At 73.7% G+C, this 56,659-nt stretch carries 51 protein-coding genes and 1 pseudogene (2 of these 52 only partly in view); 30 read left to right on the top strand and 22 right to left on the bottom strand.

Translation table 11 applies throughout. From position 1 onward, the window contains the following. The 4 genes from ACZ56L_RS09910 to ACZ56L_RS09895 form a co-directional block, all read left to right on the top strand. On the top strand, positions 1-442 hold the 3' end of the coding sequence (locus ACZ56L_RS09910; RefSeq protein WP_471062973.1) for an SCO6745 family protein. Its footprint begins 446 nt before the window's first position; 442 of the gene's 888 nt are visible here — the last part of the coding sequence; the start codon falls outside the window, past its left edge; the stop codon is at positions 440-442. 234 nt (positions 443-676) lie between these two features. Beyond that, the gene (locus ACZ56L_RS09905) at positions 677-2,386 is read left to right on the top strand and encodes a SpoIIE family protein phosphatase (protein ID WP_471062971.1); all 1,710 of its coding nucleotides are present in this window, start codon (positions 677-679) and stop codon (positions 2,384-2,386) included. After that, positions 2,383-3,642 (top strand): cobalamin B12-binding domain-containing protein, encoded by a 1,260-nt coding sequence (locus ACZ56L_RS09900; protein WP_471062969.1) that lies wholly within the window; start codon positions 2,383-2,385, stop codon positions 3,640-3,642. The genes ACZ56L_RS09905 and ACZ56L_RS09900 overlap by 4 nt, the downstream gene beginning before the upstream one ends. Before the next feature lie 106 nt (positions 3,643-3,748). After that, on the top strand, positions 3,749-4,126 hold the full coding sequence (locus tag ACZ56L_RS09895; protein ID WP_471062967.1) for an STAS domain-containing protein: 378 nt from the start codon (positions 3,749-3,751) through the stop codon (positions 4,124-4,126). A 66-nt stretch (positions 4,127-4,192) separates the two neighbouring features. On the opposite strand, the gene ACZ56L_RS09890 is transcribed toward ACZ56L_RS09895, so the two are convergent. The 3 genes from ACZ56L_RS09890 to ACZ56L_RS09880 all read right to left on the bottom strand — a co-directional run bounded on the left by ACZ56L_RS09890 (position 4,193) and on the right by ACZ56L_RS09880 (position 7,764). After that, positions 4,193-4,891, bottom strand: coding sequence for a response regulator transcription factor (locus tag ACZ56L_RS09890; protein ID WP_345219346.1), 699 nt, complete (start codon positions 4,889-4,891; stop codon positions 4,193-4,195). Between the two features lie 16 nt (positions 4,892-4,907). Then, entirely contained in the window at positions 4,908-6,089 is a 1,182-nt protein-coding gene (locus tag ACZ56L_RS09885) for a sensor histidine kinase (RefSeq protein ID WP_345219347.1), read from the bottom strand. A 331-nt stretch (positions 6,090-6,420) separates the two neighbouring features. Next, on the bottom strand, positions 6,421-7,764 hold the full coding sequence (locus ACZ56L_RS09880) for an MFS transporter (protein WP_471062964.1): 1,344 nt from the start codon (positions 7,762-7,764) through the stop codon (positions 6,421-6,423). Between the two features lie 232 nt (positions 7,765-7,996). On the opposite strand from ACZ56L_RS09880, the gene ACZ56L_RS09875 reads away from it, so the two are divergent. Further along, positions 7,997-8,578, top strand: a complete 582-nt coding sequence (locus tag ACZ56L_RS09875; RefSeq protein WP_471062962.1) for a Type-2Aa cytolytic delta-endotoxin — start codon at positions 7,997-7,999, stop codon at positions 8,576-8,578. A gap of 252 nt (positions 8,579-8,830) precedes the next feature. On the opposite strand, the gene ACZ56L_RS09870 is transcribed toward ACZ56L_RS09875, so the two are convergent. Further along, entirely contained in the window at positions 8,831-9,622 is a 792-nt protein-coding gene (locus ACZ56L_RS09870) for a hypothetical protein (RefSeq protein ID WP_471062960.1), read from the bottom strand. Positions 9,623-9,929: 307 nt separating this feature from the next. On the opposite strand from ACZ56L_RS09870, the gene dnaN reads away from it, so the two are divergent. Beyond that, positions 9,930-11,093, top strand: a complete 1,164-nt coding sequence (gene dnaN / locus ACZ56L_RS09865) for a DNA polymerase III subunit beta (RefSeq protein WP_471062958.1) — start codon at positions 9,930-9,932, stop codon at positions 11,091-11,093. Positions 11,094-11,125: 32 nt separating this feature from the next. On the opposite strand, the gene ACZ56L_RS09860 is transcribed toward dnaN, so the two are convergent. Both ACZ56L_RS09860 and ACZ56L_RS09855 read right to left on the bottom strand, forming a co-directional pair. Continuing rightward, entirely contained in the window at positions 11,126-11,791 is a 666-nt protein-coding gene (locus tag ACZ56L_RS09860; protein WP_401762617.1) for a matrixin family metalloprotease, read from the bottom strand. A 144-nt stretch (positions 11,792-11,935) separates the two neighbouring features. After that, positions 11,936-12,994 carry an endonuclease/exonuclease/phosphatase family protein gene (locus ACZ56L_RS09855; RefSeq protein WP_471062956.1) on the bottom strand — a complete coding sequence of 353 codons (1,059 nt, stop codon included), beginning with the start codon at positions 12,992-12,994 and terminating at the stop codon, positions 11,936-11,938. A gap of 222 nt (positions 12,995-13,216) precedes the next feature. On the opposite strand from ACZ56L_RS09855, the gene ACZ56L_RS09850 reads away from it, so the two are divergent. Further along, the gene (locus ACZ56L_RS09850; RefSeq protein WP_471062954.1) at positions 13,217-14,293 is read left to right on the top strand and encodes a sensor histidine kinase; all 1,077 of its coding nucleotides are present in this window, start codon (positions 13,217-13,219) and stop codon (positions 14,291-14,293) included. Positions 14,294-14,318: 25 nt separating this feature from the next. Here the strand turns inward: ACZ56L_RS09850 and ACZ56L_RS09845 are convergent, their stop codons facing one another. The 3 genes from ACZ56L_RS09845 to ACZ56L_RS09835 all read right to left on the bottom strand — a co-directional run bounded on the left by ACZ56L_RS09845 (position 14,319) and on the right by ACZ56L_RS09835 (position 17,520). Then, entirely contained in the window at positions 14,319-15,521 is a 1,203-nt protein-coding gene (locus ACZ56L_RS09845; RefSeq protein WP_471062952.1) for a D-alanyl-D-alanine carboxypeptidase family protein, read from the bottom strand. 241 nt (positions 15,522-15,762) lie between these two features. Beyond that, positions 15,763-17,217: a glyceraldehyde-3-phosphate dehydrogenase gene (locus ACZ56L_RS09840; protein ID WP_345219355.1), complete on the bottom strand. Its 1,455-nt coding sequence runs from the start codon at positions 17,215-17,217 to the stop codon at positions 15,763-15,765. A gap of 177 nt (positions 17,218-17,394) precedes the next feature. Beyond that, positions 17,395-17,520 carry a hypothetical protein gene (locus ACZ56L_RS09835; protein WP_345219356.1) on the bottom strand — a complete coding sequence of 42 codons (126 nt, stop codon included), beginning with the start codon at positions 17,518-17,520 and terminating at the stop codon, positions 17,395-17,397. Between ACZ56L_RS09835 and ACZ56L_RS09830 the strand changes: the two genes are divergently transcribed. The 5 genes from ACZ56L_RS09830 to ACZ56L_RS09810 all read left to right on the top strand — a co-directional run bounded on the left by ACZ56L_RS09830 (position 17,519) and on the right by ACZ56L_RS09810 (position 21,440). After that, positions 17,519-17,863, top strand: a complete 345-nt coding sequence (locus ACZ56L_RS09830; protein WP_471062949.1) for a hypothetical protein — start codon at positions 17,519-17,521, stop codon at positions 17,861-17,863. The genes ACZ56L_RS09835 and ACZ56L_RS09830 overlap by 2 nt on opposite strands. Before the next feature lie 198 nt (positions 17,864-18,061). After that, the gene (locus ACZ56L_RS09825; RefSeq protein ID WP_468685221.1) at positions 18,062-18,829 is read left to right on the top strand and encodes a spermidine synthase family protein; all 768 of its coding nucleotides are present in this window, start codon (positions 18,062-18,064) and stop codon (positions 18,827-18,829) included. A gap of 75 nt (positions 18,830-18,904) precedes the next feature. After that, complete coding sequence (locus tag ACZ56L_RS09820) at positions 18,905-19,747, top strand: alpha/beta fold hydrolase (RefSeq protein ID WP_401762599.1); 843 nt, start codon at positions 18,905-18,907, stop codon at positions 19,745-19,747. Next, positions 19,747-21,054: a PP2C family protein-serine/threonine phosphatase gene (locus tag ACZ56L_RS09815; protein ID WP_471062946.1), complete on the top strand. Its 1,308-nt coding sequence runs from the start codon at positions 19,747-19,749 to the stop codon at positions 21,052-21,054. The genes ACZ56L_RS09820 and ACZ56L_RS09815 overlap by 1 nt, the downstream gene beginning before the upstream one ends. Further along, entirely contained in the window at positions 21,051-21,440 is a 390-nt protein-coding gene (locus ACZ56L_RS09810; RefSeq protein WP_345219361.1) for an STAS domain-containing protein, read from the top strand. Before ACZ56L_RS09815 ends, ACZ56L_RS09810 begins: the two co-directional genes overlap by 4 nt. 35 nt (positions 21,441-21,475) lie before the next feature. Here ACZ56L_RS09810 and ACZ56L_RS09805 read toward each other — a convergent pair whose 3' ends face one another. The 3 genes from ACZ56L_RS09805 to ACZ56L_RS09795 all read right to left on the bottom strand — a co-directional run bounded on the left by ACZ56L_RS09805 (position 21,476) and on the right by ACZ56L_RS09795 (position 24,855). Further along, positions 21,476-22,021 carry a GNAT family N-acetyltransferase gene (locus ACZ56L_RS09805; RefSeq protein WP_401762590.1) on the bottom strand — a complete coding sequence of 182 codons (546 nt, stop codon included), beginning with the start codon at positions 22,019-22,021 and terminating at the stop codon, positions 21,476-21,478. Positions 22,022-22,116: 95 nt separating this feature from the next. Then, on the bottom strand, positions 22,117-24,213 hold the full coding sequence (locus tag ACZ56L_RS09800) for an MMPL family transporter (RefSeq protein ID WP_471062943.1): 2,097 nt from the start codon (positions 24,211-24,213) through the stop codon (positions 22,117-22,119). 123 nt (positions 24,214-24,336) lie between these two features. Then, on the bottom strand, positions 24,337-24,855 hold the full coding sequence (locus tag ACZ56L_RS09795; RefSeq protein ID WP_471062941.1) for a MarR family winged helix-turn-helix transcriptional regulator: 519 nt from the start codon (positions 24,853-24,855) through the stop codon (positions 24,337-24,339). 198 nt (positions 24,856-25,053) lie between these two features. Between ACZ56L_RS09795 and ACZ56L_RS09790 the strand changes: the two genes are divergently transcribed. After that, positions 25,054-26,142: a serine hydrolase domain-containing protein gene (locus tag ACZ56L_RS09790; protein WP_471062939.1), complete on the top strand. Its 1,089-nt coding sequence runs from the start codon at positions 25,054-25,056 to the stop codon at positions 26,140-26,142. Positions 26,143-26,273: 131 nt separating this feature from the next. Further along, positions 26,274-26,921, top strand: a complete 648-nt coding sequence (locus ACZ56L_RS09785; protein ID WP_471062937.1) for an HAD family hydrolase — start codon at positions 26,274-26,276, stop codon at positions 26,919-26,921. On the opposite strand, the gene ACZ56L_RS09780 is transcribed toward ACZ56L_RS09785, so the two are convergent. Then, positions 26,903-27,883: a helix-turn-helix transcriptional regulator gene (locus tag ACZ56L_RS09780; RefSeq protein ID WP_471062935.1), complete on the bottom strand. Its 981-nt coding sequence runs from the start codon at positions 27,881-27,883 to the stop codon at positions 26,903-26,905. The two genes, ACZ56L_RS09785 and ACZ56L_RS09780, sit on opposite strands and share 19 nt — an antisense overlap. Before the next feature lie 111 nt (positions 27,884-27,994). Here ACZ56L_RS09780 and ACZ56L_RS09775 point away from each other — a divergent pair, with 111 nt between their 5' ends. After that, the gene (locus ACZ56L_RS09775; protein WP_471062934.1) at positions 27,995-28,480 is read left to right on the top strand and encodes a DUF3224 domain-containing protein; all 486 of its coding nucleotides are present in this window, start codon (positions 27,995-27,997) and stop codon (positions 28,478-28,480) included. Between the two features lie 42 nt (positions 28,481-28,522). Here ACZ56L_RS09775 and ACZ56L_RS09770 read toward each other — a convergent pair whose 3' ends face one another. Further along, the gene (locus tag ACZ56L_RS09770; protein ID WP_471062932.1) at positions 28,523-29,671 is read right to left on the bottom strand and encodes a winged helix DNA-binding domain-containing protein; all 1,149 of its coding nucleotides are present in this window, start codon (positions 29,669-29,671) and stop codon (positions 28,523-28,525) included. A 46-nt stretch (positions 29,672-29,717) separates the two neighbouring features. Continuing rightward, positions 29,718-31,370: a GMC oxidoreductase gene (locus ACZ56L_RS09765; RefSeq protein ID WP_468685196.1), complete on the bottom strand. Its 1,653-nt coding sequence runs from the start codon at positions 31,368-31,370 to the stop codon at positions 29,718-29,720. Between the two features lie 182 nt (positions 31,371-31,552). Between ACZ56L_RS09765 and ACZ56L_RS09760 the strand changes: the two genes are divergently transcribed. Further along, entirely contained in the window at positions 31,553-32,257 is a 705-nt protein-coding gene (locus ACZ56L_RS09760) for a LuxR C-terminal-related transcriptional regulator (RefSeq protein ID WP_468685194.1), read from the top strand. 21 nt (positions 32,258-32,278) lie between these two features. On the opposite strand, the pseudogene ACZ56L_RS09755 reads toward ACZ56L_RS09760, so the two are convergent. The 4 genes and pseudogenes from ACZ56L_RS09755 to lanKC all read right to left on the bottom strand — a co-directional run. Then, positions 32,279-34,105 (bottom strand): annotated as a pseudogene (locus ACZ56L_RS09755) (ATP-binding cassette domain-containing protein); the annotation flags it as partial. Continuing rightward, positions 34,102-35,910 carry an ABC transporter ATP-binding protein gene (locus tag ACZ56L_RS09750; protein ID WP_471062929.1) on the bottom strand — a complete coding sequence of 603 codons (1,809 nt, stop codon included), beginning with the start codon at positions 35,908-35,910 and terminating at the stop codon, positions 34,102-34,104. The pseudogene ACZ56L_RS09755 and the gene ACZ56L_RS09750, both read right to left, overlap by 4 nt. 340 nt (positions 35,911-36,250) lie before the next feature. Next, positions 36,251-36,382, bottom strand: a complete 132-nt coding sequence (locus ACZ56L_RS09745; protein ID WP_345219372.1) for a SapB/AmfS family lanthipeptide — start codon at positions 36,380-36,382, stop codon at positions 36,251-36,253. 11 nt (positions 36,383-36,393) lie between these two features. Beyond that, positions 36,394-39,003, bottom strand: coding sequence for a class III lanthionine synthetase LanKC (gene lanKC, locus ACZ56L_RS09740; RefSeq protein ID WP_471062927.1), 2,610 nt, complete (start codon positions 39,001-39,003; stop codon positions 36,394-36,396). A 255-nt stretch (positions 39,004-39,258) separates the two neighbouring features. Between lanKC and ACZ56L_RS09735 the strand changes: the two genes are divergently transcribed. From ACZ56L_RS09735 to ACZ56L_RS09710, 6 genes are read left to right on the top strand one after another with little or no spacing between them, the layout of a single operon-like run. Further along, entirely contained in the window at positions 39,259-40,107 is an 849-nt protein-coding gene (locus ACZ56L_RS09735) for an STAS domain-containing protein (protein ID WP_468685767.1), read from the top strand. Then, a complete protein-coding gene (locus ACZ56L_RS09730) occupies positions 40,104-40,481 on the top strand; it encodes an STAS domain-containing protein (protein ID WP_345219374.1) in 378 nt (125 codons plus the stop codon). Before ACZ56L_RS09735 ends, ACZ56L_RS09730 begins: the two co-directional genes overlap by 4 nt. Next, positions 40,478-40,900 carry an anti-sigma regulatory factor gene (locus tag ACZ56L_RS09725; protein ID WP_468685189.1) on the top strand — a complete coding sequence of 141 codons (423 nt, stop codon included), beginning with the start codon at positions 40,478-40,480 and terminating at the stop codon, positions 40,898-40,900. The genes ACZ56L_RS09730 and ACZ56L_RS09725 overlap by 4 nt, the downstream gene beginning before the upstream one ends. Next, positions 40,897-41,979 (top strand): ATP-binding SpoIIE family protein phosphatase, encoded by a 1,083-nt coding sequence (locus tag ACZ56L_RS09720; RefSeq protein ID WP_468685187.1) that lies wholly within the window; start codon positions 40,897-40,899, stop codon positions 41,977-41,979. Before ACZ56L_RS09725 ends, ACZ56L_RS09720 begins: the two co-directional genes overlap by 4 nt. After that, entirely contained in the window at positions 41,976-43,958 is a 1,983-nt protein-coding gene (locus ACZ56L_RS09715) for a hybrid sensor histidine kinase/response regulator (protein WP_471062924.1), read from the top strand. Before ACZ56L_RS09720 ends, ACZ56L_RS09715 begins: the two co-directional genes overlap by 4 nt. Further along, complete coding sequence (locus ACZ56L_RS09710) at positions 43,955-45,727, top strand: SpoIIE family protein phosphatase (RefSeq protein WP_471062922.1); 1,773 nt, start codon at positions 43,955-43,957, stop codon at positions 45,725-45,727. The genes ACZ56L_RS09715 and ACZ56L_RS09710 overlap by 4 nt, the downstream gene beginning before the upstream one ends. 6 nt (positions 45,728-45,733) lie before the next feature. Here the strand turns inward: ACZ56L_RS09710 and ACZ56L_RS09705 are convergent, their stop codons facing one another. Further along, on the bottom strand, positions 45,734-46,444 hold the full coding sequence (locus tag ACZ56L_RS09705) for a MerR family transcriptional regulator (RefSeq protein WP_471062920.1): 711 nt from the start codon (positions 46,442-46,444) through the stop codon (positions 45,734-45,736). Positions 46,445-46,501: 57 nt separating this feature from the next. Between ACZ56L_RS09705 and ACZ56L_RS09700 the strand changes: the two genes are divergently transcribed. Then, entirely contained in the window at positions 46,502-46,993 is a 492-nt protein-coding gene (locus ACZ56L_RS09700; protein ID WP_471063807.1) for a DUF6194 family protein, read from the top strand. A 207-nt stretch (positions 46,994-47,200) separates the two neighbouring features. After that, on the top strand, positions 47,201-48,454 hold the full coding sequence (locus ACZ56L_RS09695) for an LCP family protein (RefSeq protein ID WP_345219380.1): 1,254 nt from the start codon (positions 47,201-47,203) through the stop codon (positions 48,452-48,454). On the opposite strand, the gene thpR is transcribed toward ACZ56L_RS09695, so the two are convergent. Continuing rightward, positions 48,441-49,058, bottom strand: coding sequence for an RNA 2',3'-cyclic phosphodiesterase (gene thpR / locus ACZ56L_RS09690; protein ID WP_471062918.1), 618 nt, complete (start codon positions 49,056-49,058; stop codon positions 48,441-48,443). The genes ACZ56L_RS09695 and thpR overlap by 14 nt on opposite strands. 42 nt (positions 49,059-49,100) lie before the next feature. Here thpR and ACZ56L_RS09685 point away from each other — a divergent pair, with 42 nt between their 5' ends. The 4 genes from ACZ56L_RS09685 to ACZ56L_RS09670 all read left to right on the top strand — a co-directional run bounded on the left by ACZ56L_RS09685 (position 49,101) and on the right by ACZ56L_RS09670 (position 54,745). Continuing rightward, positions 49,101-49,439 (top strand): thioredoxin family protein, encoded by a 339-nt coding sequence (locus tag ACZ56L_RS09685; protein ID WP_471062916.1) that lies wholly within the window; start codon positions 49,101-49,103, stop codon positions 49,437-49,439. Between the two features lie 360 nt (positions 49,440-49,799). Next, positions 49,800-51,515, top strand: coding sequence for a chitinase (locus tag ACZ56L_RS09680; protein WP_471062914.1), 1,716 nt, complete (start codon positions 49,800-49,802; stop codon positions 51,513-51,515). Between the two features lie 277 nt (positions 51,516-51,792). Then, positions 51,793-53,262, top strand: coding sequence for a lipase family protein (locus tag ACZ56L_RS09675; RefSeq protein ID WP_471062912.1), 1,470 nt, complete (start codon positions 51,793-51,795; stop codon positions 53,260-53,262). Positions 53,263-53,389: 127 nt separating this feature from the next. After that, positions 53,390-54,745, top strand: coding sequence for a hypothetical protein (locus ACZ56L_RS09670; RefSeq protein ID WP_471062911.1), 1,356 nt, complete (start codon positions 53,390-53,392; stop codon positions 54,743-54,745). Positions 54,746-54,816: 71 nt separating this feature from the next. On the opposite strand, the gene ACZ56L_RS09665 is transcribed toward ACZ56L_RS09670, so the two are convergent. Continuing rightward, positions 54,817-55,536, bottom strand: coding sequence for a lysophospholipid acyltransferase family protein (locus ACZ56L_RS09665; protein ID WP_471062910.1), 720 nt, complete (start codon positions 55,534-55,536; stop codon positions 54,817-54,819). Positions 55,537-55,701: 165 nt separating this feature from the next. Here ACZ56L_RS09665 and ACZ56L_RS09660 point away from each other — a divergent pair, with 165 nt between their 5' ends. Then, positions 55,702-55,971 carry an acyl carrier protein gene (locus ACZ56L_RS09660; protein ID WP_471062909.1) on the top strand — a complete coding sequence of 90 codons (270 nt, stop codon included), beginning with the start codon at positions 55,702-55,704 and terminating at the stop codon, positions 55,969-55,971. Beyond that, positions 55,968-56,659 carry the 5' portion of a beta-ketoacyl-[acyl-carrier-protein] synthase family protein gene (locus ACZ56L_RS09655; protein ID WP_471062908.1) on the top strand. The gene runs 514 nt beyond the window's last position, so 692 of the gene's 1,206 nt are visible here — the first part of the coding sequence; it begins with the start codon at positions 55,968-55,970; its stop codon lies beyond the right edge, outside the window. The genes ACZ56L_RS09660 and ACZ56L_RS09655 overlap by 4 nt, the downstream gene beginning before the upstream one ends.

Below are 56,659 nucleotides of genomic sequence, written 5' to 3'. Positions count from 1 at the left end.
GCACCTGGTCCTCTGGCAGGCCGCCACCGTCCTGCGCGAGCACCGGGGCGACGGGCACCTCGCCGCTCTCCAGGCCCACGGCATCGGCTCCGTCGAGTCGCTCGTCTCGCACGCGGCGGCCGGCGCCGCCCCGCGCGAGGTGTTCGACAGCAGGCGATGGGAGGAGGCGGAGTGGGACGCCGCGTGCCACCGGCTCGCCGCGCGCGGCCTGCTGGCGGCCGACGGCACCGCCACCGACGCCGGCCGCCGCGTCCGTACCGCCGTCGAACACCTCACCGACCGACTCGCCCTCGCCCCTTGGGACGCCCTCACGCCCGGCGAGGCCGCCCGGCTCCCGGAGCTCCTTTCGCCCCTCGTGCTCGACATCGTCTCCACCGGACTGCTCCCCGCCCGGAGCACCCTCGGCATCGGGATGGCGTACTACGAAGACGCTGACGCCTGACGCCTGACGCCTGGCACCGGGCCCGCAAGCGGTCTGGCGGAGCGCCAGTACCGGCCGGGAATCGCGGCCCGTCCGCCGGAGACCTTCACATGCGGGCGGCCGTCCTCACACGGGGCGGGTTGCCAGAAAGGTTGTCAATGAAGGAGTGTTGTCATGAGGCAACCTTTGGTCGCCTCGGACTTTTTCCTCTACTCGATGAGGTGAGGGGCCCGCGCAGCGGGCCTTCTACGTTTGGTGACTTCCGCACAGCAGGCAGGCACATCGCAGGCCGGCACGCCCGGCTCCGGCGCCACTCGCCACGACGACGGAGCGTGGCGCACCGCGCCCTATCCCGCCCTCGTGGTGGACGACCGTGACACCGTACGCCGCGCCAACGACGCCGCCGAAGCTCTCTTCGCGGGCACCTGTGCGGGCCGTCCCCTCGCAGAGGTGGCCCCGGACTGGCTCCTGCGGGCGCACCGGGAGCGCCCCGGCGACGCCGTGCGCGGGTCGGTGGGGGACCGTACCTTCGAAGCGCATCCCAGCAGGACGGACGACGGCAGCGGTGTCGTGTGGTGGTTCGTCGACGACACCGACCAGGTGCTCGCCCGGCGGGCCCTGCGGCTGGAGCGCGAGCGCACCGCCTTCCTCACGCAGGCGTCGAACCGGCTGCTGTCCTCCCTCAACCTCGACCGCTGCATGGACGCCACCGCCCAGCTCGCCGCCGAGCACCTGGCCGACGCGGCCCTGGTGGTCGCGCCGGCCAGCGGGCACCGGCTGCCCGCCGTGGAGTGCGTGCGCGGCGGCAGCCCGGTGCGCTCGCTCCAGACCGCCGACCCGCACGAGGTGCCGGGGCTGGGGGAGGCCCTCCAGGGCTTCCCGCCCGTGCCGTCGCGGTGGATCGACCCCGCCGCGGCTCCCGGGTGGGTGGTTCCCGAGGGGTTCGGCGAGGTCGGCTCGATCGTCGTGACGCCGCTGCCCGGACACGGGGTTCCGGCGGGCGCGCTCATCCTGTTGCGCCGTACCGGCGGGGCCGGCGCCTTCACTGAGGAGGAGGAGGTCTTCGCCCGGCTCTTCGCCTCGCGGGCCGGCGCCGCGATGTCGGCGGCCCGGCTGTACGCCGAGCAGTCGGCCATCACCGAGACCCTGATGCGCGAACTGCTCCCGCCGGTGCTGCGCCAGGTCGCCGGCATGGAGTTCGCGGGTGGCTACCGGCCCTCCCAGGACACCGAGCGCGTCGGCGGCGACTTCTACGACGTGCACCCGGCCGCCGTCGAGGGCGAGGCCTCCCTCGCCGTGCTCGGCGACGTCTGCGGCAAGGGGCTCGACGCGGCCGTCCTCACCGGCAAGATCCGCAACACCCTGCACGCCCTGCTGCCCATGGCCGACGACCACCAGCGCGTCATCGACCTCCTCAACGGGGCGCTGCTCAACTCCCACCACGCCCGGTTCGCCACCCTGGTGCTGGCCTCCGCCGTGCGCGAGCAGGAGCGCGTACGGCTGCGGCTCAGCAGCGCCGGACACCCCGCGCCCCTGCTCGTACGGGCCGACGGCACCGTCGAGGAGACCGCCACCAGCGGCACCCTGGTCGGCGCGATGCCCCGGGTGCCGACCCGCACCGTGGAGGCCGTGCTGGGGCCGGGCGAGAGCTGCGTGCTCTACACCGACGGCATCACCGAGGCGCGCGGCGGCCCGCTGGGCGACGCCATGTTCGGCGAGGACCGGCTGAAGGCGGCCCTCGCGGAGTGCGCCGGGATGCCCGCCGAGGCGGTCGTGGAGCGCATCCAGATGCTGGCCTCGCAGTGGGTGGGCGGCGGCCGCCACGACGACATGGCCGTCCTCGTCATCTCGGCGCCCAGGGCCGACCGCCGACGGGAAGGGGCGCACTCCGCCGGGAGCGAGCCGTCGTACGAGATCGCGCGCTCCCCGGTGATCCCGCGTACTCGGGGCAGGCTCAGCACATGAGCCCGCACATCGCCCCCGGTCGCACCGGTGAGCCCGGACACGTCGGCGGACCCCGCCGCACCGGTGAGCCCGGCCGCGCCGGTGGCACCGGTCGTACCGGCGCGTCCGACCACGCCGCGAGAACCCGGCCCCAGGCCGCCGCCGTCTACGTGGACCGGCTGTGGGACGCCGTCGCGGCGGGCGACGAGTACGCGGCCACCGACACCGTCCTGAGCGCCCTCGACGACGGGCTGCCCGGCGAGGACGTCCTCCTGGAGGTCATCGCCCCGGTCCAGGCGAAGGTCGGCGCCGAGTGGGCCGCCAACCGCATCAACGTCGCCCAGGAACACACCGCCACCGCCATCAACGACCGCGCGGTCGCCGCCCTCGCCCAGTACACCGCCCTCCGTCGCCCGCCCGCCGGGCAGCAGGAGGCGGCCGCCCGGTACGCGCCGGGCCGCGCCGGGACCCTGGCCGCCCCCGCCACGCGCGCCCGCCCCGAGGCCCCGGCCGGCAAGGGCCGCATCACCGTGGCCTGCGTGGACGGCGAGTGGCACGCGCTGCCCGCCCGGATCCTCGCCGAGGTGCTCAAGCTGCGCGGCTGGCAGGTCGACTACCTCGGCGCCCAGGTCCCCGCCCCGCACCTGATCAGCCACCTGCACCGGTCCGCGACCCAGGTCGTCGCCCTGTCCAGCTCCATCGCCACCCGGCTGCCCACCGCCCACGCCACCATCACCGCCTGCCAGGCCACCGGCGTGCCCGTGCTGGTCGGCGGGGCCGCCTTCGGTCCCGAGGGCCGTTACGCGCGCCTGCTCGGCGCGGACGCCTGGGCCCTCGACGCCCGCGCCGCCGCCGACCTCCTGGACGCCGACCGGCTGCCGGACCCCCAGCACGGCCACCAGCCCCTGGACGACTTGCCGCACCTGGCCGACCAGGAGTACACGATGGTCGCCCGCACCCACGCCGAGTTGGTCAAGGCCGCCTTCACCGGCCTCGAAGAGCGCTACCCGGCCATGCGGACGTACACGGACCGGCAGCGCGAGCACACCGCCGAGGACCTCGCCCAGATCGTCAGCTTCCTGGCCACCGCGCTCTACACCGACGACCCGGAGCTGTTCACCGGGTTCCTGCACTGGACCGCCGGAATCCTGGAGGCCCGGGGCGTCCCGGCCGTCTCCCTGCGTCCCGCGCTCGACGTCCTCGGCGAGGAACTGCGGGACTTCACCCGCGCCACCCGCTTCCTCGCCCTCGCGGCGGAGGGCCTGATGCCCCGGTGAGCGCCCCCCACCGTGGCCGAGCGACCACGTACCTCCCGCGACGAACCGAACCGCCCAGCGACTCCCGTACCCCCTCCCCCCATCAGCTCCGGCCCGGAAAGCCCGCATGACGACGACGCCCTCGCACTCGATCCGCCCGAATCCGCTGCGCCTCACCACCGGCCCCGAAGACGAGCGCACGCTCCACCTCGCCCTGCGCGGCGACCTGGACTACGACCACGCCGACCTGCTCCTGGACGTCGTCCGCGAGGAGCTGGCCGGGCGTCCCGGGCTGCGCGTGCTCCGGCTGGACTGCGCCGAACTGGCCGCCGTCGACTCGATGGGCCTGTCGGTGCTGCTCATGGTCCACCGCGTCACCACGGCCGCCGGCATCGGGCTGCACCTCGACCACCGCGCGCCCGCGCTGGAGCGGCTGCTCCAGATCACCGGCACGCGGGACCACCTCACCGGTCACGGCGCGGAACCGATATCCGAGTCCTCATGACGTCGTAGCCGTCCGGGAGCCGTCCGGAAGTCCGGTCCCCGAGCCGGCCCGACGCCGTCCGCGGCCTCACGCCCCGCCCGGCCGCACCAGCCCCGTCTCGTACGCCATCACCACCACCTGCGCCCGGCTGGCCAGGTTCAGCTTGGTCATCGCCCGGTTGAGGTGCGTCTTGACCGTCGCCCCGCTGATGAAGAGCAGCTCGGCGATGTCCGCGTTCGACAGCCCGCGCGCCGCCATCCGCAATACCTCCACCTCGCGCCCCGTCAGCTGCTCCAGGTCCGGCGGCAGTTGCGCCGGCAGGTCCGGGGGGTCGCCGTCCTGCGCCCGTACCGCGAAGGACTCCACCAGCCGCCGGGTGACGCTCGGCGCGAACAGCGAGTCCCCGCCGCGCACCGCCTGGATCGCCGCCAGCAGCCGCTCGGGCCCCGAGTCCTTCAGCAGGAAGCCCGAAGCCCCCGCGCGCAGCGCGCCGTACACGTACTCGTCGAGATCGAACGTCGTCAGCACAAGGACGCGCGGCGGCGGGTCCTCGGCCGCCGCGAGGATCTTGCCGGTGGCCACGATGCCGCTCATGCCGGGCATCCGGATGTCCATCAGGACGACGTCAGGGCGCAGCGCGGCCGCCAGTTCGACGGCCTCGGCCCCGTCGGCGGCCTCGCCGACCACCTCGAAACCGGGGGCCGCGCGCAGCAGCCCCACCAGGCCGGCCCGGATCAGGAACTGGTCGTCGACGACCAGGACTCTCACCGCCTCCTGGGCGTTCATCGGGCCCGCCGTCCGTTCATCGCTCGCGGTCGTCCTCCGGTCGTACGGTCCGGGGCGAGGTCGGCAGGTCGAGGCGGACCTCGTAACCGCCTGCGCCGCCGCGCGGGCCGATGCTGATCGTTCCGCCGTAGAGCTTGGCCCGCTCCCGCATCCCGATCAACCCATGACCGGTTCCCCCCACAACCTTGGCCGGAATCACCCCCTCTCCCGCGCCGGGCTCCGCGTTCACGACCAGCACCGTCACCTGCTGCGGCCCGTACCGCAGTTCCACGAGGGTGGGCGCACCGGGCGCGTGTTTCAGTACGTTCGTGAGCGCCTCCTGCACCACCCGGTACGCACACAGCCCCACCCCGGGGGCGAGCGGACGCTCGGTGCCGCTGACCCGCAGTTCCACCGGCACGCCCCCGGCCCGTACCCGCTCGACCATCTCCGCGAGCCGGGCCAGGCCCGGCATGGGGGCGTCCGGCGGGTTCTCGCCGTCCCGGTCGTCGGGCGCGCGCAGCAGACGCAGCATCCGGCGCATCTCCTCCAGCGCCTCCGCGCTGGTGTCGGCGATGGTGCCCAGGGCCGCCCGCGCGGTCGGCGGGTCGGACGCGAAGACGAACTGGGCGAGCCCCGACTGCACGGATATCACCGACATGTGGTGGGCGACGACGTCGTGCAGCTCCCGGGCGATCCGGCCGCGTTCCTCGTAGACCTCCCGGCGGGCCCGCTCCTCCTGCTCCTCGCGCAGTCTGCGGGCCAGCTTCGCCGACCTGCGCGCCACCACCCCGAACCGCCACAGCGCCGCCGGCCACACGATCGCCTGCGCCACGACGGCGGCCATCGAGGAGCGCGGATCGAGCAGGCCCGCGTACACCCACACCGCACCCATCAGCACCGTGCAGGCCACGGAGGTCCGCAGCGGGCGCAGGGAGGCGACGGTGTAGACGGCGAGCATGGGGCTGAAACTGCCCGCGACGGGCCAGTACCCGGCGGTGATGTAGACGATCCACGCCGTGTGCACGAGCAGGCAGACCGCGACCGGCGCACAGGCGCGGAAGGCGGTCGGCAGGTTCACCAGGCCCAGCAGCACGTACCCGGCGAGATCGAGCGCGGGCCGCCCCTGCGTGACGGACTCCTGCCCGAGCAGCACGGCCACGGTGGTCTGCGCGAGGGCCAGCAGGAGATCGGCGCGAGGAGGGCGGAACCGGAGCATCGTCGCAGCGTAATCCCGCAGGTCCGGGCGCACGTCAACCGGGCGGCATACCACGGAAGTTGCAGAGGCGGCCGAAACTGCCACGCTGGGTGGAGAGGAGATCAACCCCTGGTGGGACGCACCGAGGGCTTACCGTCCGTAACTTCTTCCCCAGCGGTACGCCCCGGCCGGACGCGACGCGGGCGGCGTATCCGACGGGGCCGCGACGGTCCGTCCTCACCATCGGGGGAGGGGGCGGGCCGCCGTCGCTCGTTCCCCGCGCCGTCGCTCGTTCCCCGGTGCCTTCCCGAAGACCTTCCCGCCCGGTGACCAGGCCATCGGCCCGGCCCTGCTAGGCGTGCGCCAGCTCCCGGCCCTTCGTCTCCGGGGCCGCCACCGCCATCCACCCCATCGCCAGCAGCACCGCCACGGTGAGGACCCCGAACGTCCACGGCAGCCCGAGCACCGGCCACAGCACCGTCCCGAAGAGCAGCGGCGCGAACCCGGTCAGCGAGCGGCTCACCGAGGAGGCCCAGCCGAAGCCGGTGGCCCGCAGCGCGGTCGGGTACAGCTCGGACGCGTACGCGTACAGCGCCGGAATCGCCAACTGGATCAGGAAGCCGAAGGCGCCGATCGCCACCAGCGGCGCGGTCTCCCGCTCCCGTACGAGCGCGAACACCACCAGCGCCGCGGTCGCCAGCGGCGCGCTCACCCCGATCAGCCATTTCCGCCCGACGACGTCCACCAGCGCGGTCGACACGAGCACGCCCAGGATCCCGAGCCCGGCCATCAGCGTCGTACCGGTGAAGGCGGCGGTGTCGGCCTGGCCCTCCGCCTTCAGGATGGACGGCATCCAGCTCAGCGCCGCGTAGTAGACCAGCAGGACCGTCGCGAACATCAGCCACACCGCCGAGGTGACGCGCGGGCTGAACGACCAGATCAGCCGGAGCTGTTCGGCCGCCGCCGCGACGCCGCGGGTGCGCGGAGCGGCGGGCGGTCGTGGAATTCCGTACGGTTCGACAGGTGCGCCGGTGCGGGCCACCAGGTCGTCGATGACGGAGCGCGCCTCCGCCTCGCGGCCCTTGCCCGAGAGGTAGACGGGCGACTCGGGGACGCCGCGCCGCACCCAGAACAGCAGCAGCGCGGGCAGCGTCATGGTGAAGAGCATCCAGCGCCAGTTGCCGTCCAGCGGCAGCATCGCCGTCGAGACGAGCCCGCACAGGGTCACCCCGATCGGCCACCACAGGTCCAGCGCGGTGAGGATCCGCCCCCGGTACTTGCGCGGTGAGAACTCGCTGACCAGCGCGTAGTCGACCGGGATGCAGCCGCCCAGGCCGATCCCGGCGAGGAAGCGCAGCACCAGGAAGACCCAGTACGACGGCGAGAGCGCGCCCAGGACCGAGAACACCGCGAAGATCAGCAGCGTGACGCCGAACGCCTTCTTGCGGCCGATCCGGTCGGCCACCGAACCCCAGGCGACCGCGCCGACCGCCATCCCGACGAGGTTCGCGGTGGCCACCAGCCCGCGCTCGGCGACGCTCAGGCCGAACTCCTTGCCGACCAGGGGCATCAGGAAGCCGTTGAGGGCGATGTCGTAGGCGTCGAAGAGGTAGCCGAGGCCGCCGATCACGAAGATCTTCCCCTGGACACCCCACTTCCAGGGGAGTTCCTGGACGATGTGATCGCCTGTCTTCACTGCGTGCTCCAGAGGGGCGGCGGGGCGGGGGAAGGGGCTGATCATAGAGCGCTTCCGCGCACGGCCCGCGCACCGGTGACCGCGCCGCCCCGGCCCGGCGGCCTCCCCGCCTGCCGGACGGCCGGAAGCCGCCCGGCATACTGGCCCGGCTCCTGACCGCCGGGGAAGCCCCCGCGGTCCCCGTACAGGAGATCCCCGCACCAGAGACATCGCACAAGGAGAAACCACGAGGATGACCGCAACCTTCAAGACCGTCACGGACGTGGACCCCCAACACCTGGGCCAGGCGCGGGCGATGGACCGGCTCTTCCAGGCCGCCATCGCGCCCGCGACCGTCAACTTCGACTTCGGCCACATCCGGGAGGCCGCCGCCGCGATCCCCGACAGCTCGATCGTGAAGCTGGTACGGGGCTGGGGCCTCCAGGAGACCGCGCCCGTCGCCGTGATGGCGCTCTCCCTCAAGGAGGCCGTACGGCAGGCACTTCCGCCCGAGTTCGCCGACGCGGCGTTCTGGCCCACCGTCGAACGGGAGCTGGAGGCCGCCTTCACGGGCCTCGCCGACCAGGAGGGGGCGCAGGGCCTGGCCTACTACGAGGAGGCCCCCGGCCGCACCAGCTACTACCGTGACCTCTTCTTCGCCCTCCAGGGCGGGCAGGACCTCTACGGCATCGCCTTCTGCATCGACGTCACGGTCGGCCTCGACAAGGCGGCCGCGGGGGCCCTCGCCCTGACCGACGTCGCCCCGTACCGCATCCGCCTGAACGCCATCGTGGTCCGCCAGGCGCTGCGCACCGCGGCCCCGGCCGCCGCCTGACCCCTGCACCGGCCCCTGTACTGACTGACCCCTGTACCCGCCTTGGTTTCGGCCCGCCGTCCCGGGCCGCCGCCCCGCCTGCGCTCCCGCCCCGTGAAACCGCTCCGAACGACCCGTCGGCCCCGCTGCGGCACGCCGCGCGGCATCCGGTCGCCCGCGAAGCCCGTTCCGTGCGCGGCACCGTGACGGCATCGACGGGCCCGGGGGTTCCTGGAACGCCCCGGGCCCGTCAATGCCGTGCACACCGTGTGCCTACGAGGCCGCCGCCCCGCCCTTCTGCTGCTTCTGCGGGTCCACGACCTCGCCCGCCGGCGGGGCCTTCGCGTCCACCGGCTTGCCGTAGTCCGTGAAGGTCGTCGTGACCGGAGCCTTCCCGCCCTTCTGCTCGACCTTCAGGATGTACGGCTCGTCCTCCGCCGCCACGTACATCGTGATCGTCTCGCCCTGGGCGGTCTTCTTCTGGAGCACCGCGGCCTTTTTGCCGTCGACCTGGGTGTCCTCGGCGCGGGTCATGCCCTTGCGCTCGGACTTGTCCCGGTCGAAGAGGGCGATCACCGCGTCCTTGTCGCAGCCGGCCTGCGCGGCCTTCGCGTCGGCCGGGGGCAGCTTCACCCACTTGTCCTTGAAGGCGGCCGTCGCCTTCTGCCCCTTGGCGCCCGTGCCCTGCTGCTTGAGGAGGGCCTCCCAGTACTGCTGGTTGGCCTTGAGGTAGGTGACGGAGTCGACCCGGCGCATCTCCGCCTTGGCCTCCTGCTGGGTGTTGGTGCCCGAACAGTTGCCCTTGGTGTCGACGACGTAGTCCGACGCCGCCGACTGGCCGTTCGCGGCGGCCTCCGTCCTGATCCGTACGGAATCCGCCTGCTTCGTCGCCGTGACCGACTTGTCGGCGATCTGGTCGGGGGACTGCCCCTCGAAGGTCTTCTTCTCGGCGGCCTTCTTGTCCGGCGAACCCGACGAGCCGGGCGCGTCGGCCTTGCCGCACCCCGAGACCCCCACGGCCAGAGCCGCGCATGCCACCGCCGACACCATGAACTTCGCCTTCACGGCAAACCCCTCCACATATGAAATGAGATCGACAATCCCCCCACTGAACTCCCCTGGGGGAGAGGGAAGTTCGGTGTGCACCGCGAGTACCCGGGTTCGCTGGAGTAAACCCACGGATGGGTTTTTGCGGGGCAGAGGGTGGAGGGGAGGTGAAGCGTGTGACCGCCGTGTCGGGGTGGCGCGGCGGGGCACGGGCCGCCCGCTCCCGCCCCGGTCCGGTCGCGGAAAAGCCTGGTCGGAGGGCGTTGTCAGTGGCGGCGTCTAGCGTGCGTGCATCAACTGGCGCACAGCGGTGGGGAGAAGATCGATGGAGTTCCGGATCGAGAGAGGCGTGCTGGTCGACGCGGTCACGGCGGCGGCCAGGTCCTTGCCCGCCCGCTCGCCGGTGCCCGTGCTGGGCGGCCTGCTGCTGACCGCGGGGGAGGGGCTGCTGCGCATCTCGGGCTTCGACTACGAGGTGGCGGCGACCGTCGAGGTACCGGCCGAGACGGTGACGCCCGGGCAGGTCCTGGTGCTGGGGCGCAGGCTGCTGGACGTCTGCAAGGTGCTGCCCGAGACGGCGGTGAGCTGCGCGCTGGAGGGCGCGCGGTTCACCGTCGAGGGCGGCGGGACGCGCTTCGGGCTCTCCACCCTGCCGAGGGAGGAGTACCCGGCGCTGCCCCAGCTCCCCGAACCGCGCGGGGTGGTGGACGCCGGTGCGTTCGCGGAGGCGGTCGCCCAGGTCGTGATCGCGGCGGGACGCGACGAATCGCTGCCGGTTCTCACCGGGGTGGGCCTGCGGCTGGACGGCCCCGGGCTGACGCTGACCGCCTCGGACCGCTACCGCTACGCCGTGCGGACGCTGGAGTGGAAGCCCGACGCGGGCGACGCCGGGGAGAAGGCCGGGGAGAAGGGGGAGGCGGTGGAGGTGGTGGTCCCCGGCCGTCGGCTCGCCGACATCGCCCGCGCCCTGGCCGGGTCCGGCCTCGTCCGGGTCGGGCTCAGCGGCCCGGGCGGCACCGGTGGCGGACTGGTCTCCTTCGAGGGCGCCGGGATACGCACGACCGTGCGGCTGCTGGACGGCCGGCTGCCGCGTTACGACAAGCTGTTCGCCCTGAAGGACCCGGCCGTCGCGGTGGTCCCGCGCGCCCTGCTCGCCGACGCGGTACGCCGGGTCGCCGTCGTGGCGGAGCCGAACAGCCCGGTCCGCCTCGACTTCTCCGCCCGGGGCACCGTCCTGCTCCAGGCCGGTTACGAGGACGACGTCGCGGCCCAGGAGGTCGCCGCCGACCTGACCGGCGCCCAGGACGTGGCCGTCGCCTTCAACCCGGCCTACCTCGCGGACGCCCTGGGCTCCTTCACCGCCCCGCAGGTGCGCTTCGAACTGCTCGGCCCCGGCCAGCGGGCCCTGCTCAGCGGCATACCGGCGCAGGACGACACCGCGTCCGGGGACCACCGTCACCTGCTCATGTCCGTACGGCAGCTGAGCTGAACCGTGCCGGGCCGCCCCGCTGGGGCGGGGGCCTACCGGGTGCGCGGGCGACGCTCGTACAGGGCGCGCACCGCCCGTACGTCGTCCCGGCCCAGGAAGTGGCGGCCCGTCACGTCGGCCTGCATGACGGACCGCGGGTCGTCGCTGTGCCCGAGGCCGATGCTGTGCCCGAGCTCGTGCAGTGCCGACTGGTAGAGGTCCTGCCCCCGGCTGCCCGAAGCCTGCGGGAGCGCGCGGCGCCGGGCGGGCGGGGTGAGGTCCCAGTTCTCCTCGTCGTCGAAGTACAGGTCCCCGTACGGCGGGAAGAACGCGTAGGCCACCACGCCCCCCGGCCCGTCGAACGGCGACCTGAAGGAGGCGTCGTGCGGCGTGGCGATCCGGTCGGCGCGGGTCACGAAGCGGATCTCGATGTCCGCGTGCCCGCCGCCGACCTTCCGGAAGCGGATCTTCCGGCTGGCCTTGGACCACTCGTTCATCGCCCGGCCCACCAGCCGCTCCACCTGGCGCTGCTTGCCCCGCAGCGACTCCCGCTGGCTGTACTCGACGATCCGCCAGGTGATGTCGGGGTCCCGCCAGGCGGGACCCACCACGTCGTACGAGGCAGCGGGCGGGGCGGCCGCGGTGAGCAGCGCGGCGGTGAGCGCGGTGGAGACGGCGGCGGGGAGCAGGACCCTGCGGGATCGGGGAGCGCGGGACATCGGACCTCCGGTCGGGAGCGTGGCATCCGGGCTGAGCTGCGGACCTTCCCGCTCCCGGCGGAAGTCAAAGCGCCCGGCCGGGCCCGTCGCTCCGATGGCCCAGACGCGCCACCCCGTCACCGCACACGGCCGGCCGCCCGGGGGTCACCAGCGCAGCTCGGCGGCGACCGGAAGGTGGTCGCTGCCCGTCGCCGCCAGCACCCGGGCCCGCGACGGCTGCACGCCCCGCACCAGGATCTGGTCGATCCGCGCCACCGGGAACGACGCGGGCCAGGTGAAGCCGAAGCCGTCGCCCGCCTCCTCCTGCGCCGGGCGCAGCCGCGAGGTGATGCCGCTCAGCGCCCGGTCGTCCACCGTGCCGTTGAGGTCGCCCAGCAGCACCACCCGCTCGCCGCGTTCCGCGGCGAGCGCCTCGCCGAGTGCCTCGGCGTTCCGGTTGCGCGCGTCCGTCCAGAACCCCGTCCGGGGGGTGACCCGCACCGACCCCAGATGGGCGACGTACACCGCCAGCGGCCCGCGATCGGTGGTGACGGTGGCGCGCAGGGCCCGGTTGTGGGGCAGCCTGGCCGACTCCGGTTTGGCGTCGCCCAGCGGCCCGGCGTCCACCGCGGTGTCCACGGGCCGCACGTCCGACAGCGGCAGCCTGCTCCACAGCCCGACCGTGCCGAGGACGGTGTGGTGCGGGTAGGTCCCGGCGAGTTCCCTCTCGTACGTTCCTCTGGCCTGCGCCGTGATCTCCTCCAGGGCCAGGACGTCCGCGCCGGAGGCCGCGAGGGCGCGGGCGGTGCCGGCCGGGTCCGGGTTCGCCGCGCCGACGTTGTGACTGGCCACCGTCAGCGTGCCGGCCGGGCCCGACTTGTCGACGAGCAGCCCGCCGAAGAGGCTCAGCCACACCGTGACCGGCAGCAGCAGGGCGACCAGCGCGGTGGCCGAGCGGCGCAGGACCGCGAGGACCAGCAGCACCGCGACGACCGCGCCCCACCACGGCAGGAAGCTCTCCACCAGGCTGCCCAGGCCCCCGACGTCGGGTATCCACGCGTGCAGCGCCATCAGCGCCCCGGCCGCCAGGGCCAGGACCGCGAGCACCCGGCCGCGCCGCCGGGGACCGGCGGCGGCGTCCCGCACCGGAGCGGCGGCGGGGTCGGTGGCGGTGGTGGGGGACGCGGCGGAGGCCGGTTCCGTCAAGGGCGGGGTGAGCTTCATGCCGACAGTCCACCCGGCGCCGTGTCGCCGGTGCGTATCGGGTTTTCGATATGCGCCCGATAGGCGGCGGCTCGTAGCCTCGAAGACTCGTGGGCTCGCGGCCTCATAGCCTCCTCGTGGCCTCGTGGCCTCGTGGCCTCGTGGCCTCATGGTTCGTGGCCTGCGAGCTTCGTCGTCCGGGTCCAGGAGGGCTCCGGGCACCCGACCCGAGGGAAGTGGACCGTGGACCGGCGGCCCGGCATGAGCGCGCGCCTCAAACTCACCCTCAGCTACGCCGGATTCCTCATGCTCGCCGGCGGCCTGCTGCTGGCCGCCATGGGGCTGGTCCTCCTGCGCAAGGGATGGCTGCAGACCAACGCGGCGGGGGCCTGGACGGCCACCCCGGGCACCGACTTCCTCCAGGGATTCGCCCCGACGGCGGCGGCCGTCATGGTGTTCCTCCTGGTCTTCGGCCTGCTGGGCGGCTGGTTCCTCGCCGGCCGGATGCTCGCCCCGCTGCACCGCATCGCCGACGCCGCCCGCACGGTGAGCACCGGATCGCTCTCCCACCGCATCCGGATGCCGGGCCGCAGGGACGAGTTCCGCGAACTCGCCGACGCCTTCGACGGCATGCTGGAGCGCCTTGAGGCGCACGTCGCCGAGCAGCGCCGGTTCGCCGCCAACGCCTCGCACGAGCTGCGCACCCCGCTGGCGATCTCCCGGACGCTCCTGGACGTGGCCCGCTCCGACCCGCACTGCGACACCGGCGAGGTCATCGGCCGCCTGCACGCCGTGAACACCCGGGCGATCGACCTCACCGAGGCGCTGCTCCTGCTCAGCCGCGCCGAGCAGCGGTCGTTCGTACGGGAGGAGGTCGATCTGTCGCTCCTGGCGGAGGAGGCCGCCGAAACGCTCCTGCCGCTCGCCGAGGAACACCGCGTCGGCGTGACGACGGACGGCGAGATCGCCCTCGCGAACGGCTCGCCCGCACTGCTGCTGCAACTGACCGTGAACCTCGTGCAGAACGCGATCGTGCACAACCTGCCCGCCGGGGGCACGGTCCGCGTCCGCACCGAGGTCCGCCCCCGCACCGTGCTGCTCACGGTCGAGAACACCGGGCAGCGGGTCAGCCCGCGGCTGGTCCCGCTGCTCACCGAACCGTTCCAGCGCGGCACCGAGCGCGTACGCGGCGACCACGCGGGCGTCGGGCTCGGACTCGCGATCGTCAAGACCATCGCCCGGGTGCACGACGGGACGCTCACCCTCGCGGCGCGCGAGGACGGGGGCCTGCGCGTCACGGTGGAACTGCCCGCGGCGTGACCCGCGGCCCGCGGGGCGGAACGTGTTACTCCGCGCTCTCCCCGGCCCGCCGCCGCTTCAGCGCGAACGCGATCGCGCCGCCCGCGACCACCACGACCGCCCCGAGGCCCGTCCAGCCCAGCGCGCCCATCGACCCGTCGGCCGCGTCGCCCGGGGTCTTCACCCCCGCGGCGGTCCCCGCCGACGAGGAGTCGGCGGCGGCCGGGGAGTTCTGGTCGAGGCTGCCGATCGGCTTGGTGCGTCCGACCGCCTGGAAACCCCAGTCGAGGAGCTTCGCCATCTCGACGTACACCTCGTCGCGCTTCTTCGTCTGCGGGTTCATCACCGTCACCAGCAGCGTCCGGCCGTCGCGGGTGGCCGCCTCGGCGAGGGTGTTGCCCGCGTGCGAGGTGTAGCCGTTCTTGCCGCCGATCAGACCGGGGTACTTCGGCACGCCGCCGATGCCCGACAGCATCCGGTTGGTGTTGGAGATCGCGAACGGCTTGCCCTTGGTGGAGGGGCCGCCGGGGAACTTCGCCTCGGCCGTCGAGCAGAACTCCTTGAAGTCCGCGTTCTTCAGGCCCGCGCGGAGGAACAGCGACAGGTCGTACGCCGACGAGACCTGGCCCGGCGCGTCATAGCCGTCGGGGCTGCGCACATGGGTGTCCTTCGCGCCCAGCGCGTCCGCCCGCTTCTGCATGTCGGCGACCGTCTTGTCGACGCCGCCGTTCATCGCGGCGAGCACGTGCACGGCGTCGTTGCCCGAGCGCAGGAACACGCCCCGCCACAGGTCGTCCGTCGTGTACCGCTGGCCCGGCAGGATGCCGACCGCGCTGCTGCCCGAGCCGATGCCGCGCAGTTCGGCGTCGGTGACCGTGTGGCTGAGCCCGTGCGGGACGACCGGCAGCACGGTGTCCGCGAAGAGCATCTTCAGGGTGCTCGCGGGCGGCAGCGGCCAGTGCGCGTTCGACGCGGCGAGCACGTCGCCGCTGTCGGCGTCCGAGACGATCCACGACAGCGAGGACAGGTCCTTCGGCAGCGCGGGCGCGCCCGCGCCGGCCTGCGGCCCCGGCAGGGCGAGGGCGGCGCCGCCGACGGAGGACATCTGCGCCGGCGGGGTCTGCGGCTTGTCGCCCCTCGCCGCCGCGGGCTGCGCCACCGCGGGGGCAGCCACGGCGAGGGCGGCGACCGCGCCTGCGGCCAGGGTGACGAAACCGCGCCTGTACTGCGGGAAGAGGGAGGAACGCATCGCCCGAACGTATCGCAACCGGACACGCCCGCAGGGCCGGAGGAGCCCGGCGCGGAAGTGGAATTTCCCACGGCCCGCAAGGGGAACGCGCGGGCCGCGTATCCCGTCCCCGGTGACCGCCCCGGCCGCCCCGGCAGGGTCTTTGCCGGAGGCGGGCGGAGAGCGCGGGCACGGGCGACGGCGAAGGGGCGGAACCCGGTCGGATTCCGCCCCCGTCACCGCACCCGCGCCGCCCCGGCCGTCAGGCCACCGGCGCCGGGTACGTCGGGTACTCGACGCCCGAGACGTGCTGGACGACCCGGATGACCTGGCAGGAGTAGCCGAACTCGTTGTCGTACCAGAGGTAGAGGATCGCGTCGTCGCCCTCGACCTTCAGCGCACCCGCGTCGATGATCGACGAGTGGCGCGAGCCGACGAAGTCGCTGGAGACGGCGTCCGGCGCGCTGATGAAGTCGATCTGGCGCTTCAGCGGCGAGTTCAGCGACACGTCGCGCAGGTGGTCCAGGACCTCCTCGCGGGTGGTCTCGCGCGCCAGGCGCAGGTTGAGGATGGCGATCGAGACGTTCGGAACCGGAACCCGGATCGAGCTGCCGGTGATCCGGGCCTTCAGGTCCGGCAGCGCCTTCGCGACGGCGGACGCGGCGCCCGTCTCCGTGATGACCATGTTCAGCGGCGCGGAACGGCCGCGGCGGTCGGAGCCGTGGTAGTTGTCCAGCAGGTTCTGGTCGTTGGTGAAGGAGTGGACGGTCTCGACGTGACCGCGCAGCACGCCGTACTCGTCGGCCATCGCCTTCAGCGGCGGCACGATCGCGTTCGTGGTGCAGGACGCGCAGGAGATGATCGCGTCGTCCGGCTTGATCGTGTCGTGGTTGACGCCGTGCACGATGTTCGGGACGTCGCCCTTGCCGGGAGCGGTCAGGACGACCTTGGAGATGCCCGGACGCAGGTGGTGGGAGAGGCCCTCGCGGTCCCGCCAGCGGCCCGTGTTGTCGATCAGGATGGCGTCCTTGATGCCGTACTCCGTGTAGTCGACGAGCGTCGGGTCGTCGGAGTAGATCATCTTGATGACGTTGCCGTTGGCGATGATCGTGTCGTTGTCCTCGTCGACGGTGATCGTGCCCTGGAACTGGCCGTGGATGGAGTCGCGGCGCAGCAGCGAGGCGCGCTTCACCAGGTCCTGGCCCTTGCCCTTGCGGACGACGATGGCGCGCAGCCGCAGCCCGTTGCCGGAACCGGCCTTCTCGATGAGCAGGCGGGCCAGCAGCCGCCCGATGCGTCCGAAGCCGTAGAGCACGACGTCGCGGGACTCGCGGCGCTCGATCTTGTTGGCGCCGGTGGCTCCGGCGACGGCCCCGGCGGTGAACTCCTCGATCGACAGGCCGCGGTCGTCGGCGCGGTACATCTCGGCGAGGAGGCCGATGTCGATCTGCGAGGGACCCAGGTCGAGGGTGGTCAGCGCCTGGAGGAAGGGGAGGGTCTCGGTGATCGAGAGCTCCTCGCCGGCTATCTGGCGGGCGAAGCGGTGGGTCTTGAGGATGCTCACCACCGACTTGTTCACCAGGGACCGGCTGTGGATCAGGACCGTGACGTCACGCTCCCGGTGCAGCTTCCCGATCACGGGGATCATCGACTCCGCGATTTCCTCGCGGTGCTTCCAGAGGGTGAACGAGTCGGCGTTGACGTCGTTGGCAGTCACAGGCTTCTTCTCTTTCGAGCTAGGCGGTGCTCATATGCTAACCCTCCGGCTTTTTGGATCATCCACGAGGTGCCTGGTGGGGGACCGGCGAGACCGCGTCGGCCGCTGCGGGGGCGTCCCACGGAAGCGTCCTTCGCCTCCGGGGCCCCGCAGGTCAGGGGCTGGGACGTCCCACGGTCACGTCACTTCGCGGCGAAACCTGGCCAGTTGGGGCGCCGCCCCGGAAGCCTGGTGGGCGGAGCGGGACGGCAGCACCACCCGCCGCTCCGCCACGATTCCGTACGAGGAAGGGAACCCCACCATGTCCAGCACCCCGCGCAAGCGCCTCGCCGTCGCCACCGCAGCCGTCGCCCTCGGCGGCGGGCTCGTCCTCCCCGCGACCGCGACCGCGACCGCCGCGCCCGCCGCACCGGCCGGCCGGTCCGCGGCCGACGTGCGCGTCCAGGGCACGGCCCCCGCCTGCGTCACCCGGGACGTCATCAAGCAGAAGAAGCAGGTGACCGTCCGCAACAACTGCGGCAAGACCATGCACGTGAAGCTCGTCATCAACAACGGCCCCGACGGCGCCTGCTGGACCTACCAGCACGGTGAGGGCAGCGTCTGGACGTGGAAGGTCGGCTCGTACGGCAAGATCGTCACCTGCTGAGCGGCCCCTGACGGCCTCCGCGTCACGCCCGCGAGCGGTCACCGGTCCGGTGGCCGCTTCCGGCGTGCGCCCCGGGCCCGGCTCCGCACCCCGAGGACCCGGGCGGCCGCCGGTCCGGACAGCCGTGGAACTCCCGCCCGGCACGCGTCGTTGTCCTGCCGAGCGACCGGAACCGCCGGTCGCGGAAGGGAACCCGCCATGCAGGCCACCGCCCCCGGCCGCCCCGCCGAACCCGTGCAACTCGACCGCCGCCAGGGGCCGTACGGCGAAGTCGTGCTGCGGCGGCGCGGGGACGCGTACGAGATCATCGCCAACGGGTGTTTCCTGATGGACACTTCGGACGGCCGCTCCGAGAGGCTCCTCGTCGACGCGGCGTACGCGGCCCTGCACCCCGCACCGGGCGCGCCCCGCCCCTCCGTGCTCATCGGCGGTCTCGGCGTCGGTTTCTCCCTCGCCCACGCGGCGGCGCAGGACCGCTGGGGCCGCGTCGTGGTCGTGGAGCGTGAGCGGGCCATCGTCGACTGGCACCGCGAGGGGCCCCTCGGCGCCGTCACCGCCGCCGCCCTGGCCGACCCCCGGGTCGAGATCGTGCTCGCCGACCTGATCGCCCACCTGCGCGACGCGGACCCGGCGGGCGCCCCCGACGGCTCTGCGGCGGACACGTACGACGCCCTGTGCCTGGACATCGACAACGGCCCCGACTGGACCGTCACCGACGACAACCGCAACCTGTACACCCCCGCCGGCCTCGCCGCCTGCCTGCGGCGCCTCAACCCGGGCGGCGTGCTCGCGGTGTGGTCCGCGCAGCCCTCGACGGCGTTCGAGGACGCGCTGCGAAAGGCGGGTTTCACGGAGGTGCGGACCGAGGAGGTGCCGGTGGCACGGGGCGTGCCGGACGTGGTGCACCTGGCGCGCAGGCCCTGCCGGGCCCGCGGCGGGCCCCGTGCCCGGTCCGGCGGGGCGTAGCCGTGAACGGCGGCTGCGGCCTCCTGGCGCCGACGCGGTGAGCGGTCGCGGAGGAATGGATGACAGGATGGCCGGATGGATATCCGTCGCAGGAACAACGTTGTCGTGACCGGCCGGGCCGACGGCCCCACCGTAGTGCTCGCGCACGGCTTCGGCTGCGACCAGAACATGTGGCGCTGTGTCGTGCCCGCCCTCGCGGAGCGTCACCGGGTCGTGCTGTTCGACTACGTCGGCTCGGGCAAGGCCGACCCCGCCGCCTGGTCCGAGGCGCGCTACTCCGGCCTGGCGGGGTACGCCCAGGACGTGGTCGAGATCTGCGCGGAGCTGGACCTGGAGGGGGCCGCCTTCGTCGGGCACTCGGTGAGCGCCATGATCGGCGTGCTCGCCGCGCGCAGCGCCCCCGAGCGCATCGGCTCGCTGGTCATGGTCGCGCCGTCCCCCTGCTACATCGACGACGAGGGGTACCGGGGCGGCTTCTCCGCCGAGGACATCGACGAACTCCTGGCCTCCCTGGAGTCCAATTACCTGGGCTGGTCCGGCGCGATGGCCCCCGTCATCATGGGCAACCCCGAGCGCCCCGAGCTCGGCGAGGAGCTCACCAACAGCTTCTGCGCGACCGACCCCGAGATGGCCCGTGTCTTCGCCCGCACCACCTTCCTCACGGATTCCCGGGAGGACCTGAAGGACGTGGCGGTGCCCACCCTCGTCCTGGAGTGCCGCCAGGACGCCATCGCCCCGCGCGAGGTCGGCGCGTACGTCCACGCCGCCGTGCCGGGCTCGGAGCTGGTGACCCTCGACGCCACCGGCCACTGCCCGCAGCTCAGCTCGCCCGAGGTGACCGGTGCGGCGATCCTGGCCTTCCTCGACGGGCTCCGGCCCGCCCCGACCGGCACCCCGCCCGCGGAAGCCCGCCGATGATGAGCCGCACCAGCAGCGAGCCCGGGCCGTTCGAGCCCGGACCGTTCGGAGCCGGAGCCGGAGCCGGAGACGGCGCGGTCACCGACGCCGCGTTCAGCGCCCTCCTGGAGGACAGCGCGGAGGACCTCTACGAGCAGGCGCCGTGCGGTTACGTCTCCACCCTCATGGACGGCACCCTCGCCAAGGCCAACGCCACCCTGCTGGACTGGCTCGGCCTGCGCCGCGAGGACGTCGTGGGCCGGATGCGCTTCAGCGACCTGCTCACCGTCGGCGGCCGGATCTACCACGAGACGCACTTCGCGCCCCTGCTGCGGATGAAGGGCGAGATCAACGGCATAGCCCTGGAGCTGAAGGGCGCCGACGGCGTCCGCATGCCCGTCCTGGTCTCCGCGGTCGTCAAGTACGGCAGCGAGGGCGAGCCCCTGCTGATCCGCGCCACCCTCGCCGACGCCCGCGACCGCCACGCCTACGAGCAGGAGCTGCTGCGCGCCCGGCAGGCCGCCGACGCCGCCCGCCGCGAGGCCGAGGCCGACCGCGTCCGCCTGAAGGACGCGCTGATCGTCCTCCAGCAGAGCCTGCTGCCCGCCGTCCTGCCCTCCGTGCCGGGCCTGGAGTCCGCCTCGTACTACCACACCGCCTCCCCCGACCGGCTCGGCGGCGACTTCTACGACCTGTTCCCCGTCGACGGCGAGCGGTGGGGGTTCTTCCTCGGCGATGTCTGCGGCAAGGGCCCCGAGGCCGCCGCCGTCACCTCGCTCACCCGCTACACGCTGCGCGCCGCCGCCCTGCACGACCCGGACCCGGTCGCCGCCCTGTCCACGCTCAACACCATGCTCCACGAGCGCTACTCCGGCAGCGACCCCCGCTACTGCACCGCCGTCTTCGGCATTCTCCAGCCCGACCCGGAGACGGGCCACGTGACGGTACGGGTGGCCTCCGGCGGGCACCCCCCGGCGCTCGTGCTGCGCGCCGACCGCAGCACGGAGTACCTGGAGACCCCGGGCGGCCTGCTGATCGGCATCCTGGCGGACCCGCCGCTCAGCACGGCCACCACCGTCCTCGCCCCCGGCGACACACTCCTGCTGCACACCGACGGCCTGACCGAGGCCCGCACCGCCGCGCGCGGACGGGGCTCCGAGCGGTACGGCGACGAAGCGCTGCGGGAGTTCGCCGCCAACGCCCCCGACACCTCGCCCGCCTCCCTGGTCACCGCGCTGAGCGGGCTCCTGGAGAGCTTCGGGGACGGCCTCGACGACGACACCGCCCTGCTCGCGCTGGGCGCCCCGGCCATGGAGAAGCCCGAATGACCCCCACGAAAACGCTGACGATCACCGTGCGCCAGGCCGCCACGGGCCCCGTCCTGGAGATCGCCGGCGACCTCGACTACGACACCGCGGGCGACCTGCGCACCCGCCTGGGCACGCTCCCGCTGACGGCGGACGCCCGCCTGGTGATCGACCTGGCGGGCATGGAGTTCTGCGACTCCACCGGCATCACCGCGCTGCTCGCCGCCCGCAACCACGCGCTGGCCGCGGGCGCCGGGATCGCGCTGTCCGCCGTGCCGGAGCACACCTGCCGGGTACTGCACCTGGTCGGCCTCGACCAGGTCTTCGCCCTGTACGCCAGCACGGCCGAGGCCACGTCCACCGACGACCCGGACCGCCGGCCGGACCCGCGGACCCCCACGGGCTGACCCCCGCGGGCCGGGGCCCGGGGGCCGCCGCCCGGTCAGCGGCCCTTCCACTCGTGGGCCAGCAGCGACCACACCTCCATGTCCAGGCGCACTCCCCGGTACTCCGTGTGCTCGCGCAGCGTGCCGTCCAGATGCATCCCCGCGCGCTGCGCGACCGCCCGGCTGCGCACGTTGACCGTGCTGTTCCACCACTCGACCCGGTGCAGCCCGCGCTCCTCGAAGGCGTACGCGAGGAGCTTGTCGACGGCGGCGCCGATCAGGCCCCGCCCCTCGGCCGCCGGCTCCGACCACACGCCGATCTCGGCGGTGCCCAGCGCGGCGTCGAAGTGCACGAACATGACACCGCCCACCAGGGTTCCGTCCAGCCAGATCCCGAAGATCCGTCCGGCGTCGGCCACCTGCTTGTCGGCGTACCGCTGCAAGGTGGCCCGGGCCGACGCCAGGTCGGTGGAGAACGTGGCCCACGGAATCCACGGGTCCACCAGATCGCGGGCGCGGTCCATGTGGGCCAGGAACTCCGGTGCCTGCCAGGGCTCCAGCGGGCGGAGCTCGGCACGGTCGGTCAGGGATACGGCGTACACGGCAGTCCTCGGGGTCCGGGAGCTGGGGCGCCCGCGCGGTGGCGGCGGGCGGCACCACGATACGTAACACTCCCGCCCGGCGCGGCGGGTTCGCGCTACGCCTCCTCCGCCCGGGGTCTGCTCAGCCGGCCCGGCCACCACGCCGTGCGGCCGATGTCCCGCACCAGCGCCGGTACGAGCAGGGACCGTACGACCAGCGTGTCCAGCAGCACGCCGAACGCCACGATGAACGCGATCTGCAGCAGGAAGGCCAGCGGGATCACGCCCAGGGCCGCGAAGGTCGCCGCCAGGACCACGCCCGCCGACGTGATCACTCCGCCGGTCGCGGTGAGGCCGCGCCGGACGCCCTCGCGGACGCCGTGCACGAGGGACTCCTCGCGGACCCGGGACATCAGGAAGATGTTGTAGTCCACGCCGAGCGCGACCAGGAACACGAAGCCGTACAGCGGGACGGAGGAGTCCGTGCCGCTCATGCCGAAGACGTACCGGAACACGAGGGCCGAGACCCCCAGCGTGGCGACGAAGTTGAGCGCGACCGTGGCCACCAGCAGCAGCGGCATCAGCAGCGAGCGCAGCAGCAGGGCCAGGATGACGAGGATGATCGCGAGGACCACCGGCACGATCAGCGCGCGGTCCTGCGCGGCGGTCCGCTGGGTGTCGTACTGCTGCGCGGTGTACCCGCCGACGAGCGAGTCCTGCGCGCCCGGCACCGCCCGTACCCGCTCGCGCAGTTCGGCCACCGTCCGCTTCGCCGCGTCGCTGTCGGCGGCGTCCTCGAGCGTGGCGTCGACGCGCACCCGGCCGTCCACGACGAGCGGCGGGCCCCCGCCCGGGCGGCCCGACGCGGTCACGGCCGTGGCGTCGGCCACCCCCGCGACGTCCTTCGCCTCCTTCACGACGGACTCGGCCACCCGCGCCCCGGTGATGACGACCGCGGGCTGCCCGGAGCCGCCGGGGAAGTGCGCGCCCAGGGTGCGCTGGGCGGCGACCGAGGGCGCGTCATGGACGAAGATCTCGTCGAGCGGCACGCCCCGCGAGGTCAGCATCGGCGAGAACGCGGCACAGGCCAGCAGCCCCGCCAGGCACACGGCCCACACCCGGCGCGGCGCCCGGTCCACGAGCCCGGCCACCCGCTGCCACAGACCCGCGCTGCCGCTCCGCCCGGCCGTGGGCCTCGGCCGGGCGGGCCAGTACGCGGCCCGGCCCAGCAGCGCCAGCGCGGCGGGCAGGAAGGTCAGCGCGCTCAGCACCGCGCACACGATGCCGATCGCCCCGACCGGGCCCAGCGCGCGGTTGTTGGTGAGGTCGCTGAGCAGCAGGGCCAGCAGGCCGAGCGCGACGGTGGCCGCGCTGGCCGTCACCGGTCCCACCGACTGCCGCCAGGCGGCCCGCACGGCGGTGAACCGGTCGGCGCCGCTCGCCAGTTCCTCCCGGAAGCGGGCGCTGAGCAGGAGCGCGTAGTCGGTCGCCGCGCCGATCACCAGGATGGACAGGATGCCCTGCACCTGCCCGTCCACGCGGACCACGTCGTGGTCGGCCAGCACGTACACCACCGCGCTCGCCAGCCCCAGCGCGAACACCGCGCCGATGATGATCACGAAGGGGAGCAGCACGCTGCGGTACACCAGCAGCAGGATCAGCAGGACGGCGGCCAGCGCCACCCCGAGCAGGATTCCGTCGATCCCGGCGAAGGCGTCCTTGAGGTCGGCCTGACTCGCGGCCGGCCCCGCCAGCTCGACCTTGGTGTCCGGCACGTGACCGGCGGCCCGCTTGACGCGGTCGAGTGCCGGGGCGAGCTCGTCGCCGAGGTCGGGACGCAGTTGTACGACGCCTTGGAGCGCCCGCTCGTCCTTCGACGGCAGCGCGGGCGAGGCCCGGCCCGCGATGCCGGGGGAGCCGTTCAGGGAGGCCAGCGCGCGGGTGGCGGCCGCCGCCTGCTTCGCGTCGAAGGGGCCGCCGCCGGGATGGGTCCACACCACGACGAGCGGCAGGGTCTCGTCCTGCCGGAACGCCTTCTGCGCCTCGATGACGCGGGTGGACTCCGCGTTCTGCGGCAGGAACGCCGCCTGGTCGTTGCTGGCGACCTCGCCCAGCTTCCCGGCGTACGGGCCGAGACCGCCGCCGACGCCGAGCCAGGCGACCAGCAGGACGAGCGGAACCAACCAACGGGCATGCCGTGCTGCGCTGGACATCGTGCTCCCGGTGCGAGTGAGGAGGGGGGCGGGCCTTCGCCCGGGTTTCCCATTCTCTCGATGATAAACAATCTCAATGATTGAAATACACCGCCGCCGGTCCGGCGCGCCGCCTTCCCGCCCTCAGGAGCGCGGGGCGCGCACGTCCGTGAGTTCGGAGTTGAGGTCGGCCAGGAAGCGCAGGACCACCGCGAGTTCGTCGTCGGTGAAGCGGGAGCGGGTGTTCTCGGTCGCCTCGGCGAGCGGCCGGAAGTGGGTGCGCGCCACCTGCCGGGCGCTCGGCTCGTAGTGGAGGTGCACGACGCGGCGGTCCGTGCTCTCCCGGGAGCGCCGGATGTGACCGGCGTTCTCCAGCCGGTCCAGGCAGGCGGTCACCGCACCCGAGGTCAGCCCCAGGTGCTCACGGAGGCGGCCCGGGGTGAGCGGGGTCTCGGAGTCCAGGATCGCGGCCAGCGCCTGGATGTCGGTGGCGTGCAGGCCCTGACCGGAGGCGAAGCCGTGGACCAGCCGGTTGATCTCCCCGTTCATGCGGCGCAGCTGCACGGCGAAGGCCCGCAGGTCGGGGGCCGCGGGGGCGGGGCTCGGCGCTGCGGGGGTCCCCTGCCCGGCCTCGGGTCCGTTTCGTTCATCTGTACTGGCCACGGGGTCACCCTATGGCGCGGGCCCCGCCCGGAGGTACGCCGCACGCCCCACCGGGCCGCGTGCCCGTGCGTCCCGCGGCCGGCGGGCCGGGAGCCGGGTCCGCGCCGCGCGGGACGCCCCGGACCGGTCGAGTACGGTCATCAGACATGTGATCTTGAACGCACGCGAACACGACAGGGCGGGCATCCGATGAACCCCTTGGACACCGACAGTCGCTCCACGACGGCCGACCCCTGGCAGGGCGTCGACGCCGACGCCCTGGCCCACGCCGCCCGCGCGCAGGCGCGGCGGCCCGTGCCCGGCGTCCAGGACATGGCCGCCTACCTCGACGCCCAGGTCTCCGACGCCTCCCACCGCGAGGTCCTCGGCCCGCTCCTCGACGGGCGGGGCCCCAGCGGGGTCGTCCTGCGGCACGGCACGGCGATCGCCCGCTGGGGCGATCCCACGCGCGTCGAGATGGCGTACAGCGCCACCAAGAGCGTCCTGTCGCTGACCGCCGGAATCGCGTACGACGACGGCCTCCTCCGCCTCGACGAGCCGGTGCACCGCTCCCTCGCCGTGCACCGCTCCGTCGCCCTGCCCCCGTTCACCGACGCCCACGGCCGTGCCATCACCTGGCGGCACCTGCTCGACCAGACCAGCCAGTGGGAGGGCGAGCTGTGGGGCAAGCCGACCTCCGTGGACGCCCAGAGCACCCGGGAGGGCACCGAGTCCCCGGGCGGCCCGCCGGGCGAGGGGTGGGCGTACAACGACGTCCGCGTGAACCTGGCCGCGCTCGCCCTGACCGTCCTCCTCGGCCGCCCCCTGCCGGAAGCGCTCCGGGAGCGGGTGATGGACCCGATCGGGGCCACCGGCACCTGGTCCTGGCACGGGTACGCGAACTCCTTCGCCGAGGTGGACGGGGCGCGGATCCCCGTGGTGTCCGGCGGTGCGCACTGGGGCGGCGGTCTGTGGATCAGCGCGCTCGACCTGGCGCGGATCGGCCAACTCGTCCTGCGGCAGGGGAGTTGGGAGGGCAAGCGGATCCTCTCCCGGCGCTGGATGGAGGAGCTGTGGACCCCGTGCCGGGCCAAGCCGAACTACGGGCTGTCCTGGTGGCTGAACGACGACCGTTCGGTGTGGCCCGCCGCCCCGGCCACCGGCCGCTGCGCCCGGGGCAACGGCGGCGCGCACCTGCTGTGGGTGGACCCGGCCCGCGACCTGGTGGTCAGCTCCCGCTGGGGCGCGGACCCGGAGAAGCTGCTGGCGGAGGTGTCGCAGGCGGTGCCCGTGGCGCAGCGGAGTTGACCTTGCCCCTGGGGGAAGGCCCACGGTGTGTGCACGCGCCCCGGGGACAGCCCCACGGCGCGTGTACGCACTGTGGGGGCAGCCCCGCGGTGCGCCCGTACGCATCCGCACCGCATCCCCGGGGGAACCCCATGACCACCACCGCGCCCCGCCCCTCCTGTCTCCTCCTCGACATCGGCGGCGTCCTGGAGCTCACCCCCGACACGGGCTGGCTGCCCCGCTGGGAGGGGCGGCTCGGCCTCGCCCCCGGCACCGTCGACGACCGGCTGGGCGAGGTCTGGCACGCGGGCAGCGTCGGCCGCGTCGACGAGGGGGAGGTGCGCGCCCGGGTCACCGCGGCGCTCCGTCTCGACACCCCGCAGCTCGACGCCTTCATGGCCGACCTCTGGGACGAATACCTCGGCTCACCCAACGTGGAACTGCTCGCGTACGTGCGCGAGCTGACCGGCCGTCAGGACCTCCGGATCGGCATCCTCAGCAACAGCTTCGTCGGGGCCCGCGAGCGCGAAGCCGACCGCTACCGCCTCGACACCCTGGTGGAACGGCCCGAACACCTCGTCTACTCCCACGAGACCGGCATCCTCAAGCCCGATCCCCGCGCCTTCGCGACCGCGTGCACCACGCTCGGCGTGCGCCCGCAGGACTGCCTCTTCGTGGACGACGCCGCCCCGAACGTCGAGGCCGCCCGCGCGGCGGGCCTGCGCGCGCACCTCTTCCGGGACAACGCCGGCACCCTCGTCCGCATCGCCGACCACCTCCGTCAGGGCGCGGCCGCATAGCGGGCCGCCAGTGCCGCCACCGTCTCCGCGAGCGCCGTGCGCAACTCGGGCGGCCCCAGCACCTCCGCGTCGTCGCGCAGCCTGAGCAGGTCGGACACCGCCACGGACGACGACTCGACCCGCATCTCCGCCCGCACCCACCCCTCGGCGTCCGCCTCCCCGGCCCCGGCGAGGGCCTCGGTCCCCGCCGCTCCGAACAGCGCGGGCAGCAGCCGCTGCCCCGTGGGGGAGAGCCGCAGTTCCGCGACCCCCTGGTACCGCTTCGCCTCCATGCGCCGCGAGGACTCCTGCCAGTGCGCCGCCAGCGCGAACCCGGCCGGGCGCTCGAAGCCCTCGCCCGTGTCCCGTACGGAAAGGAAACGTGACACCCGATACGTCCGCACCGCCGCGTCGGAACCGCGCGACCGCGCCACCAGGTACCAGATCCCGCCCTTCAGGACGAGACCCAAGGGGTCGAGCACGCGCCGCACCTCGCCCTTCCAGCTCCGGTAGTCCACGGCGAGCTTCCGCTGCTCCCACACCGCGTGCGACACCTCCGAGAGGTACGGAACCGGATCGGCCTCGCGGAACCAGGCGGGCGCGTCGAGATGGAAGCGGTCCTCCAACACCCTTGCCCGGTCGGCCAGTTCCGCCGGGAGGGCCGCCTGGAGCTTGAGCCGTGCCGTGGCGAGCACCGCGCCGAGCCCCAGGTCGTGCGCCGGACCGGGCGCGCCCGCGAGGAACAGCGACTGGGCCTCGGCGCGGGTGAGACCCGTCAACCGGGTGCGGTATCCGGCCATCAGCTCGTACCCGCCGTCGGGCCCCCGGCCCGCCCTGACCGGCACGCCGGCCGCGCCGAGCGCCTCGACGTCGCGGTAGACGGTCCGTACCGACACCTCCAGCGCCTCGGCCAGTTGGGGCGCGGTCATGCGGCCCCGGCTCTGGAGCAGCAGGAGCAGCGAGAGGAGGCGGTCGGCGCGCATGCCTCCCATTGTCCTTCCGTACCTGACAGAAGGTGTCAGGTACGGGGAACAGAGTGGTGTGCGACGAGTGAGCGGCCCGCGCACTCCGACGCACCGACCCCAGGGGAAGACATGACGACCACGCCCATGAACGCGAATACGGACACGGACACGGCCACCGACATGGACATGGACACGGACAGCACGACCGTCACCGGGCACTTCACCTACGCGAGCTGGGACGAGACCTGCGCCACCGACGCCGGGACGAGTCCCCGGATCTCCCACGCCTCCGTCGTCAACACCTTCACCGGCGGCATCGAGGCCGTCGACACCCGGTGCGAGTACATCTGCACGTACGTCACGGAGACGACCGGCTGCTTCAACGGAATGGAGTTCTTCTCCGGCCGGCTGGGCGGCCGCGAGGGCAGGTTCGTGGTCGAGGAGCGGGGGCACTTCGGTGCGGACGGCACCGTGCACTGCGCCTTCGAGGTGGTCCCCGGCTCGGGCACGGACGCGCTGGCCGGGCTCACCGGAAAGGGCCGCTTCGTCGCCCCGCACGGTGAGAAGTCCGTTCCGTACACCTTCACGTACACGCTGCCGGACCTGCCGGCCTGACCCGGGGCGCGGCGGCTCCCGGGTGCCGTCCTCCCCTCCGCCTCACCCTCCCCCGGCCCCGAACGCCCGGACCTCGCCGCCGGGGAGCTTGGCCCACCAGTGGTGGTAGCGGCTGTACGTCCGGGGGTCCCGCTCTGCGAGCAGTGCGGCCAGGGGCTGCGCCTCGGCCGCCACCTCCTCCCACTGGCCGGGCCGCAGGTCCCGGAAGGCGGTCACCTCGACCGCGCCGTCCAGGAGCCGCCAGACCCCGGCGACGTAACCGTCCAGCAGGAGGGTCGGAAGGACGTCGCCGTTGGTGCGGATCACCACCTTGCGCAGTTCCTCGGGGATGATCCGGCTGCGGTCCTGGAACGCGAGCAGGGTGCTGTCCCACATCGGCAGCAGCCGTGCCGGAGCCGGAGTGTCCGCGTCCGGCCGCGGCGCACCCGGCAGGTCGTACAGCGCCTTCCCGTCCGGTCCCCGGAACTCCTCCACCCTCCCGTCCAGCTCCCGCAGCACCCGCAGCACCGGCGTGGTCCGTACCAGCGCGAACCGCGCCACGTCCCCCACCGAAGCCGGACCGAACCCCTCCAGATAGCGCAGCACCAGGTGGCGCAAGGCCGGTACGTCCACCTCCCGGCCCTCCGGCACCGCCGCCGCCCCCGCCGTGACGTAGGAGGGCCGCGCGCCGAAGGACCACGGGCCGCCGGTCGGCACGTGGTGCAGCGGCGCGTACACCTGCACCCCCCGCAACGCGGCGTCCCTGCGCTCCGCGCCCACCTTCCCGGCCAGCCACTCCTGCACCTCGGCGGAGGTCCGGGGCTCCTTCGCGAACACCAGCAGCTCCGCCGCCAGTTGCCGGGCGTCCTGGGCCGTCAGCCCGGAGTCCGTGAAGCGCGACCCCAGCCCCGACCCGTACAGCGTCGGCTGGACCGCCGACCGGAACGGCTGGTAGTCGTCCGCCGCCACCGCGTGCAGCGTGATCCGCATCAGCGTCGCCTTGACGACGGTCCGCGCGGCGAACGCCGCGTCCAGCCCGGCCGGATCGAAGCCCTCGATCCGGTTCCACAGCGCGACGTACGGCGAGGGCGCGTGCTGCGCCTGGAGCGCGACGACGCGCCGGACGGCGTCCGTCACGCTCAGGCTCGCCCGTTCCAGCAGGAGTTGGCGGCCCAGAGTGGCCCGGTTGAGTTCACGCGCGGAGGTCGTCACACCGCCGATTGTGCCGCAGTCCCGCTGCGCGCCGCCGGGAGCGCCGTCACCCCGGCCGGCGGAGGTCGTCGGCGATGATGCGCTCGATGTTGCGTTCCGCGAGCGCGGTGATCGTGACGAACGGGTTGACGCTCGTGTTGCCCGGGATCAGGGAGCCGTCCATCACGTACAGGCCCGTGTACCCGTGCAGGCGGCCGTAGTTGTCGGTGGCCCTGTCGAGGACCGCGCCGCCGAGCGGGTGGTAGGTGAGGTGGTCGCCCCAGATCTTGTACGCGCCGAACAGGTCGGTGCGGTAGATCGTGCCCTCCTTCTGGTTGATCTTGTCGAAGATGGTCTTCGCCGCGTCGACGGAGGGCTGCTTCCACGCCGTCTGCCAGTCGAGCTCGACCCGGCCGGCCGACGCGTTCCAGGTGAAGCGGGCGCGGTGCGGGTTCTTGGTGATGGAGAGGTAGAAGGAGGCGTACGTCTCGATGCCGGTCGGCAGCGGGGCCACCTCGGCGAACGCGCCGCCCGCGTCCCAGTTGTCGATGCCGGCCGTCGGCATGGCGGACTGGAGCTTGCCGGTGGCGTCCCACATGTGGTTGGCGCGGCCGCACATCACATTGCCGTTGTCGCCCCAGCCCCGGCCGATCTCGTCGTTGAGGCGGGGGAGCGCGCCGGTCGCCTTCAGCCGGGTGAGGAGCTTGGACGTGCCGACGCTGCCCGCCGCGAAGAAGACCCGGTCGGCGGTGACGGACTTGGTGGCGGTCACCGCGCCCGCCGTGTCGAGCTGCTCCACCACAACGGTGTAGCCGGACGCGGCCGGGGCCACCGAAGTCACCCTGTGCAGCGGGGAGACGGTGACGCGCCCGGTGGCCTTCGCCTGGGCGAGGTAGGTCTTCTGGAGGGACTTCTTGCCGTGGTTGTTGCCGTACAGGACCTCACCGGCCAGCGCCGACTTCGGTACCAGGCCCGCCAGTTCCTGCTTCATGTACTCCCAGTCGTACACATTCGGCACGAAGACGAACGGGAACCCGGAGCGCTCCGCGTGCTTGCGGCCCACCCGGGCGTACTGATAGCAGGACGCCGACTCCCACCACCGGGTGTCGACCTCGGTGACGCCGAGCCCGGCGTTGGCGCGCGGGTAGTACGTGCCGTACATCTCGTCGGCGTTGACCGAGGGCAGCACCGCGCCGAAGCGTTCGCGGCGTGGGGTGACGGCCATGCCGCCGTTGACCAGTGAGCCGCCGCCGACGCCCCGGCCCTGGTAGACGGTGATGCCGCCGAATTCCTCCGCGTCCAGGATGCCGGTGTGGCGCGGCACGTCCTTGTCGAGGGGGAAGCCCAGGAAGTTGGACAGCGGCTGCTTGGTTCTGGTGCGCAGCCAGAAGGAGCGGTGGTCGGGCCTGGTGGTGTTGGCGAAGACGTTGCCGTCGGGGCCGGGGGTGTCCCAGGCCATGCCCATCTCGACCAGGTGGACGTCGACCCCGGCGCGGGCCAGGCGCAGGGCGGTGACGGAACCTCCGTAACCCGTGCCGATCACCAGCGCCGGGACGTGCTCGCCGTTGGTCAGGGCCGGGCGGCGCGGCGCCGCGTGGACGGTGGGGGAGCCGGGGCCGCCGAGGGCGGCCGTGCCGAGGAGGGCGCCGGTGCCCGCGAGGAGCAGGCGACGGGACGGACTCATCGGGGGTGGTGGGATCTGCGAGGTTGGTGCAGTCATGGGATATTCCTCACTCTTGTGGGAAGAGGAGCGAGTTGTACTGCCGGGGTCTTGGGAAGTCACGGCATACCGCGAGGTAACTTCCTCCGGCCCCCGAGAACTCCCCTGACGTGCGACAAGGGGCGACGCGGAACGCGGTCGCACATGTGTTGCGGGCGCACGGTGGCGCACGGCGCCGGGCCATGTGCCCCCTGTGCTTCGCGATGCGGATGCGGAAGCGTTCCTTCGGCGGCTTGCTGGGCACTGGTGTCATCCCCACTGGAGGAGTGGCAGTGATCCGTGTCCATGTCGCCCATGCGGCAGGTCTGTTCAGATCGGCGCTGATGGCGCTGTTGCGTGCCGAGGAAGGCTTCGAGGTGCTGGATGAGGACGCGCGGCTCGGGCCCTGCGCGGTGGGTGGCCCCCCGGCCGACGTGTGGGTCGCTGATGCGGAGGAATTGCCGCCGCGGCTCCGGGGGGCAGCGGGCAGAGCGCCCCGGACCTCGCGCGACGCCGCGCCGAGGGGTGCCGGACTGCTGGTCCTGGCCACCGCCGACCGCCCCGGGGTGCTGCGCCGGGCCTTCGACGTGGGAGCACTCGGCTACGTCGACAAACAGCTTTCGCCCTGTCGATTAGTCGAGGGGATCCGCGCGGTCGCACGCGGCGAGCGGTACGTCGACGAGTCACTCGCCTTCGGACTCCTGCGTGCTGCGGAGATTCCCCTCACCCCTCGGGAACTGGGGGTGCTTTCGCTGGCTGCGCAGGGCGCCTGCGTCGCCGAGATAGCGCTCGAACTGCATCTGTCCCGGGGCACGGTGCGCAACTACCTGGCGGCCGCCATCCGCAAGACGGGCGCCCGCAACCGGGTCGACGCGATCCGCATCGCCGGGTCGGCGGGCTGGATGTGACCGGTGCGGGTCCGGCTTCCGGCCCGTCAGGTCGCGGTAGAGGCCGGACTGCCGCAGCAGCTCGTCATGGGTTCCGCACTGCGCCCTGGTGCCGTCCAGTACGAGAATCCGGTCGGCCCGCAGCGCGGAGGTCATCCGGTGCGCCACCACGACCAGGGCCCCGGGCCGGTCGGCCAGCACCCGCTCGGCGCGTTCCTCCGCCGCGGGGTCGAGATGGCACGTCGCCTCGTCGAGCACGAGGAGCGGGGCGGGGGAGAGGTGGGCCCGCGCGAGCGTCACCAACTGCCGCTCGCCCGCCGAGAGCTGTCCGGGGTCGACGACCGCGTCCAGTCCGCCGATCCGCGCGGCCAGCGGACCGAGACCGAGCGCGTCGACGGCCGCCGCCACCTCGGCCGGGGCCGCGCCCGGGTGCAGGTGGGTGAGGTTCTCGCGGAGGGTGGCGGTGAAGACGTACGCCTCCTGGGGGACCAGGGCGCGCTGGGCGGAGCCGCACACGGCCCGTCCGGCGAGCAGCACCGAGCCCCGGTCGGGGACGAGCAGCCCGGCGAGGACGTTGGCCAGGGTGGACTTCCCGATGCCGCTGGGCCCGACCACGGCGAGGTGCTCGCCGGCGCCGAGGGTCAGGGACAGGCCGTCGAGGACGGGGCGCGCGCCGGGGCCGTAGGCGAGGGTCACGCCGTGCAGCTCGGCGGCGGGCGGGGGACGGCGGGACGGGGAGGGCGTCCCGGGCTCGGGGGACGCCTGCGGAGACTTCGCAGGGGTCCGGGGGTCCGGCCCCTGCGCGGGGCCGCCCGGGGGCGCGGGGTCGGCGAACCGGTCCAGGACGACCAGCAGCCGGGTGCCCGCCGCGCCGAGGGCGGTCATCAGCGTGTGCAGGGCGGGCAGCAGCGCCTGGACGAGGTAGGTGAGCGCCCCGGTCAGCACGCCCGCCCCCAGCCCTCGGTCCAGCAGCCAGGGGGTCGCCAACAGCAGCAGCAGCGGGGGCAGTTGTCCGGCGACGCCGAGTGCGACCGTCCGCAGGGCGGCCCACCGGGCCAGCACCCGTGCCGCCCGGGCCGCGGCGTCGGCCGAAGCGGTCGCGGCCGCGCCGACCTGGTCCGCGATGCCGCAGGCCGCCACGTCGCGCAGCCCGGCCGCCGCCGCCCGCACCTGGTCGGTGTACGCCTCCTCCGCGTCCAGCGCCGCCCGCTGGGCGCGGGCCATCGGCCCCAGCGTGGCGAGGAACAGACCGAGGCCGAGGAACAGCGGAGGCACGGTGACCAGCAGGAGTTCCGGGGCCAGGGCGAACATCCCGGCGAGCGCGCCGACCGCCGTGAAGACGAAGGACCGGGCGGTCAGCACCAGCCCCGCGAAGCTGTCCCGGGCGATCTCGGTCTGCTGGGAGACCCGGGACACGGCTGTCCCCGGGGTGGCTGGGCCGGGGGCGACCCTGGCCGGGGCGGGCGGGCCCGGGGCGGCCGGGACAGGACCGGCGGTGCCGTCGCGTGCGCCCGTCGCCGTCCGGAGGGCCTGGTCGACGGCCCGGCGGACCAGCCCGTCCCGGAACGGCTCGACCAGGCCGGCCAGTTGGGCGAAGACACCGCGCGTGACGGGCCCCCCGGCCAGGATCGCCGGCACCGCCACGGCCAGCCAGGCCAGGCCGATCCCGGCGCGTCCGGCGAGGAAGCCCCGGTCCAGGGCCTGGGCCAGGCAGTAGCCGCCCAGGAAGGTCTGCGCCGACTCGGCGAGCGACCAGCCGGTGAGGCGGACCAGGACGAACCGGTGCCGGGCCAGGAAGCGGCGGGCGTCCGCGCGCAGGCGGGTGCGGGAAGCGGCGTCGGCGGGGCCGCCCGCCCGGGGGCCGCTCATGCCGGAGCTTCCCCGGACGCCCCGGAGACCTCGTGGTCCTCGGGCCCCCGGGCCTGCTCGGGCCCCCGGGCCTGCTCGGGCCCCCGGGGCCGCTCGGCCTCCCCGGTCACCGCGAACACCCGCCGGTAGTCCGGCCGGTCCCACAGCGCCTCGTGCGGGCCCACCGCCCGCACCCGGCCCGCCTCCAGCCACACCACCAGGTCCGCCCGGGCGGCCGACGAGAGCCGGTGGGCGACCACCAGGCGCGTGCCCGGGCCGACGTCCCGGGACAGCGCCTCCTCGATGCGGCGCTCCGTCGCCGTGTCCAGGCTGGACGTCGCGTCGTCCAGGATCAGCAGTCGGCCCGCGTGCGCGAACGCCCGTGCCAGGCCCAGGCGTTGGTGCTCACCGCCCGAGAGGGGAGCGGCTGCGGGCGGAGTGTCGTACGCGTCCGGGAGCAGCCGCAGGAAATCGTCCGCACCCGCCGCCCGGGCCGCCGCCACCACCTCCGCGGGCGTCGCCCGGCGCGCGCCCGAGGCCAGCGCCTCGCCCAGGGTCGCGCCGAAGAGCGCCGGCCGCTCGAAGGCGTACCCGACCTCCCGGCGCAGTTCCCGCGCCTCGATCTCCGCCAGGGGCACGCCGTCCAGCAGTACGGTGCCGGAGTCCGGCGCGCAGAGCCGGCCCGCCACCGCCGCCAGCGTCGACTTGCCGGAACCGGAGCGGCCGACCACGGCCGTCGTCGTGCCGCCGGGGAGGGTGAGGGAGACGTCGGTGAGGACGGGCGCGCCGTCCAGCGCCACGTTCACGCCCACGAGGTGGAGCGTGCCGGGGCCGTCCGGCGGGAGGGTCCGGGTGCCGGAGCCGAGCGGGGGCAGCGCGAGGAGGTCGCCGAGCCGACGGGCGGCGGTCCGGCCGCGGATCAGGGTGCCGAGGAAGGAGGCCACCGTGCCGATTCCGGCGGCGAGGGCCGCGTACCGGGAAATCGCGAGGAGGTCGCCGACGGTCAGCCGGCCGGAGACCACGCCGAGGCCCGCGACGGCCGTGACGGCGGTGATCAGCAGGGGCAGCAGGACGGTGCTGCGGGCCACCGCCCGGCCGTGGACCCGCCACATCCGCCGCCCCTGGACGCCCAGTTCGGGCAGCGGAGCCAGAACGCGGGCACGGTCGCGCGCGACAGTCCCCCCGGCGGCGATGCTGCGCGCACCGGTCAGCGCCTCCGCGAGCCGGGAGGCGAGGGCCGCCTGCACCCGCTGGTAGCGGGCCACGCTGTCGGAGGAACCGGCGGCGAAGGCGCGCAGCAGGAGCAGGAGGAGGGGCAGGCCCGCCGCGAAGGCCAGGGCGCACCACGGGTCGATCAGGGCCAGCGCCACCAGGCCGCCCACCGGTGCGATCAGGGAGGCCGCCAGGGCCGCGGCGGCACCGGGCGCGGCGCCCGCCTCGGTGGCGTTCGCGGACAGCCGGGTCGCGGTGTCGCCGGGCGGGAAACGGGCGGCGGCGCGCGGGGTGGCGTCGAGCAGCCGGGCCAGGGTGCGGCCGCGCAGCCAGGCCGTCGCCCGGGCCTGGGCGGTCCCGGAACACAGGGCCTCCGCGGCCTCGGCCAGGACCTGGCCCGCCACGAGTACCGCGCACAGGGTCAGCCACCGCCCGCCGGCACTGTCACGGGCGAGCAGCAGGTCGAGGGTGCGGCCGACGACGGCAGGCAGGGCGAGGGCCGCGGCGCCGGACAGGGCGGAGGCGAGGAAGAGGGCGCCGGCGGGGGCGCGGGTGTGACGGGTCGCGGCGAGGAGGAGGCGGTCGGGTGGGGCGATGGCCCTGGCGGGCGGCACGGGGGCTCCTTCGGTCGCCGGGAGGGGGTGCGCTCGGCGCGGTCGCGGGGGCGGCAGCGGTGAGGCGCTGCCCCGTGCCGCACCCGGCCCCGGGGTGCTCCCGCCCCGGCCCCGCCCCGTCGCCGGAAGCGCTCGGCACGCGGCCGAGCCCGCGGTTCCCCGCGCCGTGCGAAGGGATGCGGGGAACCGCGCGAGCGACCACAACGCGCCCGCAGGCGAACCGCGCGGAACCGGCGCCGGGTACCGATACCTCACCCCGCACCGCGCCCGAGCGGCCCTCGGGCCACGGACAACGGTCGGGCCGGGGGGACCGTGCACGGTCCCCCCGGCCGTCACCCCGCTAGTTGCAGGTGGTCACGCTGAGGCTGCTGTCACCACAGAGAAGCAGGCTCGCGCGGCTGCCGGTGAGCTCCGTGTCACCGATCGCCTCGTCCTTCGGGGTCTCCATGGACTGGAGGTCAAGAATGCTCATGACTGTTCCTCTCACTGGGGACGGTCTTCTTCTGGTACGGCCCCGGAAGGGGCCGGCTCTGGGGCCGCCGGAAGCGGCGGCAGGAAGGGCAGCCGCGCCGCGAGCGAGCCGGGCGGCTCCTCGCACGCGGCGGCCAGGGCGAGCAGGCAGCCGGCGGCGCCGGTGGCCAGGTCCATGGACAGGCGCATCATCTGCTCGCCGGGGAAGGCCAGCCGGCCCTGGTGCGGCACGGCGTGCCAGGCCAGCGCGTCGATCTGGCGGCGCACGTCGGCGGGGTCCGTGCCGGGCCCGGGGGCCGAGGTGCGGCTGAGGTACAGCACCATCCCCGCCGCACCCCGGAACAGTCCCGGCTGGGCGTAGAAGGTGGCCTGCGCGGCGGCGACGATGTCCCGGCGGGCCCGCTCGAAGTCCGCGTCGGCGCGGTGCGCGAGGTAGTCGTCGAGCACCATGCCGATGCCGACGCTCCCCGCCCCGAGGTACGGCATCGTCCGCCACCCCTCGCTCACCTGGAGCGTTCCGCCCGCGCTGCGCACGCAGCGGGCCAGGTCCCGGCGCAGTGCCCCGGCCGCGAGGTCCAGGAGCCCCGGGTCGCCGGAACGCTCGTACAGGCGCAGGAAGAGCAGCGCGCCGCCGGTCGCCCCGTGCAGCAGCCCGGCCCGCGCGGGTTCCCGGTGCGGCCGCGCCACCAGGTCGGCGCAGCGCAGCGCGGCGTCGGTCAGGGCGCGTTCACCGGTGGCGGCGCCGAGCGCGTCCAGGGCCAGGCCCAGGCCCGCGAGCCCGCCGTACAGGTCGGGGGCGAGGGCCTCCCAGGGCTGGGCGAGGGCCAGTTCGGCGAGTTCCAGGGCGCGGGCCCGGTGGCCGAGGTGCTCCAGGGTCCAGGCGATGCCGGCCAGGCCGTCGTAGAAGCCGAGCGGGGTGCCGGACGCGGGTTCCTTCGTACGGGCGAGGAGCCACTCCTCACCGGGCTCGAAGCGTCCGGCGCCGCTCGCGTGGAGGGCGTAAAGGATGCCGGCGGTTCCGTTCGCGACGTTCTGCCCGCCGCCCGAGACCGCGAACTGGGCGATGTCGCCGGGGAAGCAGCGGTCCTCGCGGCCGGGGGTCGCGCAGGCCCGTATCGCCCCGGCGAGAGAGTCGCGGCTGTGCGGCCAGTCGCCGGGCCGGACGGGGAGGTAGGGATGTGCGGGGACGAGGGCGGGACCGTCGGGTCTGCGACATATCTCGTCGACCGCCTCCCGCAAGTAGTCCTCTGGCACCGGGAACTGACGAGCCGTTATCTCGGCCAGGTGGGCGGCCTTGGTGCGGTCCAGGGCCAGCAGGCTGGTCAGCGGTATGAACAGGGCGAGGCGCAGACAGGCCAGCGCGTACCGGTCGACGTCGACGCCGCGCCGGTCGGCGGGCGCCACGAAGGCCGGGTTGGCGACGGTCTGGCGGCGGTTCTCGGCGGCGGGGGCCGCGGCCTCGAAGTCCAGGAGGACGACCTTCGACTCGTCCTCGGAGAGCATGATGTTGAACAGATGCAGATCGTTGAAGACCACCCCGCGGGCGTGCACGGCGGCCACCGCGTCCGTCACCAGGCCGTGCACGCGTAGCGCCCACGCGGTGTACTCGGCGAGCCGTTCCGGCGTCGGATCCGCCTCGATCAGCGGGTGGCGGCGCGCGAAGAAGGAGTTCAGCGGCTTGCCCTCGACGAACTCCATGACCAGGAAGCGGTGTCCGCCGAGTTCGAAGCCGTCCAGCACCTCCGGGGTGCAGTCGAGCCCCGACAGCCGCTCCAGCGCGTCCTGTTCGCGCTCCAGCCGGGCCACCGCGTCCGCGCCGTCGGCGGCGAGACCGGCGTGCGGCCTGCCCTCCTTCAGGACGACCTTCGCGCAGGTCCTGGTGTCCGTGCCGACGTACACCCCGCCGCCGTTGGAGAAGTGCAGGGCCGTCTCGATGCGGTACGGCATGTCCGCGACGGTCGCCGCGGCGCGCGCCGCCAGGTGCGGGAGCAGCCAGGCGGGCGGCTCGATCCACTCCGGCATCCGGAAGGCGGGCCCGCGCACGTCGGGCACCAGGACGCCGTCGGCGTTCTCCAGGGCCGGCCGCAGCTCGCCCCGCTCGTCGTAGCAGTCCCGGCGGGTGAAGCTGCCGTACCGCAGATGGACGGGCCCCTGGTTCCAGCGCAGGTCACTGAGGACGTACGGGCCCTGCTCTCCGGCGAGCAGGGCGTCCAGGTCCGCGGCGATCCGCGCGCACTGGTCGTCGTCGGCGGGGTAGACCGTGATGAACTTGCCGCTGGCGCCCCGGTCCGCGTACTTGGCGTTGCGGGTGTGCAGCAGGTAGCGGCTCGGTACGAACTTGAAGGCGATGAGGCGCGGAACGCAGTACTCCGTCACCCGCTCCAGAACCGACTCGGCGTTGCCGAGGGTGGCGGAGACGTGGATCTTCCAGCCCTGCGCGGGCAGCCGGGCCGCCACCGGCCGCAGCGCCAGCCAGTCGCCGGTGCTGTGCCGCTGCCAACCCTCCGGAACGGGCGCGGTGGCCGCCGGGTACAGTGCCCCCCGGTCGTCGTGTGCCATCCGGTGCGGAGCGTCGTAGAAGGTCCGGTCCGCATCGCAGAACACGGCGTAGCCCTTGTTCACGCGCCCTCCTTCGCCGTCGGTCCCGCTGACGGTTGGAACGGTGTCACGGGGCGGCGGCGGCCGGACAGTCACCGCTGTCACGCTCCACCCGTGCGGAACACACGGGTAACGGGCGGTAACCGGGCCGGGGACGTGCCGCTGTGCGCGCCCCCCTCCCGCGAAAGCGAGAAGGACATACGCGACCATGACGTACTGTCGACAAGAGTTGTGAAAATCTGATGTGGGGCGGGTGCAACGGGCGTGACGACCGAATACGTGACCAATGACGAGGACGCCATCGGGCTGGTGGGCCTGCTGGAGTCCCGGCGCGACGAGTTCGTGCAGGGCTGGGTCCGCTCCGTCAGCGGCACCCTGCGCGGCCGCCTGAGCGCCGCCGAGGCGGCCCAGGAGCTCAGCGAGATCTACAGCGCCCTCGTCGGCGCCCTCAAGCAGGGCGGACTGAGCGGCCGGGCCGAGCACTTCAGCGAGGTCCGCAGCCTGCTGGTCGAGCTCTCCCGCAACCGGGCCCGCCAGGGCTTCACGCCCACCGAGACCGCCGTGTGCGTGTTCTCGCTGAAGCAGGTGCTGGAGGAGGCGCTCATCGCGTCCCCGGAGGGCGCCCGCGCGTACCTCCAGCTCGCCCGGCTGCTGGACGACCTGGGCCTGTTCACCGTCGAGGAGCACTCCAAGACCCGTGAGGAGATCATCTCCTCGCAGGCCGAGCAGCTCCTCGAACTGTCCACGCCCGTCGTCAAGCTGTGGGACGGCATCCTCGGCGTGCCGCTCGTCGGCACGCTGGACTCCGCCCGTACCCAGGTCGTGATGGAGAAGCTCCTCCAGGGGCTGCTGGACTCCAACTCCACGCACGCCATCATCGACATCACCGGGGTGCCCGCCGTCGACACCCAGGTCGCCCAGCACCTGCTGAAGACCGTCGTCGCCGCCCGCATGATGGGCGCGCAGTGCATCATCTCCGGCATCCGCCCGCAGATCGCGCAGACCATCGTGGCCCTCGGCATCGAGTTCGGCGACATCGCGACCAAGGCGACGCTCGCGGCCGCCCTGCACGACGCGCTCGCCGAGATCGACGGGGCCGCGACGCTCCGCAAGGAAGGCCTGCTGTGACCGACCGCGTGCCGGTCCTCAAGATCGGCCAGATCCTGCTGGTGTCGATCCAGACCGACCTGGAGGACCAGATGGTCCTCGACCTCCAGGAAGACCTCTCCCAGCGCATTGTCGACACCAACGCCGAAGGCGTCGTCATCGACATCACCGCGCTGGAGATCGTCGACTCCTTCGTCGGCCGGATGCTCGCCACCATCGCCGCGATCTCCCGGGTGCTGGGCTCCGAGACCGTCGTCGTCGGCATGCGCCCGGCCGTCGCCATGACCCTGGTGGAGCTCGGCCTCTCGCTGCCCGGTGTGCGCACCGCGCTCACCCTCGAAAGGGGAATGGAGCAGATCAAGCGTCTGAACCAGAACCCCACGGCCATCAGGTGAAGGAGTACGACGTCGACGCCGGCCAGGTGGAGACGATCCTGATCACCACCAGCGGAGACGTGGTCAAGGCCCGTCAGGCCGTCCGCACCCAGGCGCAGCGCACCGGGCTCTCCCTGGTCAACCAGACCAAGCTGGTCACCGCGGCGAGCGAGTTGGGACGCAACACCCTGCTGTACGGAGGCGGCGGCCGGGCCCGCATCGCCGTCGTCGTCCAGGGCGGCAGGAAAGGCGTGTGGGCACGCTTCGAGGACGAGGGCCCCGGAATCGCGGACATGGATCTCGCGCTCACCGACGGCTGGACCTCCGGCAACGGCATGGGACTCGGGCTCAGCGGCGCCCGCCGGCTCGTGGACGAGTTCGAGATCGAGTCCGCGGCCGGCCGGGGCACCACCGTCAGCGTCGTGAAGTGGGCACGGTGAACGCTCCCCTGCTCTCCGCGGCGGAGGACGTCGTCTGGCTCCGGGCGGGCGAGGCGCTGGCCGCGTCCGCCCGCCGGGAGGCCGGGGCGCTCGCCCACCGGCTGGGGATGAGCGCCGACCGGGTCGCCCGGATCGAGCTGGCCGCCACCGAGGCCGCCACCAACCTGCTGCGGCACGCCGACGACGGCTCGCTGATCCTGCGGGTCAGCCGGGCCGCCGACGGCGCGGCCCTGGAGATCCTGGCCCTCGACATCGGCCCCGGCATCCCCGACATCGACGCCGCCCTGCGCGACGGACACTCCGGGGGCGGCACGCTCGGCATCGGGCTCGGGGCGATATCGCGGCTCTCCGACGACTTCGACGTGCACTCCCTGGACGGCCGCGGCACCCTCGTCCTCGCCCGCTTCTGGGCGCCGGCGGCCGCGGGCGACCTCGGCAGCCGGTCGGCCCGCGCCGCCGCCCGGCACGTCGCCGGGCTGACCCGGCCGATCAGCGGCGAGACGGTCTGCGGCGACGCCTGGGCGGCCAGGGCCGACCTGGCCGAGACCCCCGCCCTCTCCGGCGAACGGCCCCCCGGCCGCGTCACGGCCATGATGTGCGACGGCCTCGGGCACGGCCCCCTGGCCGCCCGGGCCAGCGAGCGCGCCCGCCAGGTCTTCCAGAACAGCACCCGCACCGGCCTGCGCGACATCCTCCAGGAGATCCACCTGGCGCTGCGCGGCACCCGGGGCGCGGCCGTCTGCCTGGTCTCCGCCGACTTCGCCGCCCGGCGGGTCGAGGCGTGCGGAGCGGGCAACGTCAGCGCGTTCGTCGTCGACGGGCAGCGGCGCACCGCGCTGATCTCGCTGCCCGGCATCGTGGGCAGCCACCTGCCCTCGCTGCGCGTCTTCGACGCCCCGCTGCCGCCGGGCGCCACCGTCGTCGTGCACTCCGACGGCCTCAAGGACCGCTGGGCGCCCGGTGACTTCCCGGGCCTCTTCACCCGGCAGCCCGTCATGATCGCCGGCCAGATCCTCGGCCAGGCAGGAGTTCGGCGCGACGACGCGGGCATCGTGGTGATCACCACCCCCGCGTCATGAGCGGCGGCCCCCACCGTCCGGACCCCGGGCACGACCTGCTGGAGGTCGTGCTCGGGACCGCGCAGGACGTGTTCCGGCTGCGCCGCACCGGGCAGGCCGCGGCCAAGGCGCTCGGCCTCTCCACTGCGGGCTCGGCCCGGCTGGTCACCGTGCTGAGCGAGATAGGCCAGAGCCTGCTGGGTGCCGACGGCCTCACGGCGGCCCTGCGCGTCGAGCACCCCGGGGCCGCGCCGGCCCCGGGCGCCGGTCACCCCGGCACCGCGCCGGCCCCGCGCCCCGGCGGCACGACGGACGCGTTGCTCGTCGTACGGTTGCGGTGGCACGGGGACAGGCGGCTGGAGCCCGGGCTCGTGTCGGCGGCGACCCGGCTGCTCGACGTGTGCCGTTACGCTCCCGGGGAAGGCCCGGCCCCCGAGGACACCCGGGCCGCGGCCCCGACGGGGCACGGCGGGGCGCCGGCCGGGCAGGGCGGCCCGGCCCGCGGCGGCGCGACCTCCGTCACCCTCGCCCAGCGCCTCCCCGCCACCGACGTCCCTCTCGCCGAGCGCGCCGAGGACGCCCGCGGCGCCCTGCACCGCACCGACGACGTCGACATGGTCGAGGCCCTGCGCACCCAGAACCAGCAGCTCCTGCTCTCCCTGGAGGAGTCCAAGCAGCAGCAGGAGGAACTCCAGCGCCTCAACCAGGAGCTGGAGGAGACCAACAGCGGCGTCGTCGCCCTGTACTCCGAGCTCGCCCAGGAGCTGGAGAAGACCAACAGCGGGGTCGTCGCCCTCTACGCCGAACTGGAGGACAAGACACGGCAGTTGAGAATCGCCGGTGAGGCCAGCACCCGCTTCTGGGCGAACGTCAGCCACGAGCTGCGCTCCCCGGCCAACTCCGTCATCTCCCTCGCCCGCCTGCTGCTCGACCCCGGCGCCGAACCCCTCTCGGCCGAGCAGAGCCGCCAGGTCTCCCTCATCGCCGCCTCCGGCAGCACCCTGCTCGCCCTGGTGGAGGAACTCCTCGACGTGGCCAAGGCCGAGTCCGGCCGTCTGGACCCCCTCCTGGTCCCCACCGACCTCACCACTCTCCTCCACCAGCTCCACGGCACCCTGCTGGGCACCGCCCGGCCCGGCGTCGTCCTCGCCGTCCCCGCCGTCCCGCCGGGCCTGCACCTGGTCACCGACGAGGTCATGCTCACCCGCGTCCTGCGCAACATCCTCTCCAACGGCCTGAAGTTCACCGATCACGGCGAGGTCCGCCTCACCGTGGACACCGAGGACCGCGACGGCGAGACGTGGTTCCGCTTCACCGTCCGCGACACCGGAGTCGGCATCCCCGCCGACCAGCTGGAGCGGATCTTCGAGGAGTTCTACCAGGTGCGCGGCCCGCACCAGCGCGGCAGGAGCGGCACCGGCCTGGGACTGCCGTACGCCCGCAAACTGACCGAGCTCCTCGGCGGCCGCCTCGCCCTCACCAGCCGTCCGGGCGAGGGCACCGTGGTCACCGTGGAGCTCCCCGCGCAGACGCGGCTCCCCGGACCCGGCCCCGACGCCCCGGCGCCGGCGGGCCTCCTGCTGGACTCCCTGGTCGTCATCGACGACGACCGCGCGTTCCTGACCGCGGTGCGCCCCACCCTGGAGCGGATCGCTCCGTACGTGACCGAGATCAGCGAGATCCACGACGCCGCGTCCGTGCTGGGGACGGTGAAGGCCGCGGCGGCCCAGGCGGTCCTGCTCGACCTGATGATGCCCGTCCTGGACGGCTACCAGGTGCTCCAGCAGCTCGCCGCCGACCCCGAGACCGCCCGCCTGCCGGTCGTCGTCCTCACCGCGTCCGACCCCGTCGACATCGACCGCACCCGGCTCGCACATGCCCGCGCGGTCCTGGGCAAGACGCACCTCACACCGGCCCGCATCACCGCGGCCCTGGCCCGTCGGGCGCCGGCCACCGAAGGCACGCCCCGCTTTCCCGCGCAGGAGACCGACACGGCATGACACATCCCTCCGAAGCCGCCCCCGCACTGGTCCTGGTCGTCGACGACAACCCCACCAACCGCTACGTCGTGAGCACCACGCTGCTGCGCGCCGGGCACCGCGTCCTGGAGGCGGTTGACGGCACCCAGGCGCTCGCCGTGCTCAGCGAGTCCGACCCGCTGCCCGAGGTCGCCATCGTCGACGTACGGCTGCCGGACATGACGGGTTTCGAGGTGTGCGAGCGGATCAAGGCCGACCCGCGGACCACCACCATCCCGGTCATCCACATCTCCGCGTCGGCCATCACGGTCTCCGACCGCACCCAGGGCCTCAACCGGGGCGCGGACGCCTACCTCACCGAGCCCATCGCCCCCGTCGTGATGCTCGCCACCGTCACCGCGACCCTGCGCTACGCCCGCGCCCGCAGCCGCGCCGAGGCCCTCGCCCGCCGCCTGCACCGCCTCAACCAGGCCACCCTGGCCCTCTACAGCGCCCCCGACGCGCGCACCCTCGCCCAGGCGGCGGCCGACAGCGCCGCCGAACTCCTCGGCACGCCGGCCGCGGTGTCCCTGACGCTGCCCCAGGGCGCGCCGTACACCGCCGCCTCACCGGCCGCCGACGCATCACCAGTCGCCGACACATCAGTGACCACCAGCGCCGCACCGGCCTCCGACGCCTCACCGGTCACGAACGCCCCGCCGCCCCCCGACGCCCCGCCGGCCGCCTCCGCCTCGCCGGCCGCCTCCGCCTCGCCGGAAGGCGCGATCCCCCCGCCCGGCCCCGGGCGCATCGCCTCGCACGGGGTGACGGAGCAGCCCGCCTACCGCTCCCTCGCGCCCCCGGCCACCTCGCTCCTCGGGGCCAGGCTGCGCACCCTCGCCCCCGGCCAGTGGCCCGCCGCGCCCAGCGCCCTGGCCGAGCACCCCCTGCTCACGCTCGTCTCGGCCCGCGCCAAACCGGCCCGCCCGCCCGTCCACCTGATCGTTCCCGCCACCGCCATCACCGGGCTCGACGACGAGGAACTCCTCGCCCAGCTCGCCCACGCCTGCACCCTCGCCCTCGAAGCGCTCAACGCCTACAGCGAGGAACACGCCCTCGCGCTCACCCTCCAGCGCGGCTTCCTGCCCGAGTTCCTGCCCGACACCACCCGCGCCGACCTCGCCGTCCGCTACCTCCCGGCCAGCCGGCAGACCGAGATCGGCGGCGACTTCTACGAGGCCCTGGTCTGCCCCACCGGTCTCGTCGTGGCCGTGGGCGACGTGGCCGGGCACTCCCTGGACGCGGCGATGGTGATGGGCCAGGTGCGGCACGCGTTGCGCGCGTACGCGACCGAGGGGCACCCGCCCGATGTCGTACTGCGCCTCCTGGACCGGCTGCTGCGCACCACGCAGCCCGGCGTCACCGTCACCCTGTGCGTGCTGCTCCTGGAGGACGACAGCGACACCGTGCAGGTCGCCAACGCCGGCCATCTGCCGCCCCTGCTGCGCACCCCCGACGGCGAGGCCCGCTTCCTGGAGGAGCACGGGCCGCTGCTCGGGGTCGGCCTGCCGCATCCGCCCGCGCTGCGCGTGGCCGTACCGGCCGGCTCGGAACTGCTCCTGGTCACCGACGGCCTGATCGAGCGCCGCCGCCAGGACATCCGCGAGTCCCTCGCGGCGCTCGCCGCCGCCCACGCCCAGGGCCCGCGCACGCCGGAGGCCCTGTGCGCGTACCTCCTGGAGAGGTTCCCGCCGGACGGCAACGACGACATCGCCCTGATGTCGGTGCACGTCAACGCGCACACGACATAAGGGGGTTCAGCGGGAGGACTCGATCACGGCGGCCAGGTCCGCGCCCGCGCGCAGCAGGGCCACCGTCCGTGCCGCGATGTCCTCCAGCCGGCGTCCCAGGAGGTACGGGGCCGAGCCCGGCCCGTCGAGCCGCTCCAGCGCGCCCATCACCTCCCGTACGACGGGCACGCCGTACCCGGCGCCGCGCAGGGCGGCCACGATGCGCGCCGCCGCGACCGCCCGCGGCCCGTACTGCCGGGCCCGCAGCGAGGTCACCCGCTCGGGCCGCACGAGCCCCTCGTCCTCCCAGAACCGCAGCGTCGAGGGCCGCACGCGCAGTGCCCCGGCGAGCTCCGTGATGGTCATGGTGACGAGATGGTCCGTTTCATACGTTTCCTCCTCGTCCCGAATGACCCGCAGGGCCTCCTGCGCGCGCAGCGTGTCGGCCCGGTCCCGCGCCAGGGCGGTGTGGACTTCGCCGATCGCGGCAGCGGCCTCGGCGAGGGTGCCGGACCACGCCTCGGTGAGCAGCCGCCGCGCGGCGACGGGACCGGCGGCCACCGCGAGGGCGCGGTAGGCGTGCAGGGCCCGCACGTGCAGCGGCCCGTACCGCCGGTAACCGTTGGGCGCGCGCACCGCCGGCGGGATGACGCCGAGCCGCTCCAGATTCCGTACCTGCTGCACCGAGTACCCCGACCCGACGGCCACGTCGACCGTCCGCAGACCGTCACCGCTCATCCGAACCCCACACAAGCACTTGAAGCCGACACTCGAACCATGACCGATGACACGAGTATCGATCAGATCCTGGCCACCGTGCGCGCCCTTCCCGGATCCCTGGTGTTCGAACCGCGCGAGGGCGACGGCACCCCGGAGCCGGCCTGGGGCGACGCGTTCTGCTACTACGCCCCCGACGGGCGGGTGCCCGGCCATGTCCAGCCGTACGCCACGGTCGTCACGAAGGACTACCCGGGCGACACGGCCTCGGCCCTCGACGCCCCCGGCCGCCTGCGGGTCAACGTGCGCGTCGACCGCGCGACCTTCCGCGCCTGCACCGGCGAGGAACCCCGGGCCCGGGCCCTGCCCCGCGACCACACGGCCGTCGACGTCGTGCTGCCGCACCCCGTGTACGGGGAGCTCGGCTGGCTCTGCGTCGTCAACCCGGCCGCCCGCACGACGGACACGCTGACCGAGCTGCTGCGCGCGGCGCACGAAGCGGCCCGCGCCAGGGCGCTGCGGCGGGCCGGAGGACGCGACGACGGACGAAAAGAACGGGACGACCGGTGAAACGGACGTGACGAAGGATGAAACAGCAGGTCAGCGCCAGGGCAAACACGCGCAAAGAAAGTTGAAAATCCCGTACAACCTTTCGAGCACCTCGTATGTCTGACCGTGCAGCGCCTGACGGCAGGCGCGGACAAATTGTCGATTTTTCCGACCCTGATTCCGTGATGGCAGGGGGTACGAGGCAAGCGGTGAGGGGCTGACGGTCGTATGGGGAACAGAGGGAAGAGCAGTCGCGGGGCTGCGGGCGGCGGACGCCGGAAGCAGTCCGGCGGCCGGCGCGCGCAGCCGTCGCCCAGTCCCCGCTCGTACGACGAGCCCGCCCCCCGCGACGCGCCGCCGGAGCCCTACCAGGGCCGGGCCGCCGCCCGACGCGCACAGGGCGGCGGTGGCGGCCGGGCCGCGAACCGGCGGGGCAGGCGCAAGCCGGCCGGCCGGTTCCGCAGGCTGAAGTGGGTGCTGGCCGCGCTGGTGGCGCTCGGGGGCACGGGGCTGGCCTGGATCTACTTCAGTCTCGACGGCAATCTCAAGCAGGTCGACATCGACGCCGCCCTCGGCACCAACCGCCCCGCCGAGGTCGACAACGGATCGATGGACATCCTGGTCCTCGGCTCCGACTCGCGCCGCGGCCCCAACGGCGCGTACGGCAAGGACGTGGGCAGTGCCCGCGCCGACATCACCATGGTCGTGCACGTCCACGAGGGCCACGAGAAGGCGAGCGTGGTCTCCATACCCCGCGACACCCTGGTGACCCGCCCGGAGTGCCAGAGCCACAGCGGCAAGCTGCGCCCCGAGGCGGAACGGCAGGTGTTCAACACGGCCTACGAGATCGGCGGGCCGGTGTGCGCGGTGAAGACGGTGGAGCGGCTCGCCAACATCCGCATGGACCACTACCTGGAAGTCGACTTCAGCGGCTTCAAGCAGATCATCGACGAGCTCGGCGGTGTCAGCCTCACCACGACCCGGGCCATCAACGACCCGAAGAGCAAGCTGGAGCTCGCCGCGGGCACCCACCGACTGACCGGCGAGCAGTCCCTCGGCCTGGTCCGCACCCGCAAGACCGTCGGCGACAGCAGCGACCTGGGCCGCATCCAGCTCCAGCAGGCCTTCGTCAAGGCGCTGATGGAGCAGGTCAAGGAGGTCGGGGTGTTCAGCAGTCCCAAGAAGATGTACAACCTGGCCGACACCGCCACCCGCACCGTCACCACCGATTCGGGCCTGGGCTCGGTGCCCTCGCTGCTGTCCTTCGGCAACGCGCTCGGCGGGATCGGCGCGAAGGACATGAAGATGATCACGCTGCCGATCGACTACGACGCCAAGGACGAGTTCCGGGTCGTCCCGCTGAAGGAGCAGTCGGCGACGCTCTGGCAGTCGCTGCGCGAGGACAAGGAGATACCGGACTCGGTCACCAAGGACTCGGCGGGCGACAAGGTGGACGCGGGCAAGGTGGTCAAGAGCGACTGACGGGCCCGGCCGCCGGGCCGGTGAACGGCCAGGACGCGACGTCCCGGTAGCGGATCGGCCCCGGCCCGCGCCCGAAGTTGCTCGCCACCAGGTGCAGCCGGGCCGCCTGCCACGGCCGCCCGGCGAACCCGTCCAGCGACGCGGCGACCGCCGCCACCGACGCCGGGTCGTCCCGCCGGGCCCGCGCCAGCGTGAGGTGCGGCCGCAGCCGGCGCTCCTCGAAGGCGATCCCGTACCCCTTGACCAGCGCCCTGACCTCCCCGGCGAGCCCCTGGAGGGCGTCGGTGTCGCCCTCGACACCGCTCCACAGCACCCGCTCGTCGAAGTGGCCGCCGCCGGTCAGGGCGAAGGACAGCGGGGCCCGGGCCGCCGCCAGCCCGGCGAGCGCCGGACGCAGCAGGTCCACCGCCGCCGCGGGCTGCTCGCCGAGGAAGGCGAGCGTGAGGTGCCAGTCCTCGACGCGGTTCCAGCGCAGCCGGGGGTACGTCGCGTAGGCGGGCCCGAGCGCCCGCGCCAGCTCGTCCTTGGCCGGGTCGGGAGGGGCGAGGGCGACGAAGACACGGGTGGTGGCGGGGCGGTCGTTCTCAGGGTGCACGGCATCCATGATGGGGGTGCACACGCGTTCGTACGAAAACGAGGAGTACCGGTGGCCAGCAGGATGCACCAGCCGAGGGAGAGCGCCGAGTTCGACTTCGTCCTGTCGAGGGTGGAGGGCCCGGTACTCGCGTACTTCAGCGGGACGTGGCCGAAGGCGGTGCAGGCGTGCAAAGAGATGGACGTGGTGGTGGGGGAGGCGGCGGACGAGTTCGCGGGCCGCCTGACGGTCCTGAAGGCCGACATCACCCGCTGCCCGCTGCCGGTGAAACGGTACGGAGTGACCGGAGCCCCGACTTTGGTCCTGCTCCACGACGCGGAACCCACCGTGACCCTCACGGGCCCCCAGAGCCCCACGACCCTGTCCGCCTTCCTCCACCGCCACCTCTGACCCGCACGGGACGCGCCCCGCCAGGGGCGCGGGGAAGCGCGAGCAGCCACGACGAAGCCGCACGGCACACCGCGCCCCTTCAAGGGCGCGGGGAACCGCGCGAACAACCCCCACGAAGCCGCGCGGCGAGCGCTCTGGGTGAAGGAGCGGGGCAGGGGCACAGAACGGTGGCCCGGGGGCGGAGCCCCCGGCAGGAACAGCAACCAGAACACAGCAGACGAGCGGGTCCACCCCGAACCCCAACTCCCCTCCTCCGCCAAAGGTCTTGACAACCGCATTGGTCTGGACCAGATTGCTGCTCCAACGGTGGCCACCGTATCCCCACCCCCCACCCCACACCTCTCTCCCCGGAGGCTCCCCGTGGACCCCCAGCGCACCCCCGCCCCCGCCCCCACCCACAGACGCCGCCGCTCCACCCTCACCGCCGCCCTGACCGCCGCCGCCCTCGCCGCCGTCGGCATGGCCACCGCCCCCACCGCGCAGGCCGCCGACCTCAACGTCGCGAAGAACGCCGGCTTCGAGTCGGGCCTCGCCAACTGGACCTGTACGGCCGGTGCTTCCGTCAGCACCCCCGTCCGCACCGGCGCCGCCGCCCTCAAGGCCACCCCCGCCGGCCAGGACAACGCCCGCTGCTCGCAGTCCGTCGCCGTGAAGCCCGGCGCGACCTACACCCTCTCCGCCTGGACCCAGGGCGGTTACGCCTACCTCGGCGCGAGCGGCACCGGCACCACCGACGTCTCGACCTGGTCGCCCGGCTCCACCGCGTGGAAGCAGCTCACCACCACCTTCAAGGCGGGCCCGAACACCACGTCCGTCACGGTCTACACCCACGGCTGGTACGGCCAGGCCGCCTACTTCGTCGACGACGTCTCCGTCTTCGGTCCCGACGGCGGCGGCGGTCCCGACCCCGAGCCCGGCATCCCGGCCACCCCCACCGGCCTGACCGTCGGCTCGCCCACCTCGACCTCCCTCACCCTGACCTGGTCCGGCGTCGCGGGCGCCACCTCGTACCACGTCTACCGGGGCGGCACGAAGCTCCCGCCGGTCACCGGCACCTCCACGACGGTCACCGGCCTCACCCCCGACACCGCCTACGACTTCCAGGTCACCGCGGTGAACACAGCGGGCGAATCCGCCAGGTCGACGACTGTCAGCGGCCGCACCGCCAAGGGCGACACCAACCCCAACCCCAATGTCCCCCGGCACGCCCTGACCGGCTACTGGCAGAACTTCAACAACGGCGCGACCGTCCAGAAGCTGCGCGACGTGCAGGCCCAGTACGACATCATCGCCGTCTCCTTCGCCGACTCGACGGCCACGCCCGGCCAGATCACCTTCAACCTGGACCCGGCGGTGGGCTACACCAATGTCGCCGACTTCAAGGCGGACATCGCCGCGAAGAAGGCGGCGGGCAAGTCGGTGATCCTCTCGATCGGCGGCGAGAAGGGCAACGTCACGATCAACAGCGACGCCTCCGCCACCGCCTTCGCCAACAGCGCGTACGCGCTCATGCAGGAGTACGGCTTCAACGGCGTCGACGTCGACCTCGAACACGGCATCAACTCCACCTACCTGACCAAGGCCCTGCGCCAGCTCTCCGCCAAGGCGGGCCCGAACATGGTCCTCACGATGGCCCCCCAGACCATCGACATGCAGTCCACCGGCACCGAGTACTTCAAGACCGCCCTCGCCGTGAAGGACATCCTCACCGTCGTCAACATGCAGTACTACAACTCCGGCTCCATGCTCGGCTGCGACGGCAAGGTCTACAGCCAGGGCTCGGTCGACTTCCTCACCGCGCTGGCCTGCATCCAGCTCGAAGGCGGTCTCGACGCCTCCCAGGTCGGCCTGGGCGTCCCCGCCTCCCCGCGCGGCGCGGGCAGTGGCTACGTGTCCCCGTCCATCGTCAACAGCGCCCTCGACTGCCTCACCCGGGGCACCGGCTGCGGCTCCTTCAAGCCCGCCCGCACCTACCCCGCCCTGCGCGGCGCGATGACCTGGTCCACCAACTGGGACGCCACCGCCGGCAACGCCTGGTCCAACGCGGTCGGCCCCCACGTCCACGGCCTCCCGTAGCCCTGGACCCCCTCAACGCACCCTGCCCGTACGGGACGTGACCGTACGGGCAGGGTGTCTCCACGTCTCCGGCGCCCCCCGCCGGAACGCACGGCCCCCGGGACGGCCGGGTGCCCCGAACGGGTGTCGTCCCGTTGCCGGGTGTGCGTGGCTCCTGTGGAGTGGTCCGGGTGTGTGTAGGAACGTAACTCCTCCTCCGGTACGAGCTGACGCGTACGGGGAGACACGCGCACGGCACGGGCGCACAGACACCGCGACAGGGAGAGAGGGGGCCGCGATGGCAACCCGTACGGCCAGCGAGAACACCGGCGTACGGCACGGGGCGCACCCGGACGGGAAGCCGGACGGAGTTGGTACGGTCGCGCCCGCCGTGCCGCAGGCCCCGCTGGACCCGCCGCCGGGCAGCACCGATCCCGAGCTCCTGGTCAGGGCCTCCGTGCTGCTCGCCGAAGCCGCGCTCGCCGCCCGGCAGGCCGGGGCCGAGATGACCGCCGCCGCCTTCAGCCCGCGGCTCGGGCTCGACGCGCTCAAGCGGCCCCTCTGGGCGCTCGGCGCCCTCGCCTCCACCGCCAGGGCGCTCACCAACCCCGCCGGGCTCGGCGGCACCGTCAACGGCGGCGTTCTGGGTGAGTTCGCGCGCTCCGCCCTCGCTCTCGCACGGCTGCGCCCGGCCCCCGTCGCCATGGCCGTCGACGCGTTCGCGATGCGCGTCGAGGCCGCCGCCATCGAACACCCCAACCTCGCCGAGCCCCTGGCCAAGGAACTCACCGACGCACTGGTGGCGGGCCGGCGGCTCGACGCGGTCCGGGCCGCCCGCCGCCTCGTCGACCTCATGGGGGTCACCCGCACCCTCACCACCGTCAGCCCCGTCCTCATGGAGCTGCTCGCGCTGATCGCCCTGCTCGACCAGAACCCCGCCAACGACGCCTTCGCCTGGGTGACCCTGGCCGGCGGCGTCCCCGCCACGGACCCCTTCCTCGGGCTGCCCGCCGGGCTCATCCGCTACCTCAACCCCGGCCCCGGCCGGGCCGAGCGCGCCCGGCCCGACCGCATCCTGGAACGCTGCCTGGCCCGCTCCAGCAACGAGATCGTCAGCTACATCGACGACATCGCCGCCCTCGGCAACCACGGCCTCGCCCTGCTGCGCCGCGTCCGGTGCGCCGACGGCGCGGAACGGCACGTCCTGCTGCTGCCCGGCACCGGCTTCGGCCGGATGCGCAACAGCACCCCGCAGGACGTGGTCGGCGCCTTCGACGCCGTGCTGCGCACCGACACGACGTACTCGCGCGCCGCGAAGCAACTGCTGCTGCGCTCGGGCGTCCCGGTCGGCTCGGACCTGATGATCGTCGGCCACAGCCTCGGCGGGATCACCGCCATGAACCTGGCGGCCGACCTGGACCTGGTCTCCACGTACCGGCTCACCCATGTCGTCGCCGTCGGCTCGCCCATCGACAACAAGCGGCCCGCCGACCCCGACACACAGGTCATCAGCCTGGTCAACAAGTACGACGTCATCCCCAACCTCGACGGCCGCGGCCCCTCGTCGCCCAACGACATCCCCGCGCACTGGGTCGAACTGGCCTGGCTGGACGACACCTACGACTATCCGCTGTCCCACGCGCCCCAGTCGTACTCCGGCACCCTGCGCAACGCGATGCCGCAGCACCGCGCGCACGTCAACTCGCTGATCAGGCGGTACGACGGCGAGATCGTCGGCAACCAGCCGTACCTGCTGCTCGACAAGTAACCCCGCCCGGCCGGCGGCCCGAGCCGCACCGAGGCGGCCCCGGCGGTCCCGCCCGTACGACCCGGCCGCTTGCGAACACCCCCTCACCTCCCGTGCTCATCCCTGGAACGCCACGAAAGGCCGCCCGATGACCGTGCTCGACGACCCGACCGGGGCCCGCGGGCCCGCCACCGCCCGGCCGCTGGAGAACGTCCTGTTCGGCGCCGCCCTGGCCGCCCGGCGCTTTCCGTGGATCGACGCGCCCGCACGCGCGCTCGGGCTGACCCCGTTCACCCGCGAGAGCCTCACCCGGCAACTGCTGGCCCACCTCAAGGACAGCGCCTCGGGCCGCCCGGTCCGGCTGCACACGCCGTTCGGCGCCTGCCTCGCGCCGCTCGACGCCGACGACGCCGCCGGCCTGCTGGCCCGCGCCCACGAGGCGGGGGCGCTCGGCCGCGCCGAGCACCTCACCCCCGACGGCGACCGCCACCCCGTCGCCCCGCACGCGGCCCTCCCCGTGCCGCCGTCGTACCTGGGCGAGGTGCACCCGCTCGCCGCGCAGGAGGCGGCGCTGCTGCTCGCCGCCCGGCACGCCGACGCCACCGTGTCCCGGGAGGACTGGGACACGGCCGCCCGGCGGCTGGCCCGCCGGGTCGTCCTGGGCGCGGCCGCCGCCGAGGACACCCTGCTCAGCGACCTGCTGGCGGCGGCGGGCAGCTCCGCGGACACTCACGAGCACACCGACCGGGCCGCCGCGCTGCGCCGGCGTCTCACCCCGTACCTGCGCGCCGGCGGCGGCCTCGCGGACGGGGCGGACCTGCCGGAGGAGCAGACCGCGGCGGCCGTGGAGCACATGCTCGACCTGCTCACCCGGGCCACCACGCACACCGCGCGCCAAGCCTTCGCCCTGGCCGCTGCCCGGCCCACCGCCCGGCCCGCTGCCCGGCCCGCGCTGCCCGTGACGGCTCCGATGCCCGGGGCGGAGCGCGCCGAGGCCGCCGTGGAGGAGGCGCTGCGCCGCCACCCGCCCCGGTGGGCGACGAGCTACGAGGTGCTGGCGCCGTTCCGCTGGCAGGACGTGTCCATCGCGGCGGGCACGGACATCCTGTGTGCCACCGCCTGGCTGAACGACCTGGCGGAGGGCCCCGGGGGAGCGGCGCCCTCCTTGTGCGCGGTGCCCGGGACGTGCGAGGCGGCGGACCTGGCCGTGTTCACCGCCCGTGCGCTGGTCACCGCCCTTCTCGACACCGCCGAGCCGCTCGTGCTGGAACGCGGCCCCGCCCCGTTGCGCGACCGGGGTCCCGCCCACCACGCCACCCTGGCCAGGGAGAGCGCCCTCGGCCTCGAAGAGCACGCCGGGCGGCTCGCCGAGTGCGCCCGCGACAGCGGTTGGAACCGCGACGCCGTCGGCGAACGCTCCCGGATGCTCCTGCTCGACCACGCCGAACGCTGCCGCCGCGCCGCCGCCGACGTACGGAACGCGGCGCGCCGGCTGGCTCGTTGAGCGGTACGGAGCCGGACCCGCCGGTGCGCCGGGGGCGGCCGGGGCGAAGGGCGCGACGGGACCGGCGGCGCTCAGTGGAAGGGCGAGGCGCGCCGTGCCCGGTCCCGGTCCACCATCTTCTGCACCGTCGCCTGCGCCTCGTCGCACAACAACCGGGCCGCGGCCGCCCGTTCGGCGAAGGACTGCGACCGCGCGGGAACGGGAATCGGCTCCCCGAACGAGATCAGCCATTTCGACGGCAGCGGCAGCAGCGTGGTGACCGGGAAATAGGGCAGCCCGGCCAACCGGGCCAGGAAATCCACCTCACCGAATTTCGGATAAGCCTCCTCCGCGCCCACGATCGACACCGGAACGACCGGTGCGCCGGCCCGCATCGCCGTGACCGCGAATCCCGTGCTGAAAGTGCGCAGCCGGTATCTCTGCCGGAAGGATTTGCGCACCCCCGAGAAACCCTCGGGGAAGAGGGCCACGGCCCGCCCCTCCGCCAGCCGGCCCAGTCCCACCGTCGGGTCGTTCTCGAAGACTCCGGCCTTGCGCGCGGTCGAGGCGACGACGGGGAACCGGAACACCAGGCTCGACGCCATGATGTCGATCGGCCTGGCCAGGTCCCGTTCCAGCACCTCGTTCAGGATGAAACCGTCGAGCGCCCACGCTCCGGAATGATTGGCGACAAGTATCACCGGACCGGACGCGGGAATGTTCTCCGTTCCGGAGACCTCCGCCCGGAAATAACTGTCGGCCAGCCACGCCAGCAACCCGCGCAGCGCTTTGTCGCCGACGTCCTCCACCACATCCTGCACAGTCGGCCCGCCTCACGTCCAAGAGCTCGGTAAGGGAATGCGGCCAGTATGTCGGCGGGTCGCCCGCGACTTGTCGATACAGTGCCCGACAGCACCAGATCAACTCGAATGTCCCAGACCGGCTCCCACTCCCAAATGACCCCGTGGAAGGGCGACATGAGTACGTCTGCACAGTTGGAAACCCGGGACTCCCGGAACACCCGGGAAATCGTCACCGGACTTCTCGTGGGGAAATTCGAGGCCGACCCCGCCGAAGTGCGGGAAACCGCCCCGATGTCGGCCCTCCTCATCGACTCCCTCATGGTCGTCGAGATGGCCATCACCCTCCAGGACGAGCTGGGCGTCACGCTCGGCGAGGAGGACCTCCGCGACCTCACCCTCGGCGAGTTCGTCTCCCGGGTCGACGAACGGCGGACGCGCGCATGAGCGCCGCGTCCGCCCCGGTGGTGACCGGCGTCGGACTGGTCACCGCCGCGGGTCCCGACCGGGACACCACCTGGGCCGCGGTCCGCGAGGGCCGCCCCACCGCGGCGCCCGATCCGCGCCTGCGCGACCTCCCGGTGTCGCTGACCTGCCGGGTCCCGGAGTTCGACCACCCCGTCCTGCGCCAACGGGGCACCGCCACTCTCGACCCCGTCGCCCGCCTCGCCCTCGCCGCGACCGCGCAGGCCCTGGAGCAGGCCGGTCTGGACCCCGCCGAATGGGACGAGTCCCGGGTGGCGGTCGTCACCGGCCACAGCACCGGCGGCGTCCACTCCGAGGAGGCGGCCACCGCCCGCCTCGCCGAGCGGGGCCCGGGAAGCGTCTCCGCGTACTTCCTCACCGGCTACCTGATCAACATGGCGGCCGCCGCCATCGCCCTGCGCTTCGGTGTCACGGGCCCGACCGTGGCCCTCTCCACGGCCTGCGCCTCCGGTACGACCGCCCTGGGCGCGGCCCGCGACCTGCTGGCCTCGGGCCAGTGCGACATCGCCCTGGTCTGCGGCGCGGAGTCGCCCCTCACCCGCCTCATCGTCACGGGCTTCACCCAGCTCGGTGCGCTGTCGAACCACTCCTCGCGCCCCTTCGACGCGGAGCGGGACGGCTTCGTGATCGCCGAGGGCGCCGGCACGCT

Source organism: Streptomyces sp. NPDC039736 (assembly GCF_055596485.1).
The sequence above is the reverse complement of the archived record's forward strand: the minus strand, read 5'-3'. Positions and strand labels throughout refer to the sequence as shown.

Coding starts and splice junctions, on each gene's coding strand:
- ACZ56L_RS09900 (WP_471062969.1), top strand. CDS start 2,383: ATGAGCCCGCACATCGCCCCCGGTCGCACCGGTGAGCCCGGACACGTC.
- ACZ56L_RS09895 (WP_471062967.1), top strand. CDS start 3,749: ATGACGACGACGCCCTCGCACTCGATCCGCCCGAATCCGCTGCGCCTC.
- ACZ56L_RS09890 (WP_345219346.1), bottom strand. CDS start 4,891: ATGAACGCCCAGGAGGCGGTGAGAGTCCTGGTCGTCGACGACCAGTTC.
- ACZ56L_RS09885 (WP_345219347.1), bottom strand. CDS start 6,089: ATGCTCCGGTTCCGCCCTCCTCGCGCCGATCTCCTGCTGGCCCTCGCG.
- ACZ56L_RS09875 (WP_471062962.1), top strand. CDS start 7,997: ATGACCGCAACCTTCAAGACCGTCACGGACGTGGACCCCCAACACCTG.
- dnaN (WP_471062958.1), top strand. CDS start 9,930: ATGGAGTTCCGGATCGAGAGAGGCGTGCTGGTCGACGCGGTCACGGCG.
- ACZ56L_RS09860 (WP_401762617.1), bottom strand. CDS start 11,791: ATGTCCCGCGCTCCCCGATCCCGCAGGGTCCTGCTCCCCGCCGCCGTC.
- ACZ56L_RS09855 (WP_471062956.1), bottom strand. CDS start 12,994: ATGAAGCTCACCCCGCCCTTGACGGAACCGGCCTCCGCCGCGTCCCCC.
- ACZ56L_RS09845 (WP_471062952.1), bottom strand. CDS start 15,521: ATGCGTTCCTCCCTCTTCCCGCAGTACAGGCGCGGTTTCGTCACCCTG.
- ACZ56L_RS09830 (WP_471062949.1), top strand. CDS start 17,519: ATGTCCAGCACCCCGCGCAAGCGCCTCGCCGTCGCCACCGCAGCCGTC.
- ACZ56L_RS09835 (WP_345219356.1), bottom strand. CDS start 17,520: ATGGTGGGGTTCCCTTCCTCGTACGGAATCGTGGCGGAGCGGCGGGTG.
- ACZ56L_RS09825 (WP_468685221.1), top strand. CDS start 18,062: ATGCAGGCCACCGCCCCCGGCCGCCCCGCCGAACCCGTGCAACTCGAC.
- ACZ56L_RS09820 (WP_401762599.1), top strand. CDS start 18,905: ATGGATATCCGTCGCAGGAACAACGTTGTCGTGACCGGCCGGGCCGAC.
- ACZ56L_RS09815 (WP_471062946.1), top strand. CDS start 19,747: ATGAGCCGCACCAGCAGCGAGCCCGGGCCGTTCGAGCCCGGACCGTTC.
- ACZ56L_RS09810 (WP_345219361.1), top strand. CDS start 21,051: ATGACCCCCACGAAAACGCTGACGATCACCGTGCGCCAGGCCGCCACG.
- ACZ56L_RS09800 (WP_471062943.1), bottom strand. CDS start 24,213: ATGTCCAGCGCAGCACGGCATGCCCGTTGGTTGGTTCCGCTCGTCCTG.
- ACZ56L_RS09785 (WP_471062937.1), top strand. CDS start 26,274: ATGACCACCACCGCGCCCCGCCCCTCCTGTCTCCTCCTCGACATCGGC.
- ACZ56L_RS09780 (WP_471062935.1), bottom strand. CDS start 27,883: ATGCGCGCCGACCGCCTCCTCTCGCTGCTCCTGCTGCTCCAGAGCCGG.
- ACZ56L_RS09775 (WP_471062934.1), top strand. CDS start 27,995: ATGACGACCACGCCCATGAACGCGAATACGGACACGGACACGGCCACC.
- ACZ56L_RS09765 (WP_468685196.1), bottom strand. CDS start 31,370: ATGACTGCACCAACCTCGCAGATCCCACCACCCCCGATGAGTCCGTCC.
- ACZ56L_RS09760 (WP_468685194.1), top strand. CDS start 31,553: ATGTGCCCCCTGTGCTTCGCGATGCGGATGCGGAAGCGTTCCTTCGGC.
- ACZ56L_RS09745 (WP_345219372.1), bottom strand. CDS start 36,382: ATGAGCATTCTTGACCTCCAGTCCATGGAGACCCCGAAGGACGAGGCG.
- ACZ56L_RS09715 (WP_471062924.1), top strand. CDS start 41,976: ATGAGCGGCGGCCCCCACCGTCCGGACCCCGGGCACGACCTGCTGGAG.
- ACZ56L_RS09710 (WP_471062922.1), top strand. CDS start 43,955: ATGACACATCCCTCCGAAGCCGCCCCCGCACTGGTCCTGGTCGTCGAC.
- ACZ56L_RS09705 (WP_471062920.1), bottom strand. CDS start 46,444: ATGAGCGGTGACGGTCTGCGGACGGTCGACGTGGCCGTCGGGTCGGGG.
- ACZ56L_RS09695 (WP_345219380.1), top strand. CDS start 47,201: ATGGGGAACAGAGGGAAGAGCAGTCGCGGGGCTGCGGGCGGCGGACGC.
- thpR (WP_471062918.1), bottom strand. CDS start 49,058: ATGGATGCCGTGCACCCTGAGAACGACCGCCCCGCCACCACCCGTGTC.
- ACZ56L_RS09675 (WP_471062912.1), top strand. CDS start 51,793: ATGGCAACCCGTACGGCCAGCGAGAACACCGGCGTACGGCACGGGGCG.
- ACZ56L_RS09670 (WP_471062911.1), top strand. CDS start 53,390: ATGACCGTGCTCGACGACCCGACCGGGGCCCGCGGGCCCGCCACCGCC.
- ACZ56L_RS09660 (WP_471062909.1), top strand. CDS start 55,702: ATGAGTACGTCTGCACAGTTGGAAACCCGGGACTCCCGGAACACCCGG.